Here is a 55,652-nt window from a genome sequence, read left to right as displayed (position 1 = left end):
CGAGCGGGCCGCCTGCACCTGGACGTACACGTCGGCCAGGCGGTGCTTGACCGCCTGGAACGAGCCGATGGCCCGCCCGAACTGCACCCGCTGCCCGACATGTCCGACGGTCCGCTCCAGGGCACGGTCGGCCGCCCCGACGGCCTCCGCGGCGAGGACGGCGGCGGCGGTGTTCCCCACGGCGGCGAGGGCGTCGAGGACATCGGCCTCTTCCTCACCGAGCAACTCGGCTGCCACGTCCCGAAGTTGCAGACGACCCTGCGGGCGAGTCGCGTCCAGGGCGGTCTGCCGTACGCGGACCAGTCCGGCGGCATCCCCCGGCACCAGGAACAACAGGGTCCGCGAACGGGCGAACCCCCCGGCGTGCGCGGCCACCACGAGCAGATCCGCACTGTGCCCGTCCAGCACCTGACCGACCTCCCCGTACAACCGCCAGCCGCCCCCGCCCCGCCGCGCCTGCACGCCTCCCGCCCGGCCGCCGCCCGCCCAGTCGCCCCGGTTGACGCCGGTCAGCGCGAGGGCGGTGGCGAGGTGCGCGCCGGGTACGGCGAGGGCGGCGGTGAGGCGGCCGGAGGTGATGCGGGGCAGCAGACCGGCGCGCTGGCCGTCCGTGCCGAGGGCCAGCAGGAGGGGGGCGGCGAGGACGGCCGTGGCGAGGAGGGGGGAGGGGGCGAGCGCCCGGCCGGTCTCCTCGGCCGCGAGGGCGAGTTCGGTCACCGAGCAGCCGACCCCGCCGTAGGCCTCCGGCAGCGCGAGGCCGGGCAGCCCGAGGCGGGCGGCGAGGTCGGTCCAGAGGCGGGGGTCATGTCCGGCCGGGGTGTCGAGGGCCGCCCGAAGCCGCTCGGGGCCGCAGGTGCGGTGGAGCAGGTCACGGAGGGTGCGGCGGATCTCGTCCTGCTCGGGGGTGAAGCTGGCGTCCATGGGCGGGCCTCCCTGATCTGACGATGCGTCATATTAGGACGGCGGGCCAGAGGTGCCCAGGTCTGCCGAGGTGGCAGTTATCTGATGTACCGTCAGGTCCATGCGTACCCGGAGAGTCGCCGTGGTGGGCGTGTCCCTGTCCTCCTGCGGCCGTGCGGATCAGGCAACCCCGTACACCCTGCACGCCCAGGCCGCCCGCCGGGCCCTCGCCGACGCGGGCCTGGACCGCGCGCTGGTCGACGGCTTCGCCTCCGCGGGCACGGGCACGCTCGCGCCCGTGGAGGTGGCCGACTACCTGGGCCTGCGCCCGACCTGGGTCGACTCCACCTCGGTCGGCGGCTCGACCTGGGAGGTCATGGCGGCCCACGCGGCCGACGCGATCGCCGCCGGTCACGCGAACGCGGTGCTGCTGGCCTACGGCTCGACGGCCCGCGCGGACATCAGGGCGGGCCGGCGCACCGGCACCCTCTCCTTCGGCGCCCGCGGTCCGCTCCAGTTCGAGGTGCCCTACGGCCACACGCTGATCGCCAAGTACGCCATGGCCGCCCGCCGTCACATGATCGAACACGGCACGACTGTCGAGCAGTTGGCCGAGGTAGCCGTCCAGGCGCGGGCGAACGCCGCCCTCAATCCCGAGGCCATGTTCCGGGACCCGATCACGGTCGACGACGTCCTGTCCGGCCCGCTGATCGCCGACCCCTTCACCAAGCTCCACTGCTGCATCCGCTCCGACGGCGGCGCGGCGGTGCTGCTGGCCGCCGAGGAGTACGTACGGGACTGCCGCACGGCTCCGGTGTGGATCCTCGGCACCGGCGAGCACGTCTCCCACGCCGCCCTGTCCGAGTGGCCCGACTTCACCGTGTCCCCGGCCGCCGTGAGCGGGCGGCTGGCCTTCGAGCGGGCCGGGGTGCGCCCGGAGGAGGTCGACTTCGCGGAGATCTACGACGCGTTCACGTACATGACCCTGGTGACGCTGGAGGACCTCGGCTTCTGCGGGAAGGGCGAGGGCGGGGCGTTCGTGGAGAAGGGGCGGCTCAGGGTCGAGGGCGGGGAACTGCCGGTGAACACCGACGGGGGCGGTCTGTCGGCCCAGCATCCCGGGATGCGCGGGCTGTTCCTGCTGGTGGAGGCGGTACGGCAGTTGCGCGGGGAGGCAGGCGAGCGCCAGGTGCGCGCCAGGGACGGGGGGCTGCCCCGGCTGGGGGTGGCCTCGGGGACGGGGGGCTGGTTCTGCTCCTCGGGGACGGTGGTCCTGGGACGCGGATGAGCCGGTCCTGCGTCGGTAAATCCTGCCGCGCGGCTGAAATCCGTCCCGCGTCGACTCACCGGCTGCGCATCCCGGAATACGGGACGGCCCAAGGCATGCTGACACGGACAGGCGGAATCCGCGGACCTGGAGCACTCGAAGGAGAGCAACATGGCACTGTCCCGTGAGGAACGCGAGCAGTTTCTGGCCGAGCCGCACATCGCCGCGCTCGCGGTGAACGGGGAGGCGGGAAGGGCACCGCTGACCGTGCCGATCTGGTACCAGTACGCACCCGGTGGCGACGTGTGGATCATGACCGGGCTCGACTCCCGCAAGCACCAGCTGATCAAGGCGGCCGGCCGCTTCACCCTGATGGTCGACCGCGTCGAACCCACCATCCGGTACGTCTCCGTAGAGGGCCCGGTCCTCGACACCACCCCCGCGACCGTCGAGCAGCTCCGGGAGATCTCCGCCCGCTACCTCCCGGCCGAGAAGGTCGACGGCTATGTCGAGTTCGCCCTGAAGAACCACGGCGAGAACGTCGTCATCCGCATGCGGCCCGAGCGGTGGGTCTCCTCGGACCTCGGAACCGTATAGAGGCCGTGCCCGCTCCGTGGGTACTCGCAGAGGCGGGGATACTCGGCCCATGGAACCGGACCTTCATGAGCTGCTGAGGTCGCTGCGGGTGTGGGACCCGGAGGTCACCGAGCTGCCGCCGTTCGACCCCGCCACCGCGCCCGCCGAACCCCTCCCCCTGTTCACCGGCTGGTTCGCGCAGGCGGTGGCGGCGGGCCAGCCCGAGCCGCACACCATGTCCCTGGCCACGGCGGACGAGGAGGGCCGGCCGGACGTACGCATCGTGATGCTGCACGGCGCCGACGCCCACGGCTGGTCCTTCGCCACGCATGTCACCAGCCGCAAGGGCGGCCACCTCACCGCCCGCCCGTACGCGGCCCTGGGCTTCTACTGGCCCGTCCAGGGACGTCAGATCCGTGTCCGGGGGCCGGTGACGACCGCCCCCGCCGAGGAGGGCCAGGCGGACCTGCACGCCCGCTCCACCGGAGCTCTGGCGGCCGCGCTCACCGGGCACCAGAGCGGCCCCCTCGGCTCCCTCCAGGAACTCGCCCTCGCCTCCGAGGCGGCCTGGACCCGGGCGCAGGACGACCCTGACACCCAGGCGCCGACCTGGACGCTCTACCGCCTCCAGCCGGACGAGGTGGAGTTCTTCCAGGGCGACGCCCGACGACGGCACGTACGGCTGGCCTACCGGCGTACGGAGGACGGCTGGAGCAGGCAGTTGCTGTGGCCTTGAGGCGCAGGCCGAGCCGTGGTCACGGCTTCACCGCCGGGTCGGTCGCCAGACGGCCGTGCAGGTGCACGTCCCGGAACGCGTCGCGCCGCCCGGTCTCCCACATCGCGCCCCGCAGGGTCCCCTCGTACGGGAACCCGCACCGCTCGGCGATGCGGCAGGAGGCGTCGTGCCCCAGGGCATGGCCCAGCTCCAGGCGGTGCAGGCCCAGGCCCGTCAGGGCCCAGTGGGCGGCCAGGGTGAGGGCGCGGGTGGCGACACGGTGGCCGCGGGCCTCGGGGAGGATCCAGTAGCCGACACGGGCGACGCGGAAGACGTGGTCGATCTCGTTGACGCCGATATGGCCCAGGGTCGTGCCCGTGGCGGCGTCCGTGACGCGGAACGACGCGCTCGTGCCGTTCGCCCAGTTCTCCGCCTTGGCCCGGAGGGAGGCGCGGGCGTCGTCGAGGTCCGTGACCGGCTTCAGGGGAGTGTTCCAGCGCTGGAACTCCGGGTCGGACAGCCCGCGCAGCCAGGTCCCGGCATCGGCGTCGGAGTAAGGGTCCCAGCGGCACAGGCGCAGACCGTGGCCGTTCAGCTCGGGGAAGGGGCGGGCGGCTGAGGACTGGGCACGTATGAGGGACATCGGCCCATTCAATCCCGTCGGCCGTGGCGTTCACCCGGAATTACGGCGAACTCCGGAACACCGGCACGCCCTCCCGGAACGCGACCGTCAGCCCCATCCCGGCCCGCAGCTCGCCCTCCGCGCAGTCGACGACCTCCGTCATCATCCGCGGCCCCTCGGCGAGGTCGACGACCGCGGCGACGTACGGTGTGCGCTCCCGGAAGGGCGGCAGGTCGTTGCGGTGGACGACGGACCAGGTGTAGAGCGTGCCGCGGCCGCTCGCTTCCTGCCAGGTCACGTCCTCGCTCCAGCAGTACGGGCAGAACTCGCGGGGGTAGTGGTGCGCCCGCCCGCACGCACCGCACCGCCGCACCAGCAGGCGCCCGCGCGCGGCCGCGTCCCAGTAGGTCTTCGCGAAGGCGTCGATGTCCGGTATGTCGTACCTCATAGGAAGAGTCCCAACGCGCCGTCCAAGGACCACGTCTGCCACGACACCCCGAACAGAGCCACCAGCGAGATCAGCGCCATCATCGAGTTCTGCCCCTGCTCGGCCCAGTCGTGGATCATGAGCGTGAAGTAGAGGGCGTTGAGGAGCAGCCCGCCGACGAGGGCGAGCGGGGTCAGGAATCCCGCGATCAGCCCGAGCCCCAGGGCGAGTTCCGCATACACGACGACGTACGCCATCACCCGCGGCCGGGGCGCGACGACGACCTCGAACCCCGAACGCACCACGTTCCAGCGGTGCTTGGCGGCCACGTCCGCGGCCCAGGCGATCCCGGTACCCCGCTCGAACCAGCCCTTCCTGTCCTTGTGCCGCCAGCTCTCCAGCCACCACAGCCCGAGGCCGATACGCAGCACGGCCAGCCACTCGGCACCGGTGAGCCAGATCGTGTCCATGGACCTGACGGTACGTCAGATGATTCGATCCCGGAAGCCCGCGCGTTCCCGTGAACCTGTGCGTCAACGCCTCCCCCGCACGCGCACAACCGCTCGCCCTACGCCACAAGCCCCACCCACTCCTCCCCACCCGTGATCAATCCGCAACCAATTCCGGTCTTGACCGAGACCCATCAACCCGGCATCTGATTACGCTCCGGGACATGCCCGACTCCACCGCGCCCGCGCAGGCCACGACAGAGCCCCGCCCCGTCTACGTCATCGGCGGCGGCCCCGGCGGACTCGCCGCAGCCCACGCGCTGCGCGCCCAGGGCATACGCGCGGTCGTCCTGGAGAAGTCCGACCGTGTCGGCGCGTCCTGGCGACGCCACTACGACCGGCTCCACCTGCACACCACCCGCCGTCTGTCCGCCCTCCCGGGACTGGCGATGCCGCGCCGCTTCGGCCGCTGGGTCTCCCGGGACGACGTGATCCGCTACCTGGAGAAGTACGCCGAGCACCACGAACTGGAGATCGTGACCGGTGTCGAGGTCTCCCGAGTCGACCGCGCACCCGACGGCACCGGCTGGCTGCTGCACGCCACGGGCGGCCGTGAACTGACCGGCGGCGCGGTGGTGGTCGCCACCGGCTACAACCACACGCCCCACGTCCCCGACTGGCCGGGCCGCGACACGTACACCGGCGAGCTCCTCCACGCCTCCGCCTACCGCAACGCCGGGCCCTACACCGGGCGGGACGTCCTCGTCGTCGGGGTCGGCAACACCGGGGCCGAGATCGCCACAGACCTGCTCGAGGGCGGGGCGAAACGGGTACGGCTGTCCGTGCGCACCGCCCCGCACATCGTCCGCCGGTCCACGGCCGGCTGGGCCGCCCAGTACACGGGCGTCCTCGTACGGCACCTGCCCGTCGGCCTCGTCGACCGGCTCGCGAAGCCGCTGGCCAAGCTGAGCGTGCCGGACCTGTCGGCACACGGCCTGCCCCGCCCCGACACCGGCCTGTACTCGCGCGTCACCGAGGGCTCGATCCCCGTCCAGGACGTCGGCCTCATCGACGCGGTCCGCAAGGGCAGGGTCGAGGTCGTGGCCGCCGTCGACGGCTTCGAGGGCGGAAAGGTCGTGCTCGCCGACGGCAGCCGCGTCGAACCGGACGCCGTCATCGCCGCCACCGGGTACGTCCGCGCCCTGGAGGGGCTCGTCGGTCACCTCGGCGTGCTGGACGGTCGCGGTAAGCCGGTCGCACACGGCGCCCGCACCCCGAAGCACGCCCCCGACCTCTACTTCACCGGCTTCACCAACCCCATCAGCGGCATGCTCCGCGAGCTGGCGATCGACGCGGAGAAGATCGCCCGGACCATCGCCAGAGGCAGCGCCGGACGGGTGTCCCGCCTCTCCGGCTGACCACACCGCCCACGATTGCCGCCTGCACGCCTGTTCCTGACAGTACGTCAGTTCAGTAACCTGACACTGCGTCAGTTAGTTGTTGCCGGTGGCTGTCACACAGGAGCGGGCGGACCGATGCTTGGATCAACCCACGGCACTCTCACCACCGACTCCCGCCGGGCCCGGGCCATCGCCTGCGGTGAGCAGCGGCCCGGCCCCGCCGTGCACGGCCGTCCGGCCGACGTGGACGACCTCGATGTCAGCGGCCGTCCGCTGTACGCCGACGTCCCCGATCTGGACCGCTTCTTCCGCCCCGAGTCCGTCGCCGTGATCGGCGCCTCGGACGCCGACGGGCGTCCGAACACCGGCATCACGCGGCAGTTGATCGCATGGGCCGGGCGGGTCGGGACGCGACTGCACCCCGTGCACCCCACCCGCGAGTCCGTCTTCGGCATACCGTGTGCTCCTTCCGTCGCCGACCTGCCCGAGCAGGTGGATCTCGCCGTACTGCTGGTCGCCGACCCCCTTCCCGTCGTCGAGGAACTCGCCGAGGCCAAGGTGCGGTTCGCGGTCGCCTTCGCCTCCGGGTTCGCGGAGACGGGCGAGGAGGGCGCGGCCGCGCAGGACCGGCTCGCCGCCGCCGTCCGGCGGTCGGGGATGCGGCTGCTGGGGCCGAACACCAACCTCAACGCGTTCGAGGAGTTCCGGGACGACCTGGACGGGCCGGCGATCGCCCTGATCACCCAGTCCGGGCACCAGGGCCGTCCCGTCTTCGCCCTGCAGGAGCTCGGTGTCCGCCTGTCCCACTGGGCGCCGACCGGCAACGAGGCCGACCTGGAGGCCGCCGACTTCCTCTCCTACTTCGCCGAACAACCGGAGGTCGGCGCCATCGCCGCCTACGTGGAGGGCCTGAAGGACGGCCGGTCCTTCCTGCTCGCCGCCGACCGGGCCGCCCGGCGCGGGGTGCCGGTCGTCGCGGTCAAGGTGGGCCGCACCGAGACCGGTTCCCGTACGGCCGCCTCGCACACCGGCAAGCTGACCGGCGCGGACGCGGTGGTGGACGCGGCGATGCGGCAGTACGGGGTGATCCGGGTCGACGGGCTCGACGAGCTGCAGGACACCGCCGCTCTGCTGGCCCGCGCCCGCCCGCCGCGCGCCGACGGTGTCGTCGTCTATTCGATCTCGGGCGGCACGGGCGCGCACGTCGCCGACCTGGCGGTGTCGGCGGGGCTGCGGCTGCCGGTGCTCTCCGAGGCCAGGCAGTCCGAGCTGCACCAGTGGATACCGGAGTACCTCAGCGTGGCCAACCCCGTCGACAACGGCGGTCACCCGGTGGGCGACTGGCGCGGGCGGAAGATCATCGACGCGATCCTGGACGACCCCGAGGTCGGGGTGCTGATCTGTCCGATCACCGGGCCCTTCCCGCCCTTGAGCGACCGGCTCGTGCGGGACCTGGTGGACGCGGCCGAGCAGACGGACAAGCTGGTCTGCGTGGTGTGGGGGTCGCCGGTCGGCACGGAACCGGCGTACCGCGAGGCGCTGCTCGGCTCCTCGCGGGTGGCCACCTTCCGCACGGTCGGCAACTGTCTCACCGCCGTCCGCGCCCACCTCGCCCACCACCGCTTCGTCCGTGACTACCGCTCCCCCTTCGACGAGGCGCCGCGCACCCCGTCGCCCTCCTTCCGCAAGGCGCGCGAACTGATGCGGCCCGGACAGCAGCTGAGCGAGCATGCGGCCAAGCAGCTGCTGCGGGCGTACGGGATCCGGGTGCCGCGCGAGCAGCTGGTGACCAGCGCGGCGGCGGCCGTCCGGGCGGCGGGGCTGGTGGGCTACCCGGTGGTGATGAAGGCGTCCGGCGCGCAGCTCGCCCACAAGACGGAACTCGGCCTGGTGAAGATCGGGCTGACCTCGGCCGCCCAGGTCCGCGACGCCTACCGCGAGCTGACCGACATCGCCCGCTACGAGGGCGTCTCGCTGGACGGCGTCCTGGTGTGCCAGATGGTCGAGCGGGGCGTCGAGATGGTCGTCGGCGTCACCCACGACGACCTCTTCGGGCCGACCGTGACCGTCGGGCTCGGCGGTGTGCTCGTGGAGGTGCTGCGGGACGCGGCGGTGCGCGTGCCGCCGTTCGGCGAGGACCAGGCGCGGGACATGCTCGGCGACCTGCGCGGGCGGGCCCTGCTGGACGGGGTGCGGGGGCGGCCGCCGGCCGATGTCGACGCGCTCGTCGAGGTGATCCTGCGGGTGCAGCGCATGGCGCTGGAACTCGGGGGCGAGCTGGCCGAGTTGGACATCAACCCGCTGATGGTGCTGCCCCGGGGGCAGGGTGCGGTGGCGCTGGACGCGTTGGTGGTGTGCCGCTGAAATGGGTGCCGCTGAGATGAACATGCCTGATTTCCCCCGTACAGACGTGAATCCTGCGGAGAATCCGGTGACACCGGAAATTTCCGCTGAGTCATTGGTACTGCACGCCACTGACAATCAGGTCTGCCGCATCACCCTCAACCGCCCCGAAGCCCTCAACGCCATCACCCCTGACCAGCGCGAACACCTCATCCGACTGTTCTCCGAAGCCTCCGCGGACCCGGACGTACGGGCCGTGGTGATCACCGGCACGGGACGCGGATTCTGCGCGGGCGCGGACCTGCGCAGGGCAGCCGCGGCCGGTGAACCGGTCGTCGGTGACGTGGCCCGTACGATCCGGCTCGGCGCCCAGCGCCTGATCGCCGCCGTCCTCGACTGCGAGAAGCCGGTGATCGCCGCGGTGAACGGCACGGCGGCGGGCATCGGTGTGCATCTCGCGTTCGCCTGCGACCTCGTCCTGGCGGCCGAATCGGCCCGGTTCATCGAGGTGTTCGTACGCCGGGGACTCGTACCGGACGGCGGCGGCGCCTATCTCCTCCCCCGCCTGATCGGCCCGCAGCGGGCGAAGGAACTGCTGTTCTTCGGCGACGCGCTCACCGCGGCCGACGCCGAGCGCCTCGGGCTCGTCAACCGTGTCGTCCCGGACGGGGAGTTGGACAAGACGGCCCGCGAGTGGGCGGCCCGCCTCGCCACCGGCCCGACCCGCACCCTCGCCCTGACCAAGCAGCTCGTCAACGCCTCCCTCGACAGCGACCGCGCCACCGCCTTCGCCGCGGAGGCGGCCGCACAGGAGATCAACATGACGACCAAGGACGCCCAGGAAGGCGTGGCGAGCTTCGTGGAGCGCAGGAGTGCGGAGTTCAGGGGCCGTTGAGCCAGTCCCGCCCCAGGATCCACAGCTCCCCCGCGTCGGGGCCCGCACGCCCCTTCCCATCTGACACTCCGTCAGATTCAATGGTGAGCGTGATGGGACAAGCAGGCATGGCCGAAGCCGCCGTCCGCTACCTCCGGGCGGCCGGGGCGGCGGCGCCCGTGGAGCCGTTGCCGCGCCCCGAGCTCCGCTGTGTCGGCGAGGACGAGCGCGCGCCGGTCGGACAGGCCGAGTTCCGGCGGGTGCTCGGGAACTTCGCGACGGGCGTGGCCGTTGTCACCGCACCCGCCGCCGACGGCGAGTCCGGCCCCGCCGGCTTCGCCTGCCAGTCCTTCTCCTCCCTGTCCCTCGACCCGCCCCTGGTCGCCTTCATGGTCGGCCGTATGTCGACGACCTGGCCCCGCATCGCCCGCGCCGGCGTCTTCTGCGTCAACGTCCTGGCGGACCACCAGGGCGAGCTGTGCCGTGGCTTCGCGGTCAGCGGCGCGGACAAGTTCGCGGGTGTCGCCCACGACGCCGCGCCCGCGTCCGGCTCACCGCGCCTCGCGGGCACGCTCGCGTGGATCGACTGCACGATCCACGCGGTGCACACGGGCGGCGACCACCTGATCGTGGTGGGCCGGGTGGACGCGCTGGGGACGGGCGACGAGGACGGCCGCCCCTTGTTGTTCCACAAAGGGCGCTTCCTCTAGACCGCCACCACCGCTCAAGCCACCGCCGGTACCGCGGCCGGCCGCCGCCTGATCACCAGCGACATCAGCGCCGCCGCCGCGCACAGCGCTCCCGACGCGACCCAGACCATGTCGTACGACCCGAAGACGTCCCGCGCCACACCGCCGAGGAAGGCCACGAGCGCCGCGCCGACCTGGTGGGAGGCGAGGACCCAGCCGAAGACGATCGCGCTGTCGTCGCCGTACTGCTCGCGGCACAGCGCCACGGTGGGCGGGACGGTGGCGACCCAGTCGAGGCCGTAGAAGACGATGAAGAACAGCATCGGGGGGTGGACGCTCGGCGCGAGCAGCATGGGGAGGAACAGCAGCGAGATGCCGCGCAGGGCGTAGTAGACCGCGAGCAGGCGGCGTGCGTCGAAGCGGTCGGTGAACCAGCCCGAGGCCACCGTGCCGACCACGTCGAACACCCCGATGACCGCGAGCAGCGAGGCCGCCGTGGTGACGGGCATGTGCTCGTCGTGGGCGGCGGGCACGAAGTGGGTCTGGATCAGGCCGTTGGTGGAGGCGCCGCAGATCGCGAAGGTGCCGGCGAGCAGCCAGAACGGGCCGGTGCGGGCCGCCTTCAGCAGCACGGTGACCGCACGGCGCGCGGCGCCCGGCACGGGCTCCGGCTTGGGCACGAACTCCTTCGCCCCGTACGGCCTCAGGCCCACGTCGGCCGGGTGGTCGCGCAGCAGCAGCCAGACGAAGGGGACGACCGCGAGGGCCGCCAGGGCCACCGTCACCGCGGCCGGGCGCCAGTCGTGCGTCTCGACCATCCAGGACAGCACGGGCAGGAAGATCAGCTGGCCGGAGGCCGAGGCGGCCGTGAGGATGCCGGTGACCAGGCCGCGCCGCTCGGTGAACCAGCGGTTGGTGACCGTCGCCGCGAACGCCAGCGCCATCGAGCCGGATCCCAGCCCGACCAGCAGGCCCCAGCACAGCAGCAGCTGCCAGGCCGCCGTCATCCACACCGTCAGCCCCGAGCCGAGCGCGATCACGGTCAGCGCCACAGCGACGACCCGCCGGATGCCGAAGCGGTCCATCAGCGCGGCCGCGAAGGGGGCGGTGAGCCCGTACAGCGCGAGGTTGATCGAGACCGCGGCGCCGATCGTGCCGCGCGACCAGCCGAACTCGTGGTAAAACTTTGGGGCACAGAGCACGGTGAGCAGGAACAAGGGGGGCAAGAAGGTGGATGTCACCATCTACGTACGACTCAGCCTCGATCAGCACGGGGACGAGTTGGGCGTTCAGCGGCAGGAGGACGCGTGTCGGGCTTTCGCCGCCGCCCGTGGCTGGACCGTACGAGAGGTAATCGCGGACAACGACGTCAGCGCCACCTCAGGCAAGGTGCGACCGGGGTTCGAGCGACTGCTGGCGTCCAAGCCGGACGCGATCCTCTGTTGGCACACTGACAGGCTCGTACGTAAGACGGAAGACCTGTTGCGAGTGATCGCACTCGGGGTCAACGTCCACGCCATCCACGCCGGACACCTTGACCTGTCGACTCCCGCTGGTCGGGCCACGGCCAAGACGGTTACGGCGTGGGCGGAGTACGAGGGGGAGCAGAAGGCACTACGGCAGAAGGCTTCGAACCTTCAGGCGGCGAAGAACGGCACCCCGCACAAGGCGGGTATTCGTCCCTTCGGCTACGCCGACGACTACGTGACCGTGGTCGAGGACGAGGCGGAAGCGATCCGCAAGGGTGCCGAGATGGTTCTTCAGGGCGAGACCCTGGCGGCTGTCGCCCGCTACTGGACCGGCCTCGGTCTGCTCGCTCCCCGCTCTTCGTCCGGCAAGGCGAAGGGCGACACGAAGGGGTGGGGTGTCGGCGGAGTGAAGAAGGTGCTTATCTCCCCTCGGTACATCGCTCAGGCCACCTACCTGGGCGAAGTGATGGGCGAGGGTCAGTGGCCCGCGATCCTGGACGAAGCGACGCACTACGCCCTCGTGTCGGCACTGACGAACCCCAAGCGGTTCACGGGTGGTGCACGTACCGGCTCGGCCCCTCAGACCCTGCTCGCCGGACTGGCAACGTGCGAGCGTTGCGGGGAGACCGTGCGAGGCGGCATGTACCGAGGGACCCCGGTCTACCGCTGCGGACAGAAGCACGTACGCGTACCCCGAGAGCTGGCCGACAAGCGAGCCGGTAACGCCGTCCTGGCGCGGATCGTCTTCCCCGACTTCCTGCCCTGGGTCCTCGCCGCTCGACAGGAGGAGGGAGACGACTCGGCCCACCTCCACCAGGAGGCGCAGACCCTGCGGGAACGGCTCGACGGGTTGGCCGTGGCCTACGCCTCGGGGTCCATCACCCTGTCGCAGATGACGGCCGGTACCGAGGCGATCCGGGCCAGGCTCGACGAGATCGACGAGAAGCTGTCCGGTGTCACTGGCCTGCCCCCGATCGACCCCGTGGCGGGCGTTGCTGGCCTGATCCAGGACTGGCCGAACACTCCGCTCCCCGTCCGTCGAGCGTGGGTCAAGTTCGTCACCACGATCACGATGCACCCGAACGGCTTCAAGAAGGCGGCGAAGATGACCGTGGACGACTACATGACCGTGGAGTGGAACCACACCGCCGACGACGAACACGACGCGTAGCCTGCCTCGCTCGACTCGCGCCCCGCTCTCACCCGAGGGCGGGGCTTCTTCATGCCCCCAGTCAAGGGCGGGAGGGTTGGGAGTGGCGGGCGACCTTGACCGCCGAGACAAGCAGGATTACGGCCAGGGTGGGGATGAGCACCGCGTCGGGCACCACTCCCAGCAACAGTCCGCCCAGTAGGGCTCCGGCCGCTGAGCCAGCGACCATGACCACAACGAAGCGCAGGTTCGCACGGAGGACCGCGAAGCTGCCGTCACGGCTGTAGCGGGCGAACGCAACGAGCATGGTGGGCAGGGACACCAGCAGGGACATGCTTCCTGCGGTCTTGATGTCGAGGCCGTACAGGAGAACGATCGTGGGAATCAGCAGCTCGCCGCCCGCGACGCCCATGATCGCGGCGACTACGCCGATGCCGAACCCGGCAACCACGCCAGCCACCGCCCGTACCGGTCCTGGCAGGTCGAGTGATCCCAGGGCTGTGGTGTGGGTGAGGACGAGCGCGGCAGCCATGCCGACCATCAGGGTCGCGAGCACCTTGTAGAGCGTGGCCGACCGCATCCGCACCGCCCAGGAAGCGCCCGCCCATGCTCCGAGCAGGCTTCCGGCCAAGAGGTTGATCGCAACCGTCCAGTGGGTGCCCAGGTCCGTGAAGGAGACTGCGGCCAGCCTGGCGGGCAGGGCGGTGATCACGACGACCAGGCTCATCGCCTTGTTCAGGATGACGGCCGACAGTGCCGCGAATCCGAACAGGCTGATCAACAGAGGTAGCCGAAACTCCGCACCGCCCAGGCCGATCATCCCGCCCAGCACGCCCACCGCCGCACCAGCCGCGAGGGCCAACGGCAGAGATCCCGTCGCACTCGCGGACACCTGAGCCTCACCGGCAACCATGCCGACCACACCTTCCTGCTCGGGCCATGCCCGCCATGGTGCGGCCCATCGGGAGGGACGGTACCGGGCCTGAGACAGGCGACAGCGGTCAGGGGAGGCGTCACCGAGCAGGGACAGCCTGTCCGATCAGAAGGGCGGCGGCTCGTGCCCTGCTTCTTGGAGCCCGTTGGTCAAACCGTCGTAGTCGAAGTCGGCAGCCAAGGGAGCTGTGTATGGCTCCCCGAACCACTTCCGACGGCGCTCCTCTTGCTTGACCCTCTCCAGGTCTACGAAAGACAAGGAGGGGGCCGAAGGCCCCCAAGGGAGCCAGCGCCTTCGTCTTCCTGCTGGGGGCCGCTTACGCGGCCCACCTTCGCCGGCCGCTTGCGCTCTTCGTCTTCGCGCTGTCGGCCCCCTTCAGGGGCCGCTCTTCGCCTACCGGCTTGCTCTTCGCCGCTGGCTCCTCACTCCTACCGCCGTCGCTCTTGAAGGTATGTAGGTTGTATGGCTTCTCAGCCATACCCCCCTGCTTCGGCAAGGCGAGTCGGTAGATCACTGGACCATCCGGAACCTTGCCGGTCTTCGTGAGCCAGCCAGCCTTACGCAGCCTGCCCACGATCTTGTTGACCGTCTGCTCTGGAGCCTTCCCGCCGTAGCCGAGTTCCCTGGCGATCGTCCCGTTCGACGGGCACACGTTCTCGCCTGTCTCGTAGTCCGCATACAACGCCATGGCGACGCCGGCCAACTTCTCTGCGTGCTTCATGTTCGAGCGCACCAGCGCACGACGCCATACGTGCTCCTGTATCTCGGGCTTCCCTTCTCCGAAGACTCAACAAGGACTCCAAAATCTACAGGTCTCCAGAGACAAAAGCGCAGGTCATCGTATGTGAGGCGACTCTCAGACGGACCCCAGAACCGTGGCAGGATTTGAGCCGCCAAGACACGGCGGTCGGGCAAGGGCCCTCCAGGGGGTCATACCCCACCCCCTTCACCGTTGCCTTCCGCTCGCCGTTGCGAGGCTGACCCGTGCCACATGGGCAGGCTAACGGCTGTGCGCCCGCGTGAGCCGCTGGCAGGCTGCGCCTCTGGCAAAGGCAGGCGAGAGCGCAGCGACAGGCAGGCAGACAGACAGACAGACAGACAGGCGCACGCCCCCGTTGCCATGGCCGACAGAGCCCAGCGCTGGCCGACGCAAGGCAGAGACACAGCCCCGACCGTGGCGCAGCGTGACCAGTAACAGGCGTCTCGAAAACCAAGGTTTGTGAGACGAGACGGCAGGCGCCCCAGAAGAGGGCGCAGCACTATTCAAAACCCGTCTCGAAACATGCGTCTCAGGCTTGACGTAATGAGACGAGTTCTGAGACAGTCCCGTCCATGACGACGAACACGATCACTGGTCAGCTCATCGGTTACGCCCGCGTCTCCACCGACGACCAGGAAGCCCAGTTGCAGCGCGACGCACTGACGGCCGCAGGCTGCGCCCGGATCTTCGAGGACAAGGCATCCGGCAAGAACACCAACCGGCCCGAGCTCACGGCCGCACTGGACTACGCCAGACCCGGCGACACCCTGTGCGTGTGGAAGCTCGACCGCTTCGCCCGTTCCCTCATCGACCTGGTGACCATGGTCGACACCCTTCGAGAGCGGGGCATCGGGTTCAAGGTGCTCACCGGTGCACTGGCCAACATCGACCCCGGTACGGCGGACGGCCGTCTCATGCTTCAGGTGGTCGGGGCCATGGCGGAGTTCGAGCGCAGCCTCATCAAGGAGCGCACCCGTGCCGGACTGGACGCAGCCAAGGCGCAGGGGCGTACAGGCGGACGGCCGTCCGTGGTCGATGAGGACGTGCTCACCGTGGCCCGTGCCAGGAAGGCGAAGGGCGAGAGCGTGAGCGCCATCGCCAAGGCTCTCGGGATCTCCCGAGCCACCCTCTACCGCCACCTCGGAGAGAGCACCTGAGACAGGCGCACAGTGCCTTCCGACAGGCCCTCGGCTCACGCCGGGGGCCGCTGTCATGCACGGGTGTCTGACGCCGTCCGACAGGCGTAACGATGCCTGCCCCTGCCGACCACGGGGGGAGCCGACAGGGGCAGGCACAGGGGGTGTAGGTCACTCGAACCTCTCCCCCTTCCGGCGCACCTCGGTCGTGTTGCTCGCCGTCCCTCAGTGCGCCGGGGGTCTGTCGGTTACTCGTCCCGGACCACCATCGCGAACGACGTACAGACACGACGGAAACCCTTGTGTCCGCTCCGGCCTGTGTGGCTCATGCACTCCACGTCGACCGCCGCAACGTCCGTGGCGGGCGTGGCCGTCCACTTGCAGTGAAGGCACTCCGCTTCGAAGGTCACGTCAGTGTCCGGGTGCTGCGTGATCCTGTGCCTCACGTACCGCATGACGGAGCGCACCATCACTCGGCCCCGTGCTCTTCCCGCAGGTGCGTACGGAGAACGACGTTCGCATCGGACACCTTCGAGTAGTCCCCGACTGATCGGGCGTTGGTTCGAGTCACAGCGATGCCGAGGCATACGCCGCAACCTGCCACAGGGTCCGGCTCCCCCACCGGAGCTGTCAGGTGCACCGGTCCCGTCATCGTCGTCTTCGGTGTACTCATCCCGTACGGCCTCCCGACTGGGTATCTGCCGAAAGATGATCCCTTGGAATACGCACGGGGCCGCGCTTCATGCGCGTTGTGGACTGAAGATCATGAACGGCACGCAGCCGACCATTCGGCGAGTTTCGCTCTGCACCCCTCCCCAAACAGTGCACGTTCCTCGTATCCAGCGAATTCATCGGCGTAGGTACGAACGTCCCTCGGGTCACGGAAGACCATGACGCCTGTCGACATTTCTGCCGTGGCCAGTCGGTCATCGTAGATGGTGAAGGTATTCAGCGGACACCCAGGCAGAGGGATACCGAGTGGAATTACACCGAGGTGTACGTTCGGTAGATGGGTGAGTGAAGCCAGCCGGTCAAGTTGAACAGCCATCGCATCAGGAGGAAGGAACGGAGACCGTGCCGCCTGCTCAGTCAGGATGAACGTGAATCGCTTCGATCTGTCGTAAAGGACTTCCTGCCTCTCCAGCTTCCTTGCAACAGCCTTGCTGTGATCTCCGGGGATGTGGGCGAGGCTGGCCCGGATGTACTCCGGCGTCGAGAGCAGGGCGGTAATCATCGAGAGCAGGAAGAAACGGAACTCTGTCGAGGATGCTTCGAGCCCTGCCAACTCTCGCTGCTTTTTGTCAAGCCCCTTTCGGCGGAGTCCTCTTGCGTCCTGCCACTCAGTGTTCGCCGTACGGGCGAGTGCGGACACTTCCGCCACGACTTCGGGAGGAGTGTCGAGGGCGGTCAACAGGGTCTCGATGTCGAGGAGACTCGGCCGTGCCTTGCCGTTCTCGATCCGGCTCACCTTCGACTGAGACATGTTGCAGCGCGCGGCAAGCCGGTCTCCGGAGAGACCGGCCGCCTTACGTATGTCCCGGAGCATGGCGCCCAGCTCTTGCCAGGACTGGCCAAGCTCCTCGGGTTCGAACGTCACCCCGTCACGCGCTCCGCGTATTCGAGGAAGGGGATGGACTCGGCGATGGCGATTCGCTGGTATTCGATGAACGGAGCGGGATCGCCCTCGTACAGCTCTCGGCCGATCTGTGTTCCGTCCTCTTCGTAGTGCATGAGGACGACCGTGGAGCGGTCGAACATCCAGAAGTCTTGGACTCCCGGAAGCGGATTCTCTCGCTCGGTCACGTCGAGGATTCGGATGTCTTCCCCGATGGGCGCCTGATGGCGGTAGTACCGCTCGAACTCGAAGCGGAGGTAATCGGAGAGCGGCCGAGTCAGGATGTGCACCCGCCCGACGCTTCCCCCGGATTCGCTGCGCTGCCGAATCATCGTCGTCCACGAATCCTCGTACGGCCCCGGGAAGCGTTCGCCGGCCAGGAATCGGGAGAACTCCTCGGCCTCTTGCGGTACGCGGTAAACCGGCAGGGTTTCCAGGCGCCACGCTTCCGTTCGGAAGTCGCGGAACTTGGCCTGCCAGTCGTCACCATCCAAGAACACGGAAAGCCTCCCTCAGTACGCTTTCCGGGATCTCTACAAGCCCTTCCCCCTCCGGCGGAGCGAAGCCGTTGAACACGTCGCCCTGCACGACGAACGATCCCTTTTCGGTGAGGTACACGTTCGGGCAGTCACCCTGCCCGCACTCCCCATTCCCGTTGCCGGTGAGGCGGGTAAGTCCTGCACGCTCGGACATGCGAAACCCCCTGGTCTGTGGCCCCTGTTGGGGCCGCTGACCACGACCGTACGAGGGTCACCCACGGACGTCCATGCACGAACGCGGGTATTCACGTTCTTGCATGAAGTGCCCGATGCGGCCTTGGGTGAGCGTTACCTTGACGGCCGACGCAAGCCGATGCCGACCCGTAGGTGAGGCTGGGTTCCCCAAAGCGTCACCACGCGAACTCCTGGTTCAGCGGGTCGATGAGCAGGCCTGGCAGGGAACGGAAGGCGGCCGCGCCGATGATGGTCACGAAGGTGACGGCGGCGACGAACCAGGCCCGGTGCAGTGACATTTTGCGGCTCCGCCGCAGGCGCCGCTTCTTGGTGGTACCGGATTCCTCTACGGCTGCGGTGGCGTCGGTTGTCTGGGTCACGCCATAGAGCATCCGGTCTGCGATCACTCCGATCGAGTGGCCCGAAGGACAGCATTCGCTAGGATCGGGCCATGGCCATCGAGCGGCACACCGAGCAGCCCACCGGGGAAGGCTTTCGTCCGCACCGCGTCGTCGTCCTCGCCATGGACGGCGCGCTGCCCTTCGAGCTGGGCATCCCGCACCGCATCTTCGGACGCCCCAAGGACGCCGCGGGGCGCCATCTGTACGAGGTCGTCACCTGCTCGATCCGGCCGCCGGGCCCGGTCCGGACGGACGCCGACTTCGACATCATGGTCGCGAACGGCCCGGAGACCCTGGCCACCGCCGACACCGTGATCGTCCCGGCGTCGTACGAACTCGGCCCGGTCTTCGAGCAGGGCGTGCTCACCCCCGAGCTGGCCGCCGCGCTCGCGCACATCCGCCCCGGCACCCGACTCGCCTCCATCTGCACCGGCGTCTACGTCCTCGCCGCCGCCGGCCACCTCGACGGCCGGCCCGCCACCACCCACTGGGCCGACGCGGAGCGCCTCCAACGCCTGTTCCCGCAGATCAAGGTGGATGCCGACGTCCTGTACGTCGACGACGGCGACGTCCTGACCTCCGCGGGCGTCGCGGCCGGCGTCGACCTGTGCCTGCACATCGTGCGCCGCGACCACGGCACCGCCGTCGCCAACGACGTGGCCCGCCGCACGGTCGTACCGCCGCACCGCGAGGGCGGCCAGGCGCAGTTCATCCAGCGCCCGGTGCCGGAGCCCCAGCTGGCCACCACGACCACGGCCCGCGCCTGGGCCCTGGGCCGCCTCCACGAGCCGATCCAGTTGCGCGACATGGCGGACCAGGAGTCCATGTCGGTCCGCACCTTCACCCGCCGCTTCCGCGAGGAGGTCGGCATCAGCCCGGGCCAGTGGCTCACCCAGCAGCGGGTGGAACGCGCCCGGCACCTGCTGGAGACCACCGGCCTCTCCGTCGACCAGGTCGCCCGGGACGCCGGCTTCGGCACGGCCCAGTCGATGCGGCAGCACCTACAGGCGGCGCTCGGTGTCACACCCTCCAGCTACCGGCGCACCTTCCGCGCCGGCAGCGACGGTGTCAACGGGCAGGTTCCCAGCGGCACTTGAGCGGCCCCGCCGAACCTCTCCCCACCAGCCGAGCGCCGTCAGCAGCAGGGTCAGCAGCACGCCGGCCAGGATGGCCGTGGACGGCGCCACCAGCTGGAGCAGGCCGCCGGCGAGGGAACCGGCCGCCGCGTACCCCGCGCCCGCGGCCGCGTACATCACCGAGTAGCCCGCGGCCACGGCACCCGGTGGCACCGCCTCGCGCAGGGACAGGTTGCGGGTGATCAGCGCGCCCGACTGAAACGTGCCCGCCAGGACGAGGGCGACCGCGATCCCGGCCGCCCCCGGTATCAGTGCGGCGAGGGTCACGAAGACCGACATGCCGCACATCAGCACCACACTGCGCGTCCGGAGCCGCCCCGGCCACGGCCGGAGGCCGTACAGGAACGCGCCGACCGCCGCCCCCACCGCCATCCCCGCCAGCATCGGCCCGGACCAGCCGACACCGATGCCGCGCTGCTCCAGCAGGGCAGGCAGGGTGAGTTCGGCCAGGCCGAGCAGGGTGAGACTGGCCGCGCCCGTGACGTACACCGGCCAGGCGCGTATCAAGACTCTGAACCGCCCTGCCTCCCCACCCTGCTCCCCCTTGCCCCAGCCGGCCGGCAGCAGCCAGTGGCCCGCGATCGACCACGCCATCAGGGCGGCCCCGAGGAGCAGCGGCACCCGTGGCGCCACCCCGAGGGCGAGGCCGGCGACCGCGACCGGGGAGACGGCCCACACGCCCGACATCAGCATCGACTCGGCGGACAGCGCCTGCGCCATGGCACGCTCCGGGACCAGCGAGGTCAGCAGCACCCGCTGCCCGCCGGCCGCAGCGGCGGGAGCCGCACCGGCCAGGAGCGCGAACGCCCCCAGCACGACGGGGTGTGCCCCGGCCAGCACCCCGAGCCCCGCGAACCCCACCGCCCCGCCCGCGAGTCCGAAGGCCAGGTGCCGACGGCCGCGCGCCGGGTCCAGCCGCATTCCGAGCACCGGCGCCCCGATGATCTCGCCGATCACATAGGCCGCCGCGAGCGCCGCCCCCAGCGAATAGCCACCGGGCCGCTCCCGCACCAGGAATACCAGGGCCAACGGCGCCATGGCGACCGGCATACGGGAGGCGACGGCGGTGCAGGCCCAGATCAGGACCTGCTTGGAGGCGACGTCTCGATAGGTCATGCGTCGACGCTAAGGGCTGGGGCCGACAGCGCCCCAGGAGCTTTCCGGCGCCTGTGGAAAATCCTTGGCATGTTCAGAACACCAGCACCCCCCGAGCCACCTTCCCCGCCTCCGCATCCGCCGCCGCCCGCTCGAACTCCTCAACGGGATAGGTCTGCGTCACCAGCTCGTCGAGCAGCAGCCGCCCGTCCCGGTACAACTCGGCGTACAGCGCGATGTCCCGCTGCGGACGCGAGGACCCGTAACGGCACCCCAGGATCGACTTGTCCAGGAACATGGACGCCACGACGAAGGACGCCTCCGCCCCGGCCGGCGGCATACCGAGCAGGACCGCCTGCCCATGCCGGTCCAGCAGACCGACCGCCTGCCGGACGAGCTCCACCCGCCCGACGCACTCGAAGACGTGGTCCGCCCCCGTGGGCAGCAGCTCCCGCGCCCCCTCCGTCGAGGTCAGGAACTCGGTCGCCCCGAACTGCCGCGCCACCGCCTCCTTGGCCGGATTGGCATCGACGGCGACGATCCGCAGCGCACCCGCGATCCGCGCCCCTTGAAGCACATTGAGTCCGATCCCACCGGTCCCGATCACGACCACGCTGTCCCCGCGGTCCACCTTCGCCCGGTTGAGCACGGCCCCGACCCCGGTCAGCACCCCGCACCCGATGAGCGCGGCCGAAGGCATGGGAATGTCCTTCGGAATACGAACCACCTGCACGGCCTTGACCACGGTCCGCTCGGCGAACGCCGAGTTGCACGCGAACTGAAAGACAGGACGCCCACCTTGCGTGAACGGCTGCCCGGGCCGGCCGATCGCCCGCCGGCACATGGTCGGCCGCCCCCGGTCACAATCCGCGCACGTACCGCAGTTGGCAAGCGTGGACAGAGCCACATGATCCCCGACCGAGACATGCGTGACCCCGTCCCCCACCGCCTCCACCACACCCGCCCCCTCATGCCCCAACACCACAGGCACAGGAAAGGGAATGGTCCCGTCCACCACGGACAGATCGCTGTGGCACAGCCCGGCCGCCGAGATCGCGACCCGCACCTCACCGGGTCCGGGATCCCGTACCTCCAGATCGTCCACGACCTCGACCCGCTGCCCGTCGAACACCACGCCTCGCATCACACCGCCCCCTCAGCCCTTCGGTTCCCTCGGCAGGCCGAGCGCGCGCTCGGCGATGATCGTGCGCTGGATCTGGTCCGAGCCGCCGTAGATGGTGTCGGCCCGGGAGAACAGGAACAGGTGCTGCATCCCGTCGAGTTCGTACGGCGCCGAGTCCGACCAGTCCGCCGGACCCACCCCGGCCGCCGCACCCCGCACCTGCATCGCCAGCTCCCCGAGCCGCTGGTGCCAGCCGCTCCACAGCAGCTTGGCCACGCTCGATGCGCCCGGGTCCGCCGAACCGCCCAGTGTCCGCAGGGCGTTCCACCGCATCGTCCGCAGCTCCGCCCACTGCCGGACGAGCCGCTCCCGTACGACCGGATCGGCCACCGCACCCGAGGCAAGGGCCGCCCGCACCACCCGCCCCAGCTCCTCGGCGAACCCGATCTGCTGGGCCAGTGTCGAGACCCCGCGTTCGAACCCGAGCAGGCTCATCGCGACCCGCCAGCCGCCGCCCTCGCCGCCGACGACATGCTCCACGCGCGCGTGCGCCCCGTCGAAGAACACCTCGTTGAAGTCGCTCGTGCCGGTCATCTGGCGGATCGGGCGGACCTCGATCCGGCCCGGCTGGTCCATGGGCACCAGCAGGAAACTGAGCCCCTGGTGGCGTCGCGAGCCGGGTTCGGTGCGGGCCAGCACGAAGCACCAGTCCGCCTCGTGGGCGAGCGAGGTCCAGATCTTCTGGCCGGTGATCCGGTACGACGTGCCGCCCGGCTCGCGTACGGCCGTCGTGCGCACTCCGGCCAGGTCCGAGCCGGCGTCCGGCTCGCTGTAGCCCTGGCACCACAGTTCGTCCCCGGCGGCGATCGGGGGGAGGAAGCGGGCCTTCTGCTCCGCTGTGCCGTGGGCGATGAGGGTGGGGGCGAGGAGGTTCTCGCCGATGTGGCCGGAGCGCGGCGGTGCGGGCGAGCGGGCGTACTCCTCGGCCCAGGCGACCTGTTGGGTGAGGGTGGCGGTGCGGTTGCCGTAGCCGGGTTCGGGCCAGCCGAGGCCTATCCAACCCGCCTTGCCGAGGGTGCGTTCCCAGGTACGGCGGTCCGGGTCGCCGTCGGCATGGGCAGCGAGCCATTCTCGCGCCTCGGCTCGAAATGCCTCGTCCTCTACCGTGAATCCAAAGTCCACGGGGTCTCCTCTCAGCATGGGGTGCGTCCAGCGACCCCAGGGGTGCGGGGCTGTGTCGATATGCGGCTCCACCGTGGGGCGCGACCCGCCGCAACGAACCCGCAGCCGCCGTACAACGCATCCCCCCGAGCTACTGGGCGTTCGGCCGGCCCCCCTCTCGTGCCGCCCTCTCCATCCCCGCCAACTGCGACAGCATCGGCATCGGATCCACCCCCACCGTCCCCGGCAGGAAGTCCGCGATCCGTTCCGGCGTCCAGGAGCCCTCGGCGTACGCGGCGCGCAGCTCCCTCGGCTGGGCCCAGACGGCGATCTTCGGGCCGGCGATCGTGTACACCTGCCCGGTGATGCCGGCGTCCCGCGCCCGCTCCGACAGCAGGTAGGCCACGAGCGCGGCGACGTCCTCCGGCTCGCCGATCTCCGCCAGCTCCATCGGCACGTTCGCCGACATCCGCGTACGGGCCACGGGCGCCACGGCATTCGCGGTCACCCCGTACTTGTGCAGGCCGAGCGCAGCGCTCCGCACCAGCGAGATGATTCCGCCCTTGGCCGCGCTGTAGTTGGCCTGCGAGACGGATCCCTGGTGGTTGCCGCTGGTGAAGCCGATCAGGGTCCCCGACCGCTGCTTGCGCATCACCGCCGAGGCCGCCCGGAACACCGTGAACGTCCCCTTGAGGTGGGTGGCGACGACCGGGTCCCATTCCTCCTCGGTCATGTTGAACAGCATCCGCTCGCGCAGGATCCCGGCGACGCATACGACGCCGTCGAGCCGTCCGTACGACGACAGCGCCGCGTCGACCACCCGCTGACCACCGGCCATCGTGGAGATGTCGTCGGCCACCGCGACCGCCTCCCCGCCCGCCGCCTCGATCTCCTTGACCACGGCCTCGGCGACCTCGCTGGTCGGGGAGGCACCGTCGACGGCCACCCCGTAGTCGTTGACGACGACGCGCGCTCCCTCGGCGGCCGCCGCGCGCGCGACCGCCCGCCCGATGCCCCGTCCGGCCCCGGTCACGGCGACGACCTTGCCGGCCAAGAAGTTCCCCACGCCCGGCCCCTTCCCGCAGTTTCTGACGACCCGTTAGATTTTTGTCTCGCCAGACGCCTGGAGACAAGCCCCGGGGAGGGCTCATGTCACTGCCGGTCGAGTTCCACGACATCGCGGGGCGCGTGAACAACTGGGGCCGCTGGGGGGCGGACGACGAGCGGGGGACGCTCAACCTGATCACCGACGAGGTCGTCCGCGCGGCCGCCACCGAGGTCCGCACGGGACGCCGCGTCCCCCTCGCCCTGCCTCTGCAACAGGACGGCGTGCAGACCGGGATGATCCCCGGGCGGGTCAATCCCCTGCACGTCATGGTGCAGATCAACCAGGAGCTGTTCGGGCCCGGCACGGTCGCGTGCAGCGACGACGCCGTGACCATGGGCCTGCAGGCGGCGACCCACTGGGACGCGCTGACCCACGTCTCGCACTCGGGCAGGCTCTACAACGGCCGCCCGGCCGGCACCATCACCGCGCATGGCGGGGCGGAGTTCGGCGGCATCGACAAGGCGCGGCACATCGTCTCGCGCGGGGTGCTCCTCGACGTCGCCCGCGCGTGCGGGACGGACCGGCTCCCCGGCGGGCATGCGGTCACTCCGGAGGATCTGGACGCGGCCGAGGAACTCGCCGGTACGCGCGTGCGTGCCGGTGACATCGTTCTCGTACGGACCGGACAGGTGCAGGTCTGTCTCGCCGGTGACAAGCACGGATACGGGTATCCGTCGCCGGGTCTGTCGATCCGGACGCCGGAGTGGTTCCACGCGCGCGATGTGGCGGCCGTGGCGAACGACACGCTCACGTTTGAGATATTTCCGCCCGAGATCGAGAATCTCTGGCTTCCCGTGCATGCGCTGCACCTGGTGGAGATGGGGATGCCGCAGGGTCAGAACTGGAATCTCGAAAAGTTGTCCACAGCCTGTGGAGAAACGGGCCGCTACACATTCCTGCTGTCGGCGATGCCCGAACCGTTCGTCGGCGCGACGGGGACGCCGGTGGCGCCGGTCGCGATCCTGTAGGTGACCCCCGGACGAGTCCGGCTGGCGACGCGACAGCGCCCGCCCCGAGCACCGCACCACGCGCCGCCATCCGACTCCGGCGTACCCTCCCCCGCTCTCGGCCTTTGCTCGAGCGGGAGGGATCCCCATCGGCCCCTCTTGGCCCTGGGAGAACCGACGCCGAATCGCGACCCGCACTCGTCGAGGGCTCCCGCCACCGAAACCCTCGTCGTCCCCTCGCGGCGAATCGCTGACCAACAGCGTGATCAACCCGTCACGTGACGTCAACACCCGTTCGGAGATTTACGACTTACGCCCTTTTTGACGCAGGCGCGCATGGAAGCACATCCGGGCGCGCCACCTCTCACCCGCCCCGAAAAGCCCGGCGCCGCTGCAACCGTGCCCCCGACTTGCCCCGCCCCTGACCCGACCTGACCCGACCTTTGCGGAAACCGGCACAACCGGACCCGGTCGCCTCACACCGCCTCGTAGGCCAGCCCCTCGTACCCTTCGAAGCCCTCGTACCCGGAAGCCTGGCCGCCCCCGCATGCCACCGCGGCCGTCCGGGACTCGGCGCAGCGGTCCAGTTCGCACCAGATGCGCTTGCCGGCGCCCTCGGGGCTCCAGCCCCAGCGGTCGGCGAGGCCGTCGACGAGCGCCAGGCCACGGCCGCCGGTCTCTTCACCGTCCACCCAACGGGGCAGCGGGGCCCGTGTGCTGCCGTCGGCCACCTCCAGGCGGACGGTGGCCGGTTCGGCGGTCGGCTGGGGCAGGGACAGCCTCAGAACGGCCGGACAGCCGGTGTGCACCACGGCGTTGGTGACCAGTTCGGAGACGAGCAGGACCAGGGTCTCGGCAAGCGGTTCGTCGGCCTCTATACCGGACCCGGCGAGCCGTGAACGCGTCCATCTGCGGGCGCGCCCCACTTCCGCGGGGTCGGGCCGGATCTCCAGCTGCACTTGAAGCACCTGCACCGCTCACACCATCCGAACCGGTGGACACAAAGGCTCGCGCCTCACGAGGGCCACGATCGTAGCCATTTTCTGCATGACCAGAACAACAGCGAGGGCAGGGTTCACGGAACGTGATTCCCTTATGGACCAGCATGGTTGACGTACAGTCACCCCAGCAAGCGCTTCGGGCATATTCCAGCGCGAAGGAGTACCTGTGCGGCATACTGTGCGACGCTCGTCGCGAGGGGTCGAACAGGCGGTGGAACAGGGCCTTCCCGCCGGGCGAGCAGCGGCGCACACTGCTGGATCCGGAGCCGCCCCAGGGGCAACACCGGCACAGCTCGCGCTCGGAACCACTCGCACCCCACACAAGGTACCGGAGCGGACCTTCGACTCCGGGACGTGACGAGTCACACCTGGGACACAAGGCGATATCAACGCTCAGTGACACCGGTATGCCACAATCCGCGACACGCGCGGCGGCCTGTTCACCGAGTCCGCAGCCCAGCTCCGTGTCCGTCCACCCCGGTTGCCAGGTCCTGCGCCAAGAAATCCTCACTCTCCGTGCCGCCACCCACACGATGGGTTCGCACCCAGGCGCGCTTCAGATGCAGATGCACCTCCGCCTCCCAGGTGAAGCCCATGCCGCCGTGCACCTGGAGGCAGTCGCGGGCACCGCGCACGGCCGCCTCGTCGGCGAGCAGCCGGGCCGCGGCGATGTCCACGGGGTCGGCGGTGACGGCCGCCGCGTACACGGCGGCGCGGGCCACCTCCACGCGGACCAGCATCTGCGCACACAGGTGCTGTACGGCCTGGAAGGCGCCGATCGGACGCCCGAACTGCTCGCGGGTACGGGCGTGTTGCACTGCGAGCTCACAGGTGCGGGCGGCGCTGCCGAGCTGCTCGGCGGCGGTCAGAAGCACGGCCGTCGGATCCGCCGCGCCCAGAGGCGCCGGCTCCGCGTGCGGGGGCGTGCGCGAACCCTTCGCCCCAGGCGGCCTCGCCGCGCCGCGCACGCCTGCCACCACCGCGGCCCCGGCCGCCTCCGGCACACGGTGCAGCGGCGTGAGCGGGTCCACCGACCGTAGTGGTACGGCCCCGTGCGCGTTCCCGCGCACGACGTCGGCCTGCGTCAGCCACTCCACCAGCCCGCTGCCGTCGACCGCCGCCACGACGACCGACCCGTCGGCCGCTCCCGGCACCGCGCCCGCCGCGAGATGTGTGGCCAGCAACGGGCCCGGCAGCAGGACCCGTCCGGCCTCCTCGAAGGCCAACACCGCCTCGGCCGACCCGAGTCCGACCCCGCCGTCCGCCTCGGGCAGTCGTAGTGCGAAGAACCCCGCCGCACCCAGCTCGCGCCACAGCCCCCGGTCCAGGACGGGCGCTTCCACGGCCGCCCGGAGCGCCTCGCCGTCGAAGCGCCGCGCGAGCAGTTGCCGTACGGTGTCCCGCAAAGCCCGCTGTTCCTCGGTCAGTTGGAAGCGCACGTCAGCGTCCCTTCGGCAGCCCGAGGATCCGTTCGGCCACGATGCTGTGCTGGATCTGCGAGGTGCCGGCCGCGATGGTGTACGACAGCGACGACAGCCGGTCGAGCACCCAGGGCCGGTCCAGGTCGAGCGACTCGGCGCCCAGGACGTCGGCCGTGGCGTCGTACAGCTCCTGACGCGCGTGTGAGTACCTCAGTTTGAAAACCGAACCCCCCACGCCGGGCACCCCGCCCGACGCCTCCGCCTCGCTCACGTTCCACTGGGTCAGCCGCCACAGCGCCCGGAACTCCGCGTTCAGCCGCCCGAGTCGCCGCCGCAGCACCGCATCGTCCCAGCGTCCGTTCGCGCGCGCCTGCCGGGCCAGCTCCCCCAGTACGCGCCGACCGGCCACCACCTCGCCCACGAACGCCGTCCCCCGCTCGAACGACAGCGTCACCATGGTCACCCGCCAGCCGTCGTTCTCGTCCCCGACCCGGTTGGCGACCGGCACGCGCACGTCGTCGAGGAACACCTCGGCGAACTCGGCCGACCCCGCGAGCGTCCGCAGCGGCCGTACGGTGATGCCCGGCGCGTCCATGGGCATGGCCAGCCAGGTGATCCCACGGTGCCTGGGCGCCGTCGGGTCAGTCCGCACCAGCAGTTCGCACCAGTCGGCGACTTCGGCGTGCGAGGTCCAGATCTTGGACCCGCTCACCACGTAGTCGTCGCCGTCCCTACACGCGCGCGTGCGCAGGGCCGCGAGGTCGGATCCGGCGTCCGGTTCGCTGAAGCCCTGGCACCACACCTCCTCGCCGCGCAGGATGGGCGGCAGCCAGCGCGCCCGCTGCCCGGCCGTGCCCTCGGCCGCGATGGTCGGCCCCGCGTGCAGCAGCCCGACGAAGTTGGCCCCCACATAGGGGGCGCCCGCCTTTTCCGTCTCCTCCAGGAAGATCAGCCGCATGGTCGGGGAGGCGTCCCAGTGGACGTCGGCGTATCCGGCGTCGTACAGCATCCGCTGCCACCCGAGGTCATAGGCCCGCCGGGCGGGCCAGTCCTCGGGGGACGGTTTCGGCGGCAGCGTGGGCAGCACCTTGCCCAGCCACTCCCGCAGGCGCTCCCGGAAGTCCTCCTCCTCGGGCGTGTACGACAGGTCCATCAGCGGTCCAGGTCGAGATCCAGCATGCGGATCGCGTTGCCCCGCATCAGCTTGTACACCGTCTCGTCGTCGAGGCCCTTGACGTGGTCGAGGGCCACCTCCCTGGTGTGCGGGAAGGTGGAGTCGACGTGCGGATAGTCGGTTTCGAAGGTGGCGTTGTCGCGCCCCACGACGTCCAGCGAGGCGATGCCGTGCTTGTCGCGGAAGAAGCAGCAGTAGATCTGCCGGTAGTAGTACGTCGACGGCGGCTCCGGGACGGTGTCGCGGACGCCGCCCCAGGCGCGGTGCTCCTGCCAGACGTCGTCGGCGCGTTCCAGGGCGTACGGGATCCAGCCCATCTGCCCTTCGGAGTAGGCGAGCCTGAGCGTCGGGAACTTCACGAGCACGCCGCTGAACAGGAAGTCCATCATCGAGGCCATGGCGTTGTTGAAGGACAGCGAGGCCTGGACGGCGGGCGGGGCGTCCGGGGACGCGGCCGGCATCTGCGAGGACGAACCGATGTGCATGTTGACGACCGTCCCGGTCTCCTGGCAGACCGCGAAGAACGGGTCCCAGTAGCCGGAGTGGATGGACGGCAGCCCCAGACAGGTGGGGATCTCGGAGAAGGTCACCGCCCGCACTCCGCGGGCCGCGTTCCGCCTGATCTCCTCCACCGCCAGCTCGACGTCCCACAGCGGGATCAGGCACAGCGGGATGAGCCGGCCGCCGCTGTCCCCGCACCACTCCTCGACCATCCAGTCGTTGTAGGCGCGCACACAGGCCAGCGCGACCTCCTTGTCGTGCGCCTCGGCGAAGGTCTGCCCGCAGAAGCGCGGGAAGGTCGGGAAGCAGAGGGACGCCTCGACGTGGTTGAGGTCCATGTCCCTGAGCCGCTCGGCGGGGTCCCAGCAGCCCGGCCGCATCTCCGCGCGCATGATGCCCTCCAGGGTCATCTCGTCGCGGTCGAAGCCGACGGCGGCGATGTTGCGCTTGTACGGGAACTTCAGGTCCTCGTAGATCCACCAGTCGGTGGGCGGGCCGTCCGGGTCCATGGTGATCTGGTACTTGCCGCCGACGTAGGCGAGTTCGCCGATCCCGGCGGTGAGGGGCTTGGGGCCGCGGTCGCGGTACTTCTTCGGCAGCCAGGTCTCGAAGAGGTGCGCGGGTTCGATCACATGGTCGTCGACGCTGATGATGCGGGGCAGTTCGGTCATGGGTCCCCTCCGCGGAGATACGTATCTGATGCACCGTCAGATAGCGCGCTGAGGGAAGGCTAGTCCCGCACCCCTGGACCGACAAGGCACCGGGCCCTACGCTCACCCCACTATCTGACTAGTCGTCAGCTTGGCAGGGGGCCGACGTGAACGACACCGCGCACGCGCTCAGCACCTCCCGCACCCTCTGGGACCTGCTCGTCCGCCGCGCCGACCGCACCCCCGAGCACCCCGTCCTGCTCCAGGACGACCGCTCGGTGAGCTTCGGCGCTCTGCGCGAGAGCGCCGAGCGGGCGGCGGCCGGTCTGTACGGCATGGGGGTGCGCCCCGGCACCGTCGTCGCCTGGCAGCTGCCCACCCGCATCGAGACGGCGGTGCTGTCCTTCGCACTGGCCCGCCTGGGCGCCGTACAGACGCCGCTCATCCCGTTCCTGAGGGACCGCGAGGTCGGCTTCGCGCTGCGGGAGTCGCGGGCCGAGTACCTCGCCGTACCGGGCGAGTGGCGCGGCTTCGACCACACGGAGATGGCGCGCCGGCTCGGCGCGAAGGGGATCTTCGAGGCGTACGACGACCTGCCCGACGGCGATCCGGCCGTGCTGCCCCCGCCGCCGGCGCAGGGCACGGAGGTCCGCTGGATCTACTGGACCTCCGGCACGACCTCCGAGCCCAAGGGCGTCCTGCACACGGACCGTTCGCTGATCGCGGGCGGCTCCTGCCTGGCGCACGCCCTGCGGCCCACCGCCGGGGACGTGGGGTCGATCGCGTTCCCGTACGCGCACATCGGCGGCCCCGACTACATGGTGATGCTGCTGCTGTACGGCTTCCCCGCGGTGCTGGTCGAGCAGTTCGCGCTGCCTCAGGCGCTGGCGGTGTACCGCAGGCACGGGGTGACGCTGGCGGGCGGGTCGACGGCGTTCTACTCGATGTTCCTGGCCGAGCAGCGGGGGCAGCCGGACACGCCGGTCGTGCCGACCCTGCGGCTGCTGGCCGGCGGCGGGGCACCGAAACCACCGGAGGTCTACCACGCCGTCGTACGCGAGATGGGGGTGCAGCTCACCCACGGGTACGGGATGACCGAGGTCCCGATGATCACGATGGGGGCGCCGGACGACACGCCCGAGAACCTGGCCACCACGGAGGGACGCCCGCCGGACGGCATGGAGATACGGATCGTGGACGGGGAGGTGCGGCTGCGCGGGGAGGCCGTGTGCCGGGGCTATCTGGATCCTGCGCAGACAGCGGAGGCCTTCGACGCGGAGGGCTTTCTGCGCACCGGCGACCTCGGGCATCTGACGGAGAGCGGGCATCTGGTGCTCACCGGCCGCCTCAAGGACGTGATCATCCGCAAGGGCGAGAACATCTCGGCCAAGGAGATCGAGGACCTGCTGCACCGGCATCCGGCGGTCGCGGACGCGGCGGTGATCGGGCTGCCGGACGCCGAACGCGGTGAGCGGGTCTGCGCGGTGGTCGAACAGCCGCCGGGGGCCGATGCGCTGACCCTGGAGGCGGTGACGTCGCATCTGCGCGCGGAAGGGCTGTCCGTGCACAAGCTGCCGGAGCAGCTGGAGGTGGTGGACGCCCTTCCGCGGGGCGAGACGCTGCGCAAGGTGCTCAAGTACAAGCTGCGCGAACGCTATATGGACCGTCGGCAGTACTCCGCCCTTCAGGGCGGGGGTATAGCCGACTCTCCTGCGTAGCGGGGCAGGGAAACGGCCGTGGTACGGGTGAGCTCGCGTATTCAACTGTCACCAGTTCTCCGAGGGGTCCAGCCTGGTGGTGACCGCCAGTGGTCTCCAGAGGCGTATCGGCTCCAGGTGCCTCCGGCCTCGGAGGCCAGCTTGGCCGTGGTAACCCGGTGGTAGCTCAGGGCCTCCGCGACGACCGGGGCGGGCATCTCCAGCACGTGCTGCCGGATCGCAGCGGTGCGGCCGGCGGTGGTGGGGATGCCGAGGTCGTTGAGGAGGGCCGCAAGGAAGTCGGGATGCAGCGGTTGCCCGGCTCGGCGGGATGGCGTCCCGCTTCGTGGTGTAGCCGATCAAGGCTAGGGCGTGCGCCGGGGGCGTGTGCTGACAGGGATTCCGCTCCCTGCCCAGCAGGCGGGCCACCTGCAACTCTCCTTGGTAAACGGCCAGTTCAACCCGGGAGGTGCGCGGTGGCCCTGTCCCGGTCTGACCTACTCCGCCTACTGGAGTCACTACGTTCGGCGGACGGGCTCGAACTCGTCCGCTCGGTGGCCGAGCGGATGCTCCAGGAGCTGATCGAGGCCGAGGCGAGCGCGGGGATCGGCGCGGAGTGGAACGAACACACCGACACGCGCACCGCCCTGCGCAACGGGCACCGGGACAAGACACTGACCACACAGGCCGGCGACCTGGACCTGGCCATACCCAAGCTGCGCTCGGGCAGCTTCTTCCCCAGCCTGCTGGAGCGCCGCCGCCGCATCGACCAGGCCCTGTTCGCCGTCATCATGGAGGCGTACGTCCACGGAGTGTCCACCCGCTCGGTCGACGAGCTGGTCAAGGCCCTTGGCGCGGACAGCGGGATCTCCAAGAGCGAGGTCTCGCGGATCTGCGCCGACCTGGACACCCAGCTGACCGCTTTCCGCACCCGGCCCCTGGACCACGTCCGGTTCCCCTACGTCTCCTTGGACGCGACGTACTGCAAGGCCAGGGTCGCGCACCAGATCGTCTCCCGAGCCGTGGTGATCGCCACCGGCATCACCGAGGACGGCGGACGCGAGGTGCTGGGGGTAATGGTCGGCGACAGCGAGACCGAAGTGTTCTGGACCCGGTTCCTCCGCCACCTGCGCGAACGCGGCCTGAACGGGGTCCGGCTCGTGCTCGGCGACCACCACTCGGGCCTGGTCAAGGCGATCCGCAAGGTGATGATCGGCGCCTCCTGCCAACGTTGCCGGGTGCACTTCCTGCGCAACGTCTTCGGCGTGATCCCGAAGGACGCCGCCGAGATGGTCGCCGCCACCATCCGCACCATCTTCGCCCAGCCCGACCAGGCCGCCGTCCGCGGCCAGCTCGACACGGTCGCTGACATGCTCGGCGCGCAGTTCCCCCAGGTCAAACAGATGCTCCTGGAGGCCAAAGACGATCTGACGGCCTTCGCGGCCTTCCCGGAACGCCATTGGAAGAAGATCCAGTCCACAAATCCACTGGAGCGGGACAACCGAGAAATCAAGCGTCGCGTCGACGTCGTCCAGGTCTTCCCCAACGACGACTCGCTGCTGCGGCTGGTCACCGTCGTGCTCTTCGAGATGCACGACGAGTGGATCGCCTTCCCCCGCCGTTACCTCCCCGAGGGCAGCATGGACCAGATCTACCCCGCCGAGCCCCCCGAAAGCGCTCCCGAACTACCCAACACCACCAGCACAACGGCCGATTGATCGGCTACACCACGACAAGGGACACGACCCGCAATGGCTCGGCGAGCGGAACAGCACTCTCGCGTCCTGCGGCCAGCCCGACATCGACGCTTGGTGGGCCGAGAACACAGAACACGGCCGCAACTGCCTGAGGTCCTTCCTCAATTGGGCCATGCAGGGCCGCCACTGCCGACGCGCCCTCTCCATCCCCGCGATGAAGAATTCCCGGCGAGCCGCACTGAGCGAGGACGAACGCCTCGACGCCCTTGGCCGACTGCTGACCGATGCGGAGATGCCGATGCGTCTTCGCGTCGCGGGAGTCATCGTGCTCCTCTACGCGCAGCCCGTGAGCCGCATCATCCGGCTCACTGTCGACGACGTGATCCTCGACGGCGAGACCGTGCTGCTACGGCTCGGTGAGCCCGCCTCGCCCGTTCCCGCACCGGTCGCCTCTCTGCTGCTGGAGTACACCAACAACCGCGACAACATGAACACGGCCACAAACCCGGCGAGCCGTTGGCTGTTCCCGGGCCGCCGGGCAGGCCAGCCGGCCCGCCCCGACCACCTGTCCGCGCTCCTCCACGACATCGGAGTCCCGGCCGCCGCCGCCCGCGGCGCTGCCATCCGCCAGCAGCTCCTTGAACTGCCTGCCCCCGTCGTTGCGGACGCTCTCGGCTACCACGACAAAACCACCAGCCGCCTCCTCAGGGAGACCGGCGGAACTTGGAGCCGATACGCCTCGGGGGATCACGCAAGGTCACAAGCTCAGCCGGTGCGCCAAGGGCAGCAACAACCGGCGCAAGGCCAAGCTCGCCGTCGCCAAGATCCATGCCCGCATCGCTGATCAGCGGCGCGACTTCATCGAGCAGGAAACCATCCAGATAGCCCGCGAGAGCCAAGCGGTCTACCTGGAGGACCTGAACGTGAAGGGCATGGCCTCGGCGAAGGGCAAGCGTGGCAAGAGCGTCCACGACCAGAGCTTGGGCATGTTCGCCCGCACCCTCGAAGCCAAGTGCCGCAGGTACGGCCGTGGCTTCGTGCGCGTGGACCGCTGGTTCCCCAGCACCCAGCTCTGCTCGAATTGCGGTGCCCTCACCGGCCCGAAGGGCATCACCCAGCTCGGCATCCGCAAATGGACCTGTGCCTGCGGGGCCGTTCACGACCGGGACGGCAACGCCGAAATCAACCTCCGGCACGAAGGGCGCCGACTCCTCGCCGCAGGGCCTGCGGAGAGGTAAAACGCCTGTGGAGCCCGTGTAAGACCCGGCAAGCCGGGCGGTGGGTGATGAAGCAGGAACCACCCGAAGGCCGCCACCCAACAACGGCGGCCAGGCGGGAACCTCCCGGCTTCAACCGGAAGAGAGGTCAATCGGGCACGGTGAAGTAACGGGCGAAGGCGGGCACGATCTCCACCTCGCTCACCTTGCCGTCACCGTCCGTGTCGAGCGCGGCGGCCGCGGAGTGCGCGATGTTCTCCGGCACGCCGAGCACCTTCAGAACACGTGCGGTGGCCGCGACGGTGGCGGCTCCGTCGCCGTCGGTGTCCGCCACGGCGATGGCGGCGTGCAGGAACGGGCGGGCGATCTCGGCGAACCGGTCCGGGTTGTCGCGCAGTCGCTTGACCGCGCCGTTCACGAACTCCTCGCGGGTGATCCGCTGGTCACCGTCCCGGTCCGCAATCCCGGCCATGCCCTGCCAGAAGGCCTCGGCGCCGACGTACAGCGCCTGCCCCTTGTCGGACCGGGCCGCGGTGCCGAACTCCGCGAGCAGCGCCTTGGCCGCACCGCTGAAGTCCTCGCGGTCGATGTAACCGTTGCCGTCCTGGTCGAAGGTGGCGAACCGGGCCGCAATCCTGCGCTCGTACTCGCTGCTGACCATGTCTTTTCGGGCCGCCTCACGTCATCTCGGGGTGCATCTCGCACGGAGCGTACGACGTCGGGGGCGGTCCCGGAGCGGGAAACCGACGGTTGTGCCAAGACCGGGGGAATTCTGGAACAACGATGTGAACGACGTGACAGGCGTCACGCCGAGAGGGGACGCGCCTCGTCGGACGTCGCGGACGGCAGATCCGCGTGCACGTCGAACAGCCTGCGCACACCCAGCGCGCCGAGGACACGGTTGACATGGGAGCCGTCGGCCGCCCCCTGAGCCGGAAGTATCAGACGGAGCCGTCCCTGACAGGAGCGCAGCAGACGGCGGGCGGCGATGAGCACGCCGACACCGCTGGAATCGCAGAACCAGACCTCGGAGAGGTCGAGGACGAGACTGTGGCGGCCCTCGGCCACCAGGTCGTGCACCCGCTGACGCAACACGGGTGACGTCACCAGGTCCAGCTCGCCCGACACCTGGAGCACGGCCCATCGGCCCTGCTCGCCGCCGGTCACATTGAACGCCACCACCATGCCCTTCGCTCGCCGAAACGGAAGCAACTCCTACACTTCCTCGCAGCGCGGCTGCCCAGCGGCCGTTCCCTGAAACACCTCACTGAAAACGAAATCCGAACGAAAAAGGCTTGTTTCAGTCGCAATCGATCCTGTTCGATCAGGCCTGAGCGCATGGTGACGGGGTAGACGCGGCGTAAGTCCACTATCACCAGCGGCTTGTCGGGGAGCGCACATTGCCACAAAGGGGCGTGCGCTGTCGGACGTGCCGACTACATTCGAGGTGGCGACGGACACACGCTGAACACCGGGACGGAGCACGGGGAGGGGGCCGCATGGCGAAGAAGGACGCACCGCCCCGCTGGGACCGCAAGATGCAGCAGCGCCTCGCCCGCGGTGAGGCCGCCGCCCTCGGTGAGCTCTACGACCGGTTCGCCTCCCTCGTGCACGGCCAGGCCCACCGTGTGCTCGGCGACGAGCACGCCGCCGACGGCATCACCCGTGAGGTCTTCGCCCACCTCTGGGAGCACCCGGAGGCCTACGACCCCAAGCAGTGCCCCCTGCGCTCCTGGGTCGCCGCGCTGACCCACCGGCTCGCCGTGCAGCGGCTGCGCGCCACCGAGGCCGCCGCGCTCGCCGAGAGCGGCCACGACTCCTTCGAGGACCTGGAGCGCAAGGTCCGCCACGCCTACGTCGCCGCCCGTGCCGACTACATCGTCCAGTCCATGCCGGCCCCGCTGCGCGCCGCCCTGGAATGTGCCTACTTCCAGCGCCGCGACTACCGCCAGACCGCGACCGACCTCGGCGTCACCGAGGACGAGGCCCGCCACAGGCTCCGCCTCGGCCTGCAACTGCTCTCCACCGCCCACGACGCCGGCACACCCGGGGCGCCGCCGGGATACGGGGGTGCGGTGTGACGGAGGCGGACCGCTTCGGGGCGTACGACGAGCATGAGAGGTTCGGGGAGCAGGAGGACGACGGGAACTACGAGGAGTACGGCGAACACGAGAGGTACGGCGGACACGAGGAATACGACGAGCACGGCGATTCCGGCAACGGAAAGAAGGACGACCCGGACCTGGACCCGCCCCACGGCATCCGGGACGGCGGCTCCTCCCAGGGGCCGGCCGGCCCCGGCGACGGCGACGACCACGCCCCTGGACCCGGCCGGCAGCCGCCCCGCATACCCATGCCGCGCGCCTCGGTCGAGGACGGCGGACGGCCGCTGCCCGCCCTCGACGACCTGCGGGCGGCCATGCCGGAGCCCGCGCCCCTCGTACTGGAACACCACGTCCTGAAGTCCCTCCTCGGAGCGTGGGCGCTGGCCGCCTGCTCGGCCGAGGAGACGGCGGCCGTCGAGGAACACCTCGGCACCTGCGGAAGCTGCGCGGACGAGGCACGACGGCTGCGCGAGGCGGTCGGCCTGCTGCAGCGCCCGGACAGCCTCGACCTCGACCCCGGCCTGCGCGCCCGCGTCCTGGCCGCCTGCCTCGACCGGCGGCCACCGCGCATCCCGGTTCCCGAGTGGGCGAGGCCGTACGACGCCGAGAGTGCGCGGCTCGACGCCCTGCTGCAGGACTTCGGGGACTCCGAGTGGCACGCGCCGGTACGGCTGCGCTGGTTCGACGGTGCGCAGGCCCTGAGCCGCCGCACCACCGTCGCGGGAGTCATCGCACACCTGCTGGCGGTCGACGGCATCGTCGCGCTCGCCCTCGGGCTCGACGACCCTCTCGGCGACACCGACGCCGATGCTCCGACGCCTGCCGGCCGCACGGAGGCGTACTGGCGTGCCTCGCACTTCCCGCCGACCCGCTCGGTGCGGGGGTCCTGGCGGGAGCAGAGCCACGGCATCGTGCGGACGGTGTCCTTCACCGGCGGCGGCGCGGGGAAGCTGGCGGTGTCGTACGGCGACTTCGAGCTGCCGCTGCACGACGCGATGATCGACCGGGCGTTCGAGTGCTGGGTGCATGCGGAGGACATCGCGGACGCGGTGGACTACCCGTACGAGCCGCCGTCCCCGCGCCATCTCCACCGCATGATCGACCTCGCGGCGCGACTGCTGCCGGGTGTGCTGGCCGAGCGGCGCCGATCCGGTCTCGCCGCGCCCGCCCGCACGCCGCGGCGGCTCGTACCGGCCGGTGAGCCCGGCCGGACCCTGCGCCTGGAGATCGAGGGCTCCGGGGGCGGGGAGTGGCTGATTCCGCTCGACTCGCCGGCGGCGGTGGGCTCCGCGGAGCACGAGGTGGCCCATGTCGCACTGGACGGCGTCGAGTTCTGCCGACTGGCCGCGGGCCATGTTCCTCCGGAGGAGGCGGCAGCGGGGCAGGTCGGTGACCGGGAGGCGATCAAGGATGTGTTGCTTGCGGCGGCGGCGTTGAGCCGGATGTAGGCCGACGCCCGTTGATCCGTGTCCGGCGTTGGCGCTGGGTGGGGGTGCGCAGCCCGGCGCTTACGGGGTGCCACCCGCGCCCACCCGTGCCGCCCTAGGCGGCACGACTGCCCGCAGCTGACTCGGCTACGCGAACACGACCGTCCGACGCCCGTTCAGCAAAATCCGGCGCTCCGCGTGCCACTTGACCGCCCGCGCCAGCGCCTGGCACTCCACATCCCGCCCGATACCGACCAGCTGCTCCGGCGTGACGCCATGGCCGACCCGCTCGACCTCCTGCTCGATGATCGGCCCCTCGTCAAGGTCCGCGGTGACGTAGTGCGCGGTCGCACCGATCAACTTCACGCCCCGAGCATGCGCCTGGTGGTACGGCTTCGCGCCCTTGAAGCTCGGCAGGAAGGAATGGTGGATGTTGATGATCCGCCCGCTCAGCTGCTTGCACAGGTCGTCCGAGAGGACCTGCATGTAGCGGGCCAGCACGACCAGCTCCACACTCTCCGAGTTCACGATCTCCAGCAGCCGCGCCTCGGCCTCGGCCTTGTTGTCCTTCGACACCGGAATGTGGTGGAAGGGAATGTCATAGGAAGCCACGAGCTCGGCGAAATCGGTGTGATTGGACACCACCGCCGCGATCTCCACCGGCAGCGCCCCGATCCGTGCCCGGAACAGCAGGTCGTTCAGGCAGTGCCCGAACTTGCTGACCACCAGCAGGACCCGCATCTTCTCCTCGGCCCGGTGGATCTGCCAGTCCATCCGGAAGGAGTCACCGATCGCCGCGAAGCTGGCCCGCAGCTTGTCCACCGTCACCGGAGCATCCGCCGAGAAGTGGACGCGCATGAAGAACAGTCCCGTGTCGTGGTCACCGAACTGCTGACTGTCCTCGATGTTGCAGCCGGTCATGAACAGGTAGCTCGACACGGCGTGCACGATGCCCTGCTTGTCGGGGCAGGACAGGGTGAGGACGTACTGGTCGGCCGGGGCCGCGGGTCGGTTGGACTGCTCGTTCATGCAGGACAGGGTCCCACACCGAGCTCGGCACCGGGCAAGTCGTCCGGCGGTCGGACGAGCTACGCCGACCGCGTGAGTATCCGCAGCACCTCGAGCGTGCGGGGCGGCGCGTCCGGGTCCTCGCCGTCGCTCACCGCCATCCGCACATGGGCGTCCCGCGCGGCCCGCACCGCCTCCGGCCACGCCGGGTGGTCGACGTAGGAGGACACCGGCGCGTCCGGCCCGACCTGGTGCATGATCCGCAGCACCCGCAGTACGGCGGTGTCGACGAGCGCCGCCTCCTGCGAGTCGCGGAAGATCGTGCCGACGTACTTCTCGGCGGACCAGTGGTCGAGCCAGGTGTCCTCGACGAGCCGGTACACGGCGTCGGTGACGTCCCCGTACCCCTCGACGTCCGCCAGCCAGACGTCCCGCTGGAACGCCGGATCGGAAAGCATGTGCAGCGCGGAGCGCACATTGCTGCGCCAGCGCCACCACGGCATGTCGTTCAGAGGCATGTCGCCCATGGTGGATGAGCGACGCCCGCGGCGGGAAGAGTTCGCCGAACCTTGTACACCTTGCACGGTCATCGATCGTACGTTCCTCGCCACCCGCCGTTCACCGCGCCCCGCAATTCACCTTTACGTCACCAGGCGTTGACCAAGGGTCACTCCTGGGTTAGCAATGTGTCGGAATCGTGCGGGTGCATGACCGGCAGGCGACGCATCCGCAGCACCTTCCTCCCCGCCCTCATCAGGCGGCCCGCCCGAGCCATCCGCACAGCGGGCGCCCTGGTGGTGTGCGCGTCGCTCGCCGTCGGTTGCGGGATCGTCCCCGGCACGGGGGGTGCCGGGGACGATCCCATCACCGTCATGACGTGGGCGCCGCAGAAGACCAACGCCACCAACAAGCCCGGCATGCCGGCCCTCGCGCTCGCCTACGCCCGCCACGTCAACTCCCACGGCGGCATCAACGGCCGCAAGCTCCGGGTCCTGCTCTGCAACGACCACAACGACAGCGTGGACGCCGCCAAGTGCGCCCGCCGTGCGGTCAAGGAGAAGGCCGTCGCGGTCGTCGGCTCCTACAGCCAGTACGCCGACTCCTTCTTCCCGATCCTGGAAGGTGCGGGCATACCGTACATAGGCGGATACGGCATCACGAACGGCGAGTTCACCAGTCCCCTGTCCTACCCCGTCAACGGCGGCCAGCCCGCGCTGCTGGCCGGCCTCGGCAGGGAGCTCGCCAGGACCTGCGGTCCGGTCGCGCTGGTCCGGCCCGACACCATCGCGGGCGACGAACTGCCCACCCTGATCAACTCGGGCCTGCGGGTGGGCGGCCACAGCACGGCGAGCGACCTGCGCGCCGCGGAGGACGCCACCGAGTACTCCACGCCTTCTGAGCGGGCGCTGGACCAGGCCACGACGGACCTGACGGAGACGGGCTGCGTGGTGCCCGCGCTCGGCGACCGCACCAGCACCTTCATGGACTCCTTCCGGCGCGCCCGTGAGAACTACCCCGAGGTGCGGACCGACACCGTCCTCGGCAGTGTCGACCAGACGGTCATCGACGCGACCGGCGGCGCGTCGAGCCCGTACGAGGGGGCGTACATCACCGGCTGGTACCCGGTGGAGACCGACAAGCGCTGGGACGGGATGAAGAAGGTGATCCGCGAGCAGGCCTTCACCGACACCCGCATCGACCCCGCGGACGCCGGAGTGCAGACCACCTGGATCGCGTACACCGCCCTCGAGGCCGTGGTGAAGTCGCTCGGCGACAGCGACGTGACCGCCGACTCCGTACGGCGCACCCTGGACGACGGTTTCAAGGTCACCACGGGCGGGCTCACGCCGACGCTGCAGTGGCAGTTCCAGGACGTGCTGGCCTCGGTGGGCTTCCCACGGCTGGTCAACACCGACGTGACCCTTCAGGTCGTGCGGGACGGCCAGCTGGTCGCGGCCCGCAAGGACGCCATCGACGTGACGAAGACCCTGCAAGGCGCCGACGCGAACAACTGAGCCCGCGGTGGCGCCCCGCGCCGGTCTCACAGCTGGATCGGGAGGCGCTCGGTCAGGCCGTACGTCTTCGCGATCGCGTTCCACAGCTTGGCCGCTTCCGCCTTCTGCGTGCTGGCGGTGCCACTCTCCCGGTTGCCGGCGGCGGTCTGACCGGTGCTGCGGGCCTGGCCCTTCTTGCAGAGCTTGCCCCGCTGGCCGGCGACCTGGTCGGCCCACGCGGCGTAGTGGTTGTCGGCGGCGGCGGACGCCTTCCACGCCTTGTTCAGGGCGGCGGTCAGCGCCGCGTGGTTGGGCAGCTTGTCGACGGACAGCTCGGACAGCTGGGTGACCAGGCCATTGCGCTGCCCGGCCGCGTCCCGCAGGTCCTTGGCCGCCTGGGCCAGGTTGCTGCAGGACTTCACGTCGTTGACCGCGTTGATCACCATGGTCCGGCTGTCGCCGCTGTCGGCGAGCAGCTTGTCCAGAGCGATGGCCTGCTGTTCAGCGGGATCGACGGACGGCGAGGCGGATGTCTCGCCGGTCGCGGGCGCCGTGGCGGAGACGGTCTTGGGGTCCTTGTCCTCCTCGCCGCCCCCGGTGGCCAGCAGCGCGCCGGCGCCGATGCCCACCACGGCGATGCCGATGCCGCAGGCCGCGATGAGCGGCACGCGCGAGCCGGGACGGCCACCGCGGCCGCCGCCGTCCCGGGCCGCACGCCGGCCACCGGCCGGGCCGGGACCGTCGTACGGCGGCTGCGCGGCGTGGCCCGTCGGCTGCGGCTCCTGGAAGCGGGGCAGCTGCTGCGTCGCCGCGGCCGGACTGTCGCCGCCCGGCCCGCCGCGGAAGAGGTTGTCGAACTCGGCGGGCGGCTGCCGGTCCCCATACGGGGCACCGGGCGTCTGACCGGGCACGGGCGCGATGTACTGCGTGGCCTCGGCGTCGGGACCGGACGCCGACGGCAGCGGACCGGGCGCACTCCGGGCCCGCCCCAGGTACTGAGTCGTCTCGGACACCCCCTCGCCAGCCCCCCCGGCCGGCATCTCCGGCGGCAACGCCCCCGGCCCGACCGGCGGCAGGTACTGCGTCGCCCCCTCGTCCCCGCCCGCGGCAACGGGCGGCAGATACTGCGTGGCCCCTTCGTTCCCGGGCGCGGACGCGACGGGCGGTATGTACTGGGTGGCACCTTCGTCGGGGCCGGAGGCGGGCGGCAGGGCGGCACCGTGCGCGGGCCGCCGGTGAGCGCCGTGCCCGGCGGGCGGCTGAGGATCGCCGTATCCGGCAGACGGCTGGTGCGCGCCCTGTCCGGTAGACGGCTGGGGGCCGTCGTGCGTGCCGGGCGGCAGGGGGACGCGGGGGCCTGCAGGGGGCAGAGGGGCGTTCTGGCCCTGCGGGTGGGCGGGGCCGCCGAGGTTGGTGGGCGGCATGGGGGTGCCCTGACTTGTGGGTGGCAGCGAGGCGCCTGTGCCGCTCGTCGGCGTGGAGTACGCCTCCCCTCCGGCGCCGGGGGTCGGGTACGTGCCGTATGCGCCCTGCGCGTCGGTGCCGTACGCCTGGCCTGGTGCCCCCTCGGGTGGGAGCGGGCCCGGCTGGGACGGTACGGCCGACGAGGTGTCCGGTGTGACCCAAGGGGCCGACTCCGGTGTGGCCCACGGCTCCGTGGGCGGCGTCTGCCAGCCCTGGCCCGGCGGCGGGGCCTGGTGCTGGTCGGGGCCCCACGGCTGACCCCAGGCCTGGCCGCCGGGCGGGGCCGAGGCCGGGATCCGACCGCCGGGGGCAGCCTGCTGCGGGCCGGCAGGCCGGTCGGCGGGTCCGCCCGTCATGCCCGGCAGCAGCGGCTCGCCACCGTCGGAGGGCAGCACGATGCCTTCGTGCGCGGGCCGCGCCGAGGGCTCCTCGCCCTGTCCACTCTGCGTCACCGGGACTCCTACGAATGGGGGACCTTCGGAATCGTCGGCTCACGCTACCGGGTCCCCGGAGCCCGGTGCCACGCAGCACAGGACCTGACCTCCTGCCCTGTGACCGCGGTAACAAAACCGGCCCGCGGCACGCTGTTCATGCCACCTCCCGCTCGCCACCCCCTCGTTTCCCGCACGTTCACGCACGCGCAGGGCACCTGTCACGCTGCCGCCTGCAGCTCCAGCCGCGCCCCGAACTCCCGCACCACGGCCTCCTCCTGGAACGGCTCCAGCCGCTGCTGGAAGTCCTCCAGGTACTCGGCGCCCCGGTTGGAGCGCAGGGTCTCCAGGAGGTCCACGGCCTTCAGTCCCGTATGGCAGGCCTGCTCGATCTCACGCTGCTGCACCTGCGCTGCGGCGAGCAGCACATAGCCGATGGCGCGCCTGCGGGCCCGGGACTCGGGGTGCCCGTCGAGGGACTCCTGCGCGTAGCGCGCCGCCGCCTCGGCCCGGCCCAGGTCTCGGTGGCAGTGCGCCAGCTCGTCGGCGAGGTAGGCCTCGTCGAAGTGCGCGATCCACGCCGGGTCGTCCCCGGAGGCGGCATCCGCCTGCTCCATGGCGCTCACCGCGCGCCCGGCCGCCGACTCGGCGGCCCGCGCATCGCCCATCAGCGCGTGCCCGCGTGCCTCCGCCGCGTGGAACATCGCCTCCGCGCGCGGGGTCACGCGCCCGCGCGCCCCCTCCTGCGCCGCCCGCGCCAACTGCGCGATCTCGCGCGGGTTCCCGAGCTGCGCGGCGAGGTGGCTCATGGACGCGGCGAGCACATACCCGCCGTATCCGCGGTCGCCGGCGGCCTGCGCCAGCCGCAGCGCCTGGATGTAGTAGCGCTGGGCGAGCCCGGGTTGCCCGGTGTCGACGGCCATGTACCCGGCGAGCTCCGTCAACCGCGCGACGGATGCGAAGAGTTCACGCCCGACGGCCTCCCGGTAGGAGCCGGCGAGCAGCCCGGAGACCACGCTGTTGAGGTAGTGCACGACGACCGGGCGTACATGCCCGCTGCCGTACTGGTGGTCCAGGTCGACCAGTGCCTGCGTCATCGCACGCACCGCGGCGACGTCGGACTGGCCCACGCGCGGTCCCGCCGCACGCGCCACCTGCGCGTCGGGCGCGGAGATCAGCCAGTCACGGCTCGGCTCGACCAGCGCGGAGGCGGCGACGGAGGAGCCGGACAGGAAGTCCCGGCGGCCCACGTCACTGCGCCACAGCTCACACACCTGCTCGATGGCTCCCAGTACCGTCGGCGAGAACTGGAGGCCGACGCCCGAGGCGAGGTTCTTGCCGTTGGCCATGCCGATCTCGTCGATCGTGACCGTACGGCCGAGTTTGCGGCCGAGCGCCTCGGCGATGATCGCCGGGGCCCGTCCGCGCGGCTGCTGTCCGCGCAGCCAACGGGCCACGGACGTCTTGTCGTAGCGCAGGTCGAGACCGTGCTCGGCGCCGCACATGTTGACCCGGCGGGCCAGCCCGGCGTTCGAGCAGCCCGCTTCCTGGATGAGCGCCTGCAGCCGTTCGTTCGGCTGCCGTGCAACGAGAGGCCTTGCGGCCATTGGCGTACCCCCTGTGGCTGCGGTGCCTGCCCACGCACCGAGTTGGTCGGTCTTCCCTGACCGGAACTTCCGCTTTCGTCAGAGGCGGCACATTCCGTCCGTGAAGATCAATGCCCCGCGGACCTGCGCAAAATGCGAGTCATGCGAGGTTTACTGAGGATTGCCGGGGCGATGGCGGGTGCCATCCCCACACCTGGCTACCCAGCTCCCACCGCGGATCCTCCCGCGCGCCCCCACACGTGCATCCATGCGCCCCGAACGGCGAATCAATGCTCCTCTCCCGCGCGCGGACTGGCCGTAACCCCAGGTTGGTGCGGGAGTTGAGTGGAGCGTGGAAGAGACGATCCCGGCCACCGAAGCCGCCCAGATTCCGAAGCAGCGCGGGGAATCGCTGCTGGACACCGCCGTTCGCTACGCCGAGGAGCGCCACTGGGACGTGTTCCCGGGTACCTGGCTGGAAGCCGTCGACGGGGTGCAGCGCTGCTCCTGCGGTGACGCCGCGTGCGGTGCGCCCGGAGCGCATCCGACGCGCCCGGACTGGGAGACGCTGGCGACGGGCAGCGCGACCGTCGCACGCCGGATGTGGCAGAAGCAGCCGCATGCGTCGATCCTGCTGCCGACGGGCCGTACGTTCGACGCGATCTGCGTGCCGGAGACGGCCGGGTTTCTCGCGCTGGCCCGGATGGAGCGGATGGAGCGGACGCTCGGGCCGGTGACGTTGACGCCGGATCGGCGGATGCAGTTCTTTGTGCTGCCGGGTGCGTCGGTGAAGGTGCCGGACCTGGTGCGCAAGCTGGGGTGGTCGGTTTCCTCGCTCGATCTCGTGGCGTTGGGCGAGGGGGCGTGGGTGGCTGCGCCGCCTACCCGGTTCGGGTCGCGGGGGGCCGTGCAGTGGGCCTGCCGGCCTACGGCTGCGAATCGGTGGTTGCCGGATGCGGAGGAGTTGGTCTCGCCGTTGGCCTATGCGTGCGGGAGGGATCGGTAGCGGTTCGCCTACGGAGCTGCCTGGTTGGTCTTCTCTGGCGTCTGCGGGTTGTCTTTGGCTGGTCGCGCAGTTCCCCGCGCCCCTTAGGGCGTTGTTCCACCCGTAGGGTTTCAGCATGACCAAGGGAGCAAAGACGGGGGCGGCCGCCGTGCGTGTGCGGGGGCTTTGGAAGCGGTTCGGGGAGCAGGTTGCTGTCGGGGGGATCGATCTGGAGCTGCCTGCGGGGCGGTTCATCGGGCTTGTCGGGCCCAACGGGGCCGGGAAGACCACCACGCTGTCGATGGTGACCGGGCTGCTGCGGCCCGATCAGGGGAGCGTCGAGGTCGTGGGGCACGACGTGTGGCGGGACCCGGTGGAGGTGAAGGCCCGGATCGGGGTGCTGCCCGAGGGGCTGCGGCTGTTCGAGCGGCTGTCGGGGCGGGAAATCCTGGCGTACACGGGCCGGCTGCGCGGACTGCCCGGCGCCGAGGTCGACAAGCGGGCCACCCAACTGCTGGACGTCCTCGACCTGGCGGGCGCCCAGCACAAGCTGGTCGTCGACTACTCGACCGGTATGCGCAAGAAGATCGGGCTGGCGTCCGCGCTGCTGCACAATCCCGAAGTGCTCTTCCTCGACGAGCCGTTCGAGGGCGTCGACCCGGTGTCCGCGCAGACCATCCGGGGCGTGCTGGAGCGGTACACGGCCTCCGGCGCCACCGTCGTCTTCTCCTCACACGTGATGGAGCTCGTGGAGTCGCTGTGCGACTGGGTGGCTGTCATGGCCGCCGGGCGGATCCGTGCCCACGGGCCGCTCGCCGAGGTCCGCGGCGATGCCGCCACCCTCCAGCAGGCCTTCCTCGAACTCGTCGGCGCGGGCGTCCGCGATGCCGGCTCCGACCTCGACTGGCTCGGCGGCGGCGCGCGATGAGCACCGTCACCGGCACTCTGGTCCAGCTGAAACTGTCCCTGCTGCGCAACGGGCTCCGGCAGTCCGCCGGCCGGCGCGCCGCCTACATCGCTTCGGCGGTCGTCACGCTGCTCTTCGCCGCGCTGCAACTGCTCGGCCTGGTCATGCTGCGCGGCAACGCGCACGCCGACGCCGTGGTCGTCCTGCTGGTGGCGGTGCTGGCGCTGGGCTGGGCGGTGATGCCGCTGTTCTTCCCGGGCGGCGACGAGACCCTCGACCCCACCCGGCTGGTGATGCTGCCGCTGCGGCCCCGGCCGCTGGTGCGGGCGCTGCTCGCGGCCTCGCTGGTGGGGATCGGGCCGCTGTTCACGGTGTGCCTGTTCGCCGGTTCGGTGATCGCCGTGGCGCGGGGGGCGGCGGCGTACGTCGTCGGTGTGGTCGCCGTCGGGCTGGCGCTGCTGGTGTGCGTGGCCCTCGCACGGGCCGTCGCCACTGCCAACATCCGGCTGCTGACCAGCCGCAAGGGCCGCGATCTGGCGGTGCTGAGCGGGCTGGTCATCGCGGTCGGGGCACAGGTCGTCAACTTCGGGGCGCAGCGCCTTGGTTCGTCCGGGCTCGGACAGCTCGCCCCGGCAGCCGACGTGCTGCGCTGGGTGCCGCCCGCCTCGGCGATCGGGGCGGTGGACGCGGTCAGCGAGGGGTCGTACGGAATCGCGGCAGCCCAACTCGTGCTGTCTGTCCTGGCGTTGGTGGCACTGCTGGCGATGTGGGCGCGGCATCTGACCCGGCTGATGACCTCACCGGACGGATCCACCCTCCAGGCCGCCGGCGACACCACCGTCCGCGACCGGCCGTCGACGGGCCTCGCCCGGCTGCTGCCCGCCGGACGCACCGGCACCGCCATGGAGCGCAGCCTGCGTTATGTGTGGCGCGACCCCAAGACCAAGGCGGCCTGGGTGACGTCGCTGGCCATCGGGCTGATCGTGCCGGTGTTCAATGCGTTGCAGGGCACCGGCTCCATCTACTTCGCCTGCTTCGCCGCCGGCATGCTCGGCATCCAGATGTACAACCAGTTCGGCCAGGACACGTCCGCGTTCTGGATGGTGGCCATGACCATCTCCTCGACGCGTGACGCCTATGTCGAACTGCGCGCGCGGGCCCTCGCCCTGCTGGTGATCACGCTGCCGTACGCCGCGCTCGTCACCGTCCTGACGACGGCGATGCTCGGCGACTGGGCCAGGCTGCCCGAGGCGCTGGGGCTGTCCTTCGCCCTGCTCGGCGCGATGCTGGCGACCGGCGCCTGGACGTCGGCGCGCTTCCCGTACTCCATCCCGCAGGAGGGCTACAAGAACGTCGCCCCCGGGCAGGCCGGGCTCGCCTGGATCGCGATCTTCGGCGGGATGGTGGCCGCGGCCCTGCTGTGCGCCCCTGTCATCGCCGTGACGATCTGGATCAACACCAGCGCGGGCGGGGACGCGTGGAGCTGGCTGCTGCTGCCGGTGGGCACCGTGTACGGGGCGGCGATCGCGTATCTGGGGCTACGCCTGGCGGCGCCGCGCACGGCAGAACGGCTGCCGGAGATCCTGACGGCGGTCAGCAAGGGGTGACGGACCGGGGGTGCCCGGCGCCGGGCACCCCCTGGCGAGCACTGTGCGAGTCAGGTGCCGAGCACGTCGTCCAGGAACGGCTCGATCGCTGCGCGCCATGCGTCCGGCTGGTCGTAGTGCACGAGGTGGCCGGCGTCGGCCACCTCCGCGTACTCGCCGCGGGGCAGGACGCGGACCATTTCCTGCGCCTCGGCCCGGCCGAGCTCGCCGTCGAGGCCGCGGACGACCAGGGCGGGGCACTGGACCTGGGCAAGCTCCTCCCAGTGCGCGTCGTAGACCCAGGTCTCGCGGGACTTCAGCATCTGGTCGGGTTCGAAGACGGGCCGCCAGCCGTCGGGCGACTCGTGCATCACCTCGACGTAGAACTCGCCGCGGGCCGGGTTCGGCCGCTCCACCCAGGGGTCGTCCTCGCCGAACCACTTGCGGACGTCGGCGAGGGTGGCGAAGGGCACGGGCCAGGCCTTGAACCAGGCGGCCCACTCACGCTGCGAGGCCGCGCCCAGCGCGGAGGCCCGCATGTCGCAGATGATCAGCCCGCGCACCAGGTCGGGGCGTTTGGCGGCCAGCTGCCAGGCGGTCAGGGCGCCCATGGCGTGGCCGATGAGGACGGCCGGGGTGAGACCGAGCTGTTCGAGCGCGGCCTCGGCGTCGTCCACGTACGCCTCACGGGTGAAGGAGACCTGCGGGGACTTGTCGCTCTGGCCGTGGCCGCGCTGGTCGAGTGCGACGGCGCGGTGGCGTTCGGAGAGCCAGCGGGCGGTGGAGGCCCAGTGCGAGGCGCGGGCCATCAGTCCGTGGAGTAAGAGCACTCCTGGTGAGGGGTCGCCGTCGGACGGTGCCGGATCGGGATCGGTCCCGGCCGGATCGAGGTCCGCCCTGGCCCGGTCCGGGTCCGCTTTGGGCGGGTCGCCGAACTCCCAGGCCGCGAGTCGTACGCCGCCCGCCCCGGTCACGTCGATGCGTCGCGCCATTGATGCTGGCACCCCCCAAGCTTCGCTCGGCCTGCCTGCCGTCGTAGGTACCGCCCGTGCCTGCCTGTCATATCGGTACTGCTTGTACTACCGCACTCCTCGCGGCTCGCGCCGCCCATCCCCCCATGGGCCTCTCCCGCACCCGAAGACTATCGAATAGCTTTTCGAGAATGGGCTTTCTGCGAGCAACACCCCTCCTTCGAGTGACGCCGCTCAAGGAATGATCCCCGCCGTCGAGGGGAGATGTTCTGCGGGGGGGCGGACCGCTCGGGGAAACCGGTCCGTGAGGAATGACCCTGAGAGCTCGGGGCTCCGGGTCAGCACAGGGGAGGACAGGCCCCGGCGCCGCACGGCGCCGGGGCTCTCCGCTCGACTCCGGCCCATCCACCCGCCCCCTCCGGCCATACGCCCGGTCATATGCCTCACGCGACAGCCTCGCACGCGGAACGCCCGTGCGCTGCAATTCGGCACAGGGAGACTCGGATTCGACGAGATCGACGGCGTGAGGACCCCCAACTCCGTGAATCCCGGAGAGTTGAACGGTTTCCGCTCAGCGCTTGGCGACGAAGACGTGGGAGGCGACGTCCGACTCCAGTTCGGCGGCCTCGCCGCCGCTGCCCACCAGCACACCTCCGGCCGACTCCGTCACGCTCACCACCGAACCGGGCTGCACACCCGCCCGGCGCAGCGTGTACATCAGCTGCGCGTCCGTCTGGATCGGCTCGCCGATCCGGCGGACGACCACGGTCTTGCCCTCCACGCCCGGGTCGAGGTCGGCCAGCGAAACCATCCCCTCGTCCAGGAACGGGTCGGCGCCGTCCTTCTCGCCCAGCTCCTCCAGGCCCGGGATCGGGTTGCCGTACGGCGACTCGGTGGGGTGGCGCAGCAGCTCGAGCACCCGCCGCTCCACGGCCTCGCTCATCACATGCTCCCAGCGACAGGCCTCCGCGTGCACCTGCTCCCACTCCAGGCCGATCACGTCGACGAGCAGACACTCGGCGAGCCGGTGCTTGCGCATCACGCGGGTGGCCAGCCGACGGCCCTCGTCGGTGAGCTCCAGGTGCCGGTCGCTGGCCACGGACACCAGACCGTCGCGCTCCATCCGCGCCACCGTCTGGCTCACCGTCGGCCCGCTCTGGTCGAGCCGCTCGGCGATCCGGGCGCGCATGGGGACCACACCTTCCTCCTCGAGCTCGAGGATGGTGCGGAGATACATCTCCGTTGTGTCGATCAGTCCGGACATACGTGCCCCTCGATGAGATCTGCCGAAGGCTCGACGGCTCTCCGGCGCGTGCGCTGGCCCTGGCTTCAATTCTGCCGGATACCACCGACAACCGTGCCGCGCCGTTGAAACCAGACGGTTACATGCTGGTATGCGACGGCCGTAAGCACACCGTCGACGCCGCTGTCACCCCCGTATTGACATCCCACTGGTCCAGACCGCACCGTGATCCGCACACCGGCACGCACAGCAGCGCAGCGAAGGAGCTCGCATGGGCGACAGCAAGCTGGCCGACCAGTACCTCGACGCCACGATCGGCCTGCTGCACCGCATCCGCGACGAGGAGGCCGGGCCGATCGCGGCCGCCGGCACGCTCCTCGCCGACACCGTCGCCGCCGGCGGCCGCCTCTTCGCCTTCGGCGCCGGACACTCCTCCCTCGCCGCCCAGGAGATCGTCTACCGGGCCGGCGGACTCGCCCTGATGAACCTGCTGGCCGTACCCGGAGCCGTCGGCGTCGACGTCATGCCCGCCACCCTCGGCTCCGCCCTCGAGCGCGTCGACGGCCTCGCCACCGCCGTCCTCGACTCCTCCCCGATCCGCGCCGGCGACGCCCTGATGATCATCTCCCTGTCCGGCCGCAACGCCCTCCCCGTGGAGATGGCGATGCACGCCCGCACCCTCGGCGCGAAGGTCATCGGCGTGACCTCCGTGGCCTACGCCGCCCAGACGACGTCCCGCCACGCGTCCGGCACATACCTGAAGGACCACTGCGACATCGTGCTGGACTCGAAGATCGCGGTCGGCGACGCCGAGCTCACCCTCGACACCGTCCCCGCCCCCTTCGCGCCCGCCTCGGGCGTCGTGACCACGGCCCTCCTCCAGGCCGTCATGGCCACGGCAGTCGGCACCCTCGCCGACCGCGGCATCGAACCCCCACTGCTGCGCTCCGGCAACGTCGACGGCGGCCACGACTGGAACGCCCGCGTGCTGGAGCAGTACGGGGACCGGATCTTCTACCGGCACTGAACGCTCCGCTGGAGGTCCGGTACGCCACCTGCGGGTGCGTCGTGGCTGGTCGCTCCCCCACTCTCGGCTTCTCCCCCACTCTCGGCTTCGCTCGAGCGGGGGGACCCCCATGAGCGGGGGGGACCCCCAACGCGGCGGAGCCGCATATCGGTACAGCCCCGCGCCCCTTTTGAGGCGCGGGGAACTGCACCGGACTTCGCCGAGCCCCCTCAGTCCCTGTCCGGCGGCAGCAGCCCCGCCAGGTCCAGCGCCGTCGCGATCCGTACGGCGACATCCTCGGCGAACGCCGTGTCCGACCGCTCGAACGCGCTCCGCCCGCTCCCCCGCAGGAACGTCACGACACCCAGCGTCCGCGCCCGGCTGCGCAACACCGCGCACAACGCGTGCACCGCGTCGGCCGGCCACTGCCGGGACACCGCCCACGCGCGCGCCTGCTCGGCCGCCACGCTGCCGACACTGGCCCGCACCGTGCCGATCCGCTCCACACACTGCAACGCCGGATGCCCCTCGGCATACCGCACCGGCAACCCGGCCGCACCGGTCGGCAGGCTCGGCCCCGGCGCACCCGACGGCGTGGCGGCCACCCGCACCAGCCGTACCTGCCCCGCGGGCTCCGTGTCGGACAGCGCACCACCCGCCACCCGGTCGATCAACGCATGGTCGGCGAAACCGGCCAACGCGAAGTCCAGGTGGACGGTCGCCGCCTCCGCCGGGTCCTCGCACTCGGCAGCCGCGCGGGCCGCCCGGTGCAGCTGATTGCTGCGGAACCGCAGCAGCGCCGCCTCCTGCTCACCCTGCTTGGCCTCCGTCACGTCCTGGAACAGCCAGCCCACCCCGAGCGGCACCGGCTCCTCCGCGAGCGGCGAGGCCAGCCGCAGAAACCCACTGCGCCAGCAGCGCCGCTTGTCGCCCTCCGGCGTGCGCACGCTCACCCAGATCTCGGCGGGCGCCGGCGGCGCACCCTCCGCCAGGACGTGCGTGAAGGCACTCTCCAGCTCCTCCACACCCTGCGCGAGCAGCTCACCGAGCGGCCGCCCCAGCACGGACGTACGCCCCGTGCCCAGCGCGCGGGCCGCATGCGCGTTCACCACCGCCGGCCGCAGGTCGGCGTCGACGAGGACCACACCCCAGCTCGCGTCCTCGAACAGGGCCTCGCTCAGCGCGATGGACCGCTCCAGGTCGATCTGCGCGTGCACCTCACTGAACGCGCAGTACACCCCCGCGGGCTTCCCGTCCGGCCCCCGGACGGCCGCGGACTGCGTCCGTACGAGCACCCGCCCGCCGTCCTTCGTCAGCAGCGCGAACTCGTGCACCTGACGGCCGGGCGCGTCCATGGCGGACATCAGCCGCCCCTCGACCTCCTCGGCGTCGGCGCTGCGCACCGCCCACCCGGCGAAGCCCTGCCGCCCGACGGCCTCCTCCGCCGACCATCCGAGAATCCGCTCGGCCTCGCGGTTCCAGTGCGTCACGACCCCGTCGGCGTCGAAAGCGCACAGCGCCGCATCCATGCCGTCCAGCAGGGCGGCAAGCAGATCCGAACCACCCGAACCCTCCGGGCCGTCCGGCCCGGGCTCGTCCGGTCCCAGTTCGTCCGTGGTCCCACTACGCCGGGAAGCACTCACCTGGACCCCCTGCAGGCTGCGTCCGCACGTACGGCACGTCGCTTCGCTCACTTGCAATCATTCAACTCGAACGTGACGCAGCCCACACCTGGTTCCCACAAGATTGCAGGAATCGTTGTGCGGCGGAAACCGGACGACAACCCACCGCTAACACCCGGTGACCGACAGTCGAAGATCGACCCACTCGTCCCGCTCACCGTCCAGCACATACCGCTCGACCTCGACGAACCCACGCGCCCCGGCGAACCGCAACCCGTCCTCATTGACCGCCAGTACGCACGTCTCGACCGCATCGGCACCCAGCACGCGCGCGTACGCCAGCCCGTTCTCGTAGAGCAACGCCCCGACCCCCCGCCCCCGCCACTCGGGCAGCACCCGCGCGATCACGGTCACCACCCCCGCCTCCCCCTCCGGCGGCCGCACGGTCGAACACCCCACGAGCACATCACCGACGTACGCGTTCTCCAACCGATAGCCCCCTGGCTCCGGAACCGAGAGGACACGGCACGACGTGCGAGTACTACGCCATGACGGCCGACCGCTTCGACGATCGTTCGGGAGACGCCTACCGGCTCTGCTTCCGGGACAGCACACTGGTGTCCCTGGACGCCCTCACCCCATGAGCATCCGATGATCCGGGTGCTGGTCGCCGACGACGAAGCGATGATCCGCGCAGGAGTGCGGGCCGTCCTTTCCACCGATCCGGACATCGACGTCGTCGCAGAGGCCGTCGACGGACACGACGCCGTGGAACTGGTTCGGCGCCACCGTCCTGCGGTGGCCGTACTCGACATCCGCATGCCGGGGATCAACGGCATAGAGGCGGCCGAAATCCGCAGAACAGTGCCGGCCACAAGCGTCATCATGCTGACGACGTTCGGTGAGGACGACTACATCCTCCAGGCACTCGGCGGCGGCGCAGCCGGCTTCCTGATCAAGTCGGGCGAGCCCGAGGAACTGATCACAGGGGTACGGGCAGTCGCCGAAGGCGCCGCCTACCTGTCACCGAAAGTCGCGGCCCGAGTCGTCGCGCACCTCGCGGCGACCGGCACGGGCACCCTCGCCGGCCGGCGCGCCGCTGCCCGCGACCGGGTCCACTCCCTCACTGCTCGGGAACGGGAGGTACTGGCCTACCTCGGCAGCGGACTGTCCAACGGGCAGATCGCCCGACGGCTGCACGTGGTGGAGGGAACGGTCAAAGCCCATGTGAGTTCCATCCTCGCGCGTCTCGGCGTGGACAACCGAGCTGCTGCCGCGGTCGTGGCTCACGAGGCCGGGATCGTTCCTCCGCCAATGTCGCCCCAACCGTGACGCCGCCCGTTCAGCAAGGGGCATGAACACGAGCAGCACGGCCGCCACCACCGTGTCGCCGAGAATCGCACCGGCGGGCAAGGCACCCGAGCCCGTCGGCGTCACGCCAAGAGCGCCGCCACGGCGGCGAACGCGGCAGAGATCGGGAGCGGTGACGCTCCCCCGCACGACCAGTCGTATAAAGGCGGTATGGGCGCGAGCAGAGTCTTCGTACTCTCCAAGGACGGGCAGCCCCTCATGCCCTGCCATCCCGCCCGCGCCCGCGAACTGCTGCGCAAGGGCCGGGCCGTAGTCGCCCGGCAAGTGCCCTTCACCATCCGATTGAAGGACCGCACACGCGCCGAGTCGGAAGTCGACGGCGTGCAGTTACGCATCGACCCTGGCTCCAAGGGCACAGGCCTCGCCCTCACGGACGAGAAAAAGGAGACCGGCGAAGACGGCGCCATCGCCACCATCCGACGCGGACTGATCTCGGTCGAACTCCAGCACCGCAGCGACCAGATCCGCGCCTGCATGCAGCAACGTGCCGGATACCGACGGCGCAGGCGCTCGGCCAACTGCCGCTACCGATCACCCCGCTCACACAACCGCGTCCACCCAGCAGGATGGCTGCCACCCTCTGTAAGCCACCGCGTCGACACCACCCTCTCCATCGCCAGCCGCCTGTGCCGATACGCACCCGTCACCGAAATCCACCTCGAACGGGTCTCCTTCGACACCCACTCCATGAGCGCGGGCAAGCCGCTCAGAGGAACCGAGTACCAGCAAGGCCCCCTCGCCGGAACCAACGCTCGCGCGTACCTGCAAGCCAAATGGAATAACGCCTGCGCATACTGCGGCGCCACCGGCGTGTCCCTGAACATCGAGCACGTCAGGCCTCGCAGCCGGGGAGGTTCCAGCCGGATATCCAACCTGGTCCTCGCCTGCGCCCCCTGCAACCAGACCAAGGGCAGCAAAGCCGTGGAGGTCTTCCTGGCCGACCGACCCGACCGCCTCGCCAAGATCCGCCAACAGATCAAAGCACCGCTCGATGACGCCGCTGCCATGAACGCGACCGGCTCGCAGCTCACCGAAGCACTCAGCACGCTCGGCAGACCCGTACACACCTGGTCGGGAAGGCTCACCAAGGCCACCGCAGCGCCATGGGCCTCGCCAAGACCCACACCATGGACGCTCTGTCCATCGGGCCTCTTGATCACGAGAGCGGCGACCGGATCGTACGGTTCCCCAAACAGGTCCTGGTTGCCAAGGCCACAGGACGGGGCTCCTACGCCCGCACCACTCCCGACCGCTACGGCTTCCCCCGCCTGCGGCGGTCCCGCACCAAGCAGCACTTCAGATATGTCACCGGCGACCTCGTACGGGCGGTCATGCCCTCAGGCAAGTGGGCAGGCACGTGGGCAGGCACGTGGACCGGCCGGATCTCGGTCCGCGCCAGGGGCCAGCACAGCCTCGCAACGCCGTCGGGCCGGATCAACGTCTCCCACTGAAATCTGCGGCTCCTACAGCGGGGCGACGGATACGGCTACAGCATCCGCCCCGAGCCAGCGCCGTCAACATCTCGGAAATTCGGTTGATTGGCGATCGACCGGTTCGTAGTGTGTTGCCCACGTACGA

Annotated in this window: 52 protein-coding genes and 2 pseudogenes (1 of these 54 only partly in view); 25 read left to right on the top strand and 29 right to left on the bottom strand. The window is 70.6% G+C overall.

The genetic code is table 11. The features are described 5' to 3' along the window. A protein-coding gene (locus ACKTSN_RS26380; protein WP_409471378.1) for an acyl-CoA dehydrogenase family protein crosses the window boundary here: on the bottom strand, positions 1 to 921 show its 5' portion. 291 nt of this gene lie to the left of the window's left edge; only the first 921 of its 1,212 coding nucleotides appear in the window; its start codon is at positions 919 to 921; the stop codon falls past the left edge of the window. A gap of 100 nt (positions 922 to 1,021) precedes the next feature. On the opposite strand from ACKTSN_RS26380, the gene ACKTSN_RS26375 reads away from it, so the two are divergent. From ACKTSN_RS26375 to ACKTSN_RS26365, 3 genes are all read left to right on the top strand, one after another. Continuing rightward, positions 1,022 to 2,188, top strand: a complete 1,167-nt coding sequence (locus ACKTSN_RS26375) for a thiolase C-terminal domain-containing protein (RefSeq protein ID WP_409471377.1) — start codon at positions 1,022 to 1,024, stop codon at positions 2,186 to 2,188. A 150-nt stretch (positions 2,189 to 2,338) separates the two neighbouring features. Beyond that, on the top strand, positions 2,339 to 2,764 hold the full coding sequence (locus ACKTSN_RS26370) for a pyridoxamine 5'-phosphate oxidase family protein (protein WP_409471376.1): 426 nt from the start codon (positions 2,339 to 2,341) through the stop codon (positions 2,762 to 2,764). A 49-nt stretch (positions 2,765 to 2,813) separates the two neighbouring features. Further along, entirely contained in the window at positions 2,814 to 3,479 is a 666-nt protein-coding gene (locus tag ACKTSN_RS26365; RefSeq protein ID WP_409471375.1) for a pyridoxine/pyridoxamine 5'-phosphate oxidase, read from the top strand. A 19-nt stretch (positions 3,480 to 3,498) separates the two neighbouring features. Here ACKTSN_RS26365 and ACKTSN_RS26360 read toward each other — a convergent pair whose 3' ends face one another. Genes ACKTSN_RS26360 through ACKTSN_RS26350 form a run of 3 tightly spaced genes read right to left on the bottom strand, consistent with a single transcriptional unit; the run spans position 3,499 to position 4,977 of the window. After that, positions 3,499 to 4,101 (bottom strand): GNAT family N-acetyltransferase, encoded by a 603-nt coding sequence (locus tag ACKTSN_RS26360; protein ID WP_409471374.1) that lies wholly within the window; start codon positions 4,099 to 4,101, stop codon positions 3,499 to 3,501. 40 nt (positions 4,102 to 4,141) lie between these two features. Further along, positions 4,142 to 4,528 (bottom strand): Zn-ribbon domain-containing OB-fold protein, encoded by a 387-nt coding sequence (locus tag ACKTSN_RS26355; RefSeq protein ID WP_409471373.1) that lies wholly within the window; start codon positions 4,526 to 4,528, stop codon positions 4,142 to 4,144. Next, the gene (locus ACKTSN_RS26350; protein ID WP_409471372.1) at positions 4,525 to 4,977 is read right to left on the bottom strand and encodes a DoxX family protein; all 453 of its coding nucleotides are present in this window, start codon (positions 4,975 to 4,977) and stop codon (positions 4,525 to 4,527) included. Before ACKTSN_RS26350 ends, ACKTSN_RS26355 begins: the two co-directional genes overlap by 4 nt. 203 nt (positions 4,978 to 5,180) lie before the next feature. Between ACKTSN_RS26350 and ACKTSN_RS26345 the strand changes: the two genes are divergently transcribed. From ACKTSN_RS26345 to ACKTSN_RS26330, 4 genes are all read left to right on the top strand, one after another. Continuing rightward, positions 5,181 to 6,374, top strand: coding sequence for a flavin-containing monooxygenase (locus ACKTSN_RS26345; RefSeq protein ID WP_409471371.1), 1,194 nt, complete (start codon positions 5,181 to 5,183; stop codon positions 6,372 to 6,374). Between the two features lie 117 nt (positions 6,375 to 6,491). Then, positions 6,492 to 8,720, top strand: coding sequence for an acetate--CoA ligase family protein (locus ACKTSN_RS26340; RefSeq protein WP_409471370.1), 2,229 nt, complete (start codon positions 6,492 to 6,494; stop codon positions 8,718 to 8,720). 16 nt (positions 8,721 to 8,736) lie between these two features. Beyond that, the gene (locus ACKTSN_RS26335; protein WP_409471369.1) at positions 8,737 to 9,594 is read left to right on the top strand and encodes an enoyl-CoA hydratase/isomerase family protein; all 858 of its coding nucleotides are present in this window, start codon (positions 8,737 to 8,739) and stop codon (positions 9,592 to 9,594) included. A 92-nt stretch (positions 9,595 to 9,686) separates the two neighbouring features. Next, positions 9,687 to 10,283, top strand: coding sequence for a flavin reductase family protein (locus tag ACKTSN_RS26330; RefSeq protein WP_409474922.1), 597 nt, complete (start codon positions 9,687 to 9,689; stop codon positions 10,281 to 10,283). A 14-nt stretch (positions 10,284 to 10,297) separates the two neighbouring features. Here the strand turns inward: ACKTSN_RS26330 and ACKTSN_RS26325 are convergent, their stop codons facing one another. Continuing rightward, positions 10,298 to 11,488 carry an MFS transporter gene (locus ACKTSN_RS26325; RefSeq protein WP_409471368.1) on the bottom strand — a complete coding sequence of 397 codons (1,191 nt, stop codon included), beginning with the start codon at positions 11,486 to 11,488 and terminating at the stop codon, positions 10,298 to 10,300. A gap of 4 nt (positions 11,489 to 11,492) precedes the next feature. Between ACKTSN_RS26325 and ACKTSN_RS26320 the strand changes: the two genes are divergently transcribed. After that, positions 11,493 to 12,902 (top strand): recombinase family protein, encoded by a 1,410-nt coding sequence (locus ACKTSN_RS26320; protein WP_409471367.1) that lies wholly within the window; start codon positions 11,493 to 11,495, stop codon positions 12,900 to 12,902. 61 nt (positions 12,903 to 12,963) lie between these two features. Here ACKTSN_RS26320 and ACKTSN_RS26315 read toward each other — a convergent pair whose 3' ends face one another. Both ACKTSN_RS26315 and ACKTSN_RS26310 read right to left on the bottom strand, forming a co-directional pair. Further along, on the bottom strand, positions 12,964 to 13,794 hold the full coding sequence (locus tag ACKTSN_RS26315) for a sulfite exporter TauE/SafE family protein (protein WP_409471366.1): 831 nt from the start codon (positions 13,792 to 13,794) through the stop codon (positions 12,964 to 12,966). 337 nt (positions 13,795 to 14,131) lie between these two features. Beyond that, positions 14,132 to 14,536 (bottom strand): hypothetical protein, encoded by a 405-nt coding sequence (locus ACKTSN_RS26310; RefSeq protein ID WP_409471365.1) that lies wholly within the window; start codon positions 14,534 to 14,536, stop codon positions 14,132 to 14,134. A 611-nt stretch (positions 14,537 to 15,147) separates the two neighbouring features. Between ACKTSN_RS26310 and ACKTSN_RS26305 the strand changes: the two genes are divergently transcribed. Further along, entirely contained in the window at positions 15,148 to 15,732 is a 585-nt protein-coding gene (locus tag ACKTSN_RS26305) for a recombinase family protein (RefSeq protein WP_409471364.1), read from the top strand. Between the two features lie 742 nt (positions 15,733 to 16,474). Here the strand turns inward: ACKTSN_RS26305 and ACKTSN_RS26300 are convergent. The 4 genes and pseudogenes from ACKTSN_RS26300 to ACKTSN_RS26285 form a co-directional block, all read right to left on the bottom strand. After that, positions 16,475 to 17,308 (bottom strand): helix-turn-helix domain-containing protein, encoded by an 834-nt coding sequence (locus tag ACKTSN_RS26300; RefSeq protein ID WP_409471363.1) that lies wholly within the window; start codon positions 17,306 to 17,308, stop codon positions 16,475 to 16,477. Continuing rightward, on the bottom strand, positions 17,305 to 17,826 hold the full coding sequence (locus tag ACKTSN_RS26295; RefSeq protein WP_409471362.1) for a DUF6879 family protein: 522 nt from the start codon (positions 17,824 to 17,826) through the stop codon (positions 17,305 to 17,307). The genes ACKTSN_RS26300 and ACKTSN_RS26295 overlap by 4 nt, the downstream gene beginning before the upstream one ends. Beyond that, the gene (locus tag ACKTSN_RS26290) at positions 17,810 to 18,019 is read right to left on the bottom strand and encodes a hypothetical protein (RefSeq protein WP_409471361.1); all 210 of its coding nucleotides are present in this window, start codon (positions 18,017 to 18,019) and stop codon (positions 17,810 to 17,812) included. The genes ACKTSN_RS26295 and ACKTSN_RS26290 overlap by 17 nt, the downstream gene beginning before the upstream one ends. Positions 18,020 to 18,218: 199 nt before the next feature. Then, a pseudogene (locus ACKTSN_RS26285) lies at positions 18,219 to 18,419 on the bottom strand (MFS transporter); the annotation flags it as partial. 71 nt (positions 18,420 to 18,490) lie between these two features. Here ACKTSN_RS26285 and ACKTSN_RS26280 point away from each other — a divergent pair. Beyond that, positions 18,491 to 19,537, top strand: a complete 1,047-nt coding sequence (locus ACKTSN_RS26280) for a GlxA family transcriptional regulator (protein WP_409471360.1) — start codon at positions 18,491 to 18,493, stop codon at positions 19,535 to 19,537. On the opposite strand, the gene ACKTSN_RS26275 is transcribed toward ACKTSN_RS26280, so the two are convergent. The 4 genes from ACKTSN_RS26275 to ACKTSN_RS26260 all read right to left on the bottom strand — a co-directional run bounded on the left by ACKTSN_RS26275 (position 19,442) and on the right by ACKTSN_RS26260 (position 24,021). Then, positions 19,442 to 20,692, bottom strand: a complete 1,251-nt coding sequence (locus tag ACKTSN_RS26275) for an MFS transporter (protein ID WP_409471359.1) — start codon at positions 20,690 to 20,692, stop codon at positions 19,442 to 19,444. The two genes, ACKTSN_RS26280 and ACKTSN_RS26275, sit on opposite strands and share 96 nt — an antisense overlap. 73 nt (positions 20,693 to 20,765) lie before the next feature. Next, complete coding sequence (locus ACKTSN_RS26270) at positions 20,766 to 21,815, bottom strand: Zn-dependent alcohol dehydrogenase (RefSeq protein WP_409471358.1); 1,050 nt, start codon at positions 21,813 to 21,815, stop codon at positions 20,766 to 20,768. Between the two features lie 12 nt (positions 21,816 to 21,827). Beyond that, a complete protein-coding gene (locus ACKTSN_RS26265) occupies positions 21,828 to 22,976 on the bottom strand; it encodes an acyl-CoA dehydrogenase family protein (protein ID WP_409471357.1) in 1,149 nt (382 codons plus the stop codon). 130 nt (positions 22,977 to 23,106) lie between these two features. Next, entirely contained in the window at positions 23,107 to 24,021 is a 915-nt protein-coding gene (locus ACKTSN_RS26260) for an SDR family NAD(P)-dependent oxidoreductase (protein ID WP_409471356.1), read from the bottom strand. An 83-nt stretch (positions 24,022 to 24,104) separates the two neighbouring features. Here ACKTSN_RS26260 and ACKTSN_RS26255 point away from each other — a divergent pair, with 83 nt between their 5' ends. Then, complete coding sequence (locus tag ACKTSN_RS26255; protein ID WP_409471355.1) at positions 24,105 to 25,031, top strand: cyclase family protein; 927 nt, start codon at positions 24,105 to 24,107, stop codon at positions 25,029 to 25,031. A 455-nt stretch (positions 25,032 to 25,486) separates the two neighbouring features. Here ACKTSN_RS26255 and ACKTSN_RS26250 read toward each other — a convergent pair whose 3' ends face one another. From ACKTSN_RS26250 to ACKTSN_RS26235, 4 genes are all read right to left on the bottom strand, one after another. Then, positions 25,487 to 25,969, bottom strand: coding sequence for an ATP-binding protein (locus ACKTSN_RS26250; protein ID WP_409474921.1), 483 nt, complete (start codon positions 25,967 to 25,969; stop codon positions 25,487 to 25,489). Between the two features lie 482 nt (positions 25,970 to 26,451). After that, entirely contained in the window at positions 26,452 to 27,450 is a 999-nt protein-coding gene (locus tag ACKTSN_RS26245) for an acyl-CoA dehydrogenase family protein (protein WP_409471354.1), read from the bottom strand. Between the two features lies 1 nt (position 27,451). Further along, a complete protein-coding gene (locus ACKTSN_RS26240; protein WP_409471353.1) occupies positions 27,452 to 28,585 on the bottom strand; it encodes an acyl-CoA dehydrogenase family protein in 1,134 nt (377 codons plus the stop codon). Next, entirely contained in the window at positions 28,585 to 29,778 is a 1,194-nt protein-coding gene (locus tag ACKTSN_RS26235) for an amidohydrolase family protein (RefSeq protein WP_409471352.1), read from the bottom strand. Before ACKTSN_RS26235 ends, ACKTSN_RS26240 begins: the two co-directional genes overlap by 1 nt. Positions 29,779 to 29,924: 146 nt before the next feature. Between ACKTSN_RS26235 and ACKTSN_RS26230 the strand changes: the two genes are divergently transcribed. The 4 genes from ACKTSN_RS26230 (at position 29,925) to ACKTSN_RS26215 (ending at position 34,389) form a co-directional block, all read left to right on the top strand. After that, on the top strand, positions 29,925 to 31,475 hold the full coding sequence (locus ACKTSN_RS26230; protein WP_409471351.1) for a class I adenylate-forming enzyme family protein: 1,551 nt from the start codon (positions 29,925 to 29,927) through the stop codon (positions 31,473 to 31,475). A gap of 455 nt (positions 31,476 to 31,930) precedes the next feature. Further along, complete coding sequence (locus ACKTSN_RS26225; RefSeq protein WP_409471350.1) at positions 31,931 to 33,172, top strand: IS256 family transposase; 1,242 nt, start codon at positions 31,931 to 31,933, stop codon at positions 33,170 to 33,172. A gap of 193 nt (positions 33,173 to 33,365) precedes the next feature. Further along, complete coding sequence (locus ACKTSN_RS26220) at positions 33,366 to 33,995, top strand: hypothetical protein (RefSeq protein ID WP_409475130.1); 630 nt, start codon at positions 33,366 to 33,368, stop codon at positions 33,993 to 33,995. Continuing rightward, entirely contained in the window at positions 33,898 to 34,389 is a 492-nt protein-coding gene (locus ACKTSN_RS26215) for an RNA-guided endonuclease InsQ/TnpB family protein (RefSeq protein WP_409474920.1), read from the top strand. The genes ACKTSN_RS26220 and ACKTSN_RS26215 overlap by 98 nt, the downstream gene beginning before the upstream one ends. 127 nt (positions 34,390 to 34,516) lie before the next feature. Here the strand turns inward: ACKTSN_RS26215 and ACKTSN_RS26210 are convergent, their stop codons facing one another. Beyond that, a complete protein-coding gene (locus tag ACKTSN_RS26210) occupies positions 34,517 to 35,029 on the bottom strand; it encodes an EF-hand domain-containing protein (protein ID WP_409471349.1) in 513 nt (170 codons plus the stop codon). A 143-nt stretch (positions 35,030 to 35,172) separates the two neighbouring features. Beyond that, positions 35,173 to 35,553 (bottom strand): STAS domain-containing protein, encoded by a 381-nt coding sequence (locus ACKTSN_RS26205; RefSeq protein ID WP_129797461.1) that lies wholly within the window; start codon positions 35,551 to 35,553, stop codon positions 35,173 to 35,175. Between the two features lie 314 nt (positions 35,554 to 35,867). Here ACKTSN_RS26205 and ACKTSN_RS26200 point away from each other — a divergent pair, with 314 nt between their 5' ends. Both ACKTSN_RS26200 and ACKTSN_RS26195 read left to right on the top strand, forming a co-directional pair. Next, complete coding sequence (locus ACKTSN_RS26200; protein ID WP_409471348.1) at positions 35,868 to 36,449, top strand: RNA polymerase sigma factor; 582 nt, start codon at positions 35,868 to 35,870, stop codon at positions 36,447 to 36,449. Then, the gene (locus ACKTSN_RS26195) at positions 36,446 to 37,921 is read left to right on the top strand and encodes a zf-HC2 domain-containing protein (protein ID WP_409471347.1); all 1,476 of its coding nucleotides are present in this window, start codon (positions 36,446 to 36,448) and stop codon (positions 37,919 to 37,921) included. The genes ACKTSN_RS26200 and ACKTSN_RS26195 overlap by 4 nt, the downstream gene beginning before the upstream one ends. A 126-nt stretch (positions 37,922 to 38,047) precedes the next feature. Here the strand turns inward: ACKTSN_RS26195 and purU are convergent, their stop codons facing one another. Beyond that, positions 38,048 to 38,929 carry a formyltetrahydrofolate deformylase gene (gene purU, locus ACKTSN_RS26190; protein ID WP_409471346.1) on the bottom strand — a complete coding sequence of 294 codons (882 nt, stop codon included), beginning with the start codon at positions 38,927 to 38,929 and terminating at the stop codon, positions 38,048 to 38,050. A gap of 59 nt (positions 38,930 to 38,988) precedes the next feature. Continuing rightward, complete coding sequence (locus tag ACKTSN_RS26185) at positions 38,989 to 39,435, bottom strand: SCO4402 family protein (RefSeq protein WP_409471345.1); 447 nt, start codon at positions 39,433 to 39,435, stop codon at positions 38,989 to 38,991. A gap of 180 nt (positions 39,436 to 39,615) precedes the next feature. Between ACKTSN_RS26185 and ACKTSN_RS26180 the strand changes: the two genes are divergently transcribed. Then, entirely contained in the window at positions 39,616 to 40,923 is a 1,308-nt protein-coding gene (locus ACKTSN_RS26180; RefSeq protein ID WP_409471344.1) for an ABC transporter substrate-binding protein, read from the top strand. 26 nt (positions 40,924 to 40,949) lie between these two features. Here ACKTSN_RS26180 and ACKTSN_RS26175 read toward each other — a convergent pair whose 3' ends face one another. Next, positions 40,950 to 42,818 carry a hypothetical protein gene (locus tag ACKTSN_RS26175; RefSeq protein WP_409471343.1) on the bottom strand — a complete coding sequence of 623 codons (1,869 nt, stop codon included), beginning with the start codon at positions 42,816 to 42,818 and terminating at the stop codon, positions 40,950 to 40,952. A 200-nt stretch (positions 42,819 to 43,018) separates the two neighbouring features. Beyond that, a complete protein-coding gene (locus ACKTSN_RS26170; protein WP_409471342.1) occupies positions 43,019 to 44,404 on the bottom strand; it encodes a transcriptional regulator in 1,386 nt (461 codons plus the stop codon). 331 nt (positions 44,405 to 44,735) lie between these two features. Between ACKTSN_RS26170 and ACKTSN_RS26165 the strand changes: the two genes are divergently transcribed. The 3 genes from ACKTSN_RS26165 (at position 44,736) to ACKTSN_RS26155 (ending at position 47,882) form a co-directional block, all read left to right on the top strand. After that, positions 44,736 to 45,389 carry a bifunctional DNA primase/polymerase gene (locus ACKTSN_RS26165; protein WP_409471341.1) on the top strand — a complete coding sequence of 218 codons (654 nt, stop codon included), beginning with the start codon at positions 44,736 to 44,738 and terminating at the stop codon, positions 45,387 to 45,389. A 115-nt stretch (positions 45,390 to 45,504) separates the two neighbouring features. Further along, on the top strand, positions 45,505 to 46,296 hold the full coding sequence (locus ACKTSN_RS26160; RefSeq protein ID WP_409471340.1) for an ABC transporter ATP-binding protein: 792 nt from the start codon (positions 45,505 to 45,507) through the stop codon (positions 46,294 to 46,296). Then, positions 46,293 to 47,882, top strand: a complete 1,590-nt coding sequence (locus ACKTSN_RS26155) for a transporter (RefSeq protein ID WP_409471339.1) — start codon at positions 46,293 to 46,295, stop codon at positions 47,880 to 47,882. Before ACKTSN_RS26160 ends, ACKTSN_RS26155 begins: the two co-directional genes overlap by 4 nt. Before the next feature lie 50 nt (positions 47,883 to 47,932). On the opposite strand, the gene ACKTSN_RS26150 is transcribed toward ACKTSN_RS26155, so the two are convergent. Both ACKTSN_RS26150 and ACKTSN_RS26145 read right to left on the bottom strand, forming a co-directional pair. Then, complete coding sequence (locus ACKTSN_RS26150) at positions 47,933 to 48,853, bottom strand: alpha/beta fold hydrolase (RefSeq protein ID WP_409471338.1); 921 nt, start codon at positions 48,851 to 48,853, stop codon at positions 47,933 to 47,935. Between the two features lie 550 nt (positions 48,854 to 49,403). Continuing rightward, the gene (locus tag ACKTSN_RS26145) at positions 49,404 to 50,096 is read right to left on the bottom strand and encodes a metal-dependent transcriptional regulator (RefSeq protein ID WP_129796318.1); all 693 of its coding nucleotides are present in this window, start codon (positions 50,094 to 50,096) and stop codon (positions 49,404 to 49,406) included. A 250-nt stretch (positions 50,097 to 50,346) separates the two neighbouring features. Here ACKTSN_RS26145 and ACKTSN_RS26140 point away from each other — a divergent pair, with 250 nt between their 5' ends. After that, complete coding sequence (locus ACKTSN_RS26140) at positions 50,347 to 51,102, top strand: SIS domain-containing protein (RefSeq protein ID WP_409471337.1); 756 nt, start codon at positions 50,347 to 50,349, stop codon at positions 51,100 to 51,102. Between the two features lie 209 nt (positions 51,103 to 51,311). On the opposite strand, the gene ACKTSN_RS26135 is transcribed toward ACKTSN_RS26140, so the two are convergent. Together ACKTSN_RS26135 and ACKTSN_RS26130 are read right to left on the bottom strand one after the other, a co-directional pair. Continuing rightward, positions 51,312 to 52,724, bottom strand: coding sequence for a PAS domain-containing protein (locus ACKTSN_RS26135; protein ID WP_409471336.1), 1,413 nt, complete (start codon positions 52,722 to 52,724; stop codon positions 51,312 to 51,314). 147 nt (positions 52,725 to 52,871) lie between these two features. Beyond that, positions 52,872 to 53,192: a GNAT family N-acetyltransferase gene (locus ACKTSN_RS26130; protein WP_409471335.1), complete on the bottom strand. Its 321-nt coding sequence runs from the start codon at positions 53,190 to 53,192 to the stop codon at positions 52,872 to 52,874. A gap of 162 nt (positions 53,193 to 53,354) precedes the next feature. Between ACKTSN_RS26130 and ACKTSN_RS26125 the strand changes: the two genes are divergently transcribed. The 3 genes and pseudogenes from ACKTSN_RS26125 (at position 53,355) to ACKTSN_RS26115 (ending at position 55,525) form a co-directional block, all read left to right on the top strand. Continuing rightward, positions 53,355 to 54,035, top strand: coding sequence for a response regulator transcription factor (locus ACKTSN_RS26125; protein ID WP_409471334.1), 681 nt, complete (start codon positions 53,355 to 53,357; stop codon positions 54,033 to 54,035). Positions 54,036 to 54,224: 189 nt separating this feature from the next. Beyond that, positions 54,225 to 55,106 (top strand): annotated as a pseudogene (gene iscB, locus ACKTSN_RS26120) (RNA-guided endonuclease IscB); the annotation flags it as partial. Between the two features lie 71 nt (positions 55,107 to 55,177). Beyond that, complete coding sequence (locus ACKTSN_RS26115; RefSeq protein WP_409475129.1) at positions 55,178 to 55,525, top strand: hypothetical protein; 348 nt, start codon at positions 55,178 to 55,180, stop codon at positions 55,523 to 55,525. The last annotated feature ends 127 nt before the right edge of the window (positions 55,526 to 55,652 follow it).

The sequence above is a fragment of the Streptomyces flavusporus genome (assembly GCF_046267975.1).
GTDB lineage: Bacteria > Actinomycetota > Actinomycetes > Streptomycetales > Streptomycetaceae > Streptomyces > Streptomyces flavusporus.
Note: the sequence above shows the minus strand (reverse complement) of the source record. Positions and strands in the feature narration are given on the sequence as shown.

Excerpts from the sequence above, each read along its gene's own strand:
- ACKTSN_RS26350 (WP_409471372.1), bottom strand. The coding sequence starts at position 4,977 with ATGGACACGATCTGGCTCACCGGTGCCGAGTGGCTGGCCGTGCTGCGT.
- ACKTSN_RS26200 (WP_409471348.1), top strand. The coding sequence starts at position 35,868 with ATGGCGAAGAAGGACGCACCGCCCCGCTGGGACCGCAAGATGCAGCAG.
- ACKTSN_RS26345 (WP_409471371.1), top strand. The coding sequence starts at position 5,181 with ATGCCCGACTCCACCGCGCCCGCGCAGGCCACGACAGAGCCCCGCCCC.
- ACKTSN_RS26180 (WP_409471344.1), top strand. The coding sequence starts at position 39,616 with ATGACCGGCAGGCGACGCATCCGCAGCACCTTCCTCCCCGCCCTCATC.
- ACKTSN_RS26145 (WP_129796318.1), bottom strand. The coding sequence starts at position 50,096 with ATGTCCGGACTGATCGACACAACGGAGATGTATCTCCGCACCATCCTC.
- ACKTSN_RS26210 (WP_409471349.1), bottom strand. The coding sequence starts at position 35,029 with ATGGTCAGCAGCGAGTACGAGCGCAGGATTGCGGCCCGGTTCGCCACC.
- ACKTSN_RS26185 (WP_409471345.1), bottom strand. The coding sequence starts at position 39,435 with ATGGGCGACATGCCTCTGAACGACATGCCGTGGTGGCGCTGGCGCAGC.
- ACKTSN_RS26355 (WP_409471373.1), bottom strand. The coding sequence starts at position 4,528 with ATGAGGTACGACATACCGGACATCGACGCCTTCGCGAAGACCTACTGG.
- ACKTSN_RS26155 (WP_409471339.1), top strand. The coding sequence starts at position 46,293 with ATGAGCACCGTCACCGGCACTCTGGTCCAGCTGAAACTGTCCCTGCTG.
- ACKTSN_RS26170 (WP_409471342.1), bottom strand. The coding sequence starts at position 44,404 with ATGGCCGCAAGGCCTCTCGTTGCACGGCAGCCGAACGAACGGCTGCAG.
- ACKTSN_RS26360 (WP_409471374.1), bottom strand. The coding sequence starts at position 4,101 with ATGTCCCTCATACGTGCCCAGTCCTCAGCCGCCCGCCCCTTCCCCGAG.
- ACKTSN_RS26315 (WP_409471366.1), bottom strand. The coding sequence starts at position 13,794 with ATGGTTGCCGGTGAGGCTCAGGTGTCCGCGAGTGCGACGGGATCTCTG.
- ACKTSN_RS26310 (WP_409471365.1), bottom strand. The coding sequence starts at position 14,536 with ATGAAGCACGCAGAGAAGTTGGCCGGCGTCGCCATGGCGTTGTATGCG.
- ACKTSN_RS26365 (WP_409471375.1), top strand. The coding sequence starts at position 2,814 with ATGGAACCGGACCTTCATGAGCTGCTGAGGTCGCTGCGGGTGTGGGAC.
- ACKTSN_RS26340 (WP_409471370.1), top strand. The coding sequence starts at position 6,492 with ATGCTTGGATCAACCCACGGCACTCTCACCACCGACTCCCGCCGGGCC.
- ACKTSN_RS26335 (WP_409471369.1), top strand. The coding sequence starts at position 8,737 with ATGAACATGCCTGATTTCCCCCGTACAGACGTGAATCCTGCGGAGAAT.
- ACKTSN_RS26160 (WP_409471340.1), top strand. The coding sequence starts at position 45,505 with ATGACCAAGGGAGCAAAGACGGGGGCGGCCGCCGTGCGTGTGCGGGGG.
- ACKTSN_RS26150 (WP_409471338.1), bottom strand. The coding sequence starts at position 48,853 with ATGGCGCGACGCATCGACGTGACCGGGGCGGGCGGCGTACGACTCGCG.
- ACKTSN_RS26240 (WP_409471353.1), bottom strand. The coding sequence starts at position 28,585 with ATGGACCTGTCGTACACGCCCGAGGAGGAGGACTTCCGGGAGCGCCTG.
- ACKTSN_RS26275 (WP_409471359.1), bottom strand. The coding sequence starts at position 20,692 with ATGACCTATCGAGACGTCGCCTCCAAGCAGGTCCTGATCTGGGCCTGC.
- ACKTSN_RS26125 (WP_409471334.1), top strand. The coding sequence starts at position 53,355 with ATGATCCGGGTGCTGGTCGCCGACGACGAAGCGATGATCCGCGCAGGA.
- purU (WP_409471346.1), bottom strand. The coding sequence starts at position 38,929 with ATGAACGAGCAGTCCAACCGACCCGCGGCCCCGGCCGACCAGTACGTC.
- ACKTSN_RS26205 (WP_129797461.1), bottom strand. The coding sequence starts at position 35,553 with ATGGTGGTGGCGTTCAATGTGACCGGCGGCGAGCAGGGCCGATGGGCC.
- ACKTSN_RS26255 (WP_409471355.1), top strand. The coding sequence starts at position 24,105 with ATGTCACTGCCGGTCGAGTTCCACGACATCGCGGGGCGCGTGAACAAC.
- ACKTSN_RS26305 (WP_409471364.1), top strand. The coding sequence starts at position 15,148 with ATGACGACGAACACGATCACTGGTCAGCTCATCGGTTACGCCCGCGTC.
- ACKTSN_RS26280 (WP_409471360.1), top strand. The coding sequence starts at position 18,491 with ATGGCCATCGAGCGGCACACCGAGCAGCCCACCGGGGAAGGCTTTCGT.
- ACKTSN_RS26290 (WP_409471361.1), bottom strand. The coding sequence starts at position 18,019 with ATGTCCGAGCGTGCAGGACTTACCCGCCTCACCGGCAACGGGAATGGG.
- ACKTSN_RS26220 (WP_409475130.1), top strand. The coding sequence starts at position 33,366 with ATGAAGAATTCCCGGCGAGCCGCACTGAGCGAGGACGAACGCCTCGAC.
- ACKTSN_RS26330 (WP_409474922.1), top strand. The coding sequence starts at position 9,687 with ATGGGACAAGCAGGCATGGCCGAAGCCGCCGTCCGCTACCTCCGGGCG.
- ACKTSN_RS26115 (WP_409475129.1), top strand. The coding sequence starts at position 55,178 with ATGGGCCTCGCCAAGACCCACACCATGGACGCTCTGTCCATCGGGCCT.
- ACKTSN_RS26235 (WP_409471352.1), bottom strand. The coding sequence starts at position 29,778 with ATGACCGAACTGCCCCGCATCATCAGCGTCGACGACCATGTGATCGAA.
- ACKTSN_RS26270 (WP_409471358.1), bottom strand. The coding sequence starts at position 21,815 with ATGCGAGGCGTGGTGTTCGACGGGCAGCGGGTCGAGGTCGTGGACGAT.
- ACKTSN_RS26140 (WP_409471337.1), top strand. The coding sequence starts at position 50,347 with ATGGGCGACAGCAAGCTGGCCGACCAGTACCTCGACGCCACGATCGGC.
- ACKTSN_RS26370 (WP_409471376.1), top strand. The coding sequence starts at position 2,339 with ATGGCACTGTCCCGTGAGGAACGCGAGCAGTTTCTGGCCGAGCCGCAC.
- ACKTSN_RS26375 (WP_409471377.1), top strand. The coding sequence starts at position 1,022 with ATGCGTACCCGGAGAGTCGCCGTGGTGGGCGTGTCCCTGTCCTCCTGC.